The 50,155-nt window shown below is 67.8% G+C and carries 43 protein-coding genes and 2 pseudogenes; 19 read left to right on the forward strand and 26 right to left on the reverse strand.

The window, feature by feature from the left end:
* From X946_RS18805 to X946_RS18890, 16 genes and pseudogenes are all read right to left on the reverse strand, one after another.
* On the reverse strand, positions 1-951 hold a 951-nt coding region (locus X946_RS18805), incomplete at its 3' end, for a glutamine synthetase family protein (protein WP_038750759.1).
* Between the two features lie 32 nt (positions 952-983).
* Complete coding sequence (locus tag X946_RS18810; RefSeq protein WP_038750649.1) at positions 984-1,778, reverse strand: gamma-glutamyl-gamma-aminobutyrate hydrolase family protein; 795 nt, start codon at positions 1,776-1,778, stop codon at positions 984-986.
* 302 nt (positions 1,779-2,080) lie between these two features.
* Positions 2,081-2,284: a hypothetical protein gene (locus tag X946_RS35735; protein WP_038750655.1), complete on the reverse strand. Its 204-nt coding sequence runs from the start codon at positions 2,282-2,284 to the stop codon at positions 2,081-2,083.
* Positions 2,285-2,791: 507 nt separating this feature from the next.
* The gene (gene hutG, locus X946_RS18825; RefSeq protein ID WP_038750658.1) at positions 2,792-3,595 is read right to left on the reverse strand and encodes an N-formylglutamate deformylase; all 804 of its coding nucleotides are present in this window, start codon (positions 3,593-3,595) and stop codon (positions 2,792-2,794) included.
* 289 nt (positions 3,596-3,884) lie between these two features.
* Complete coding sequence (locus X946_RS18835) at positions 3,885-5,267, reverse strand: formimidoylglutamate deiminase (protein WP_081989796.1); 1,383 nt, start codon at positions 5,265-5,267, stop codon at positions 3,885-3,887.
* Positions 5,268-5,279: 12 nt separating this feature from the next.
* Positions 5,280-6,503 (reverse strand): imidazolonepropionase, encoded by a 1,224-nt coding sequence (hutI, locus tag X946_RS18840; RefSeq protein WP_038750663.1) that lies wholly within the window; start codon positions 6,501-6,503, stop codon positions 5,280-5,282.
* A gap of 4 nt (positions 6,504-6,507) precedes the next feature.
* On the reverse strand, positions 6,508-7,140 hold the full coding sequence (locus tag X946_RS18845; protein WP_038750666.1) for a HutD/Ves family protein: 633 nt from the start codon (positions 7,138-7,140) through the stop codon (positions 6,508-6,510).
* Positions 7,140-8,828, reverse strand: a complete 1,689-nt coding sequence (hutU, locus tag X946_RS18850; RefSeq protein ID WP_038750669.1) for a urocanate hydratase — start codon at positions 8,826-8,828, stop codon at positions 7,140-7,142. The genes X946_RS18845 and hutU overlap by 1 nt, the downstream gene beginning before the upstream one ends.
* Before the next feature lie 41 nt (positions 8,829-8,869).
* On the reverse strand, positions 8,870-9,565 hold the full coding sequence (gene hutC, locus X946_RS18855) for a histidine utilization repressor (protein ID WP_038750671.1): 696 nt from the start codon (positions 9,563-9,565) through the stop codon (positions 8,870-8,872).
* Between the two features lie 4 nt (positions 9,566-9,569).
* Entirely contained in the window at positions 9,570-11,093 is a 1,524-nt protein-coding gene (gene hutH / locus X946_RS18860; protein WP_038750674.1) for a histidine ammonia-lyase, read from the reverse strand.
* Positions 11,094-11,825: 732 nt separating this feature from the next.
* Positions 11,826-12,647 carry a 4'-phosphopantetheinyl transferase family protein gene (locus X946_RS18865; protein ID WP_038750676.1) on the reverse strand — a complete coding sequence of 274 codons (822 nt, stop codon included), beginning with the start codon at positions 12,645-12,647 and terminating at the stop codon, positions 11,826-11,828.
* A gap of 260 nt (positions 12,648-12,907) precedes the next feature.
* Positions 12,908-13,894 (reverse strand): annotated as a pseudogene (locus tag X946_RS18870) (alpha/beta hydrolase family protein); the annotation flags it as partial.
* A 1,016-nt stretch (positions 13,895-14,910) separates the two neighbouring features.
* On the reverse strand, positions 14,911-15,624 hold the full coding sequence (locus tag X946_RS18880; protein WP_038750681.1) for an autoinducer binding domain-containing protein: 714 nt from the start codon (positions 15,622-15,624) through the stop codon (positions 14,911-14,913).
* A 273-nt stretch (positions 15,625-15,897) separates the two neighbouring features.
* On the reverse strand, positions 15,898-16,347 hold the full coding sequence (locus X946_RS35185; protein WP_161788676.1) for a hypothetical protein: 450 nt from the start codon (positions 16,345-16,347) through the stop codon (positions 15,898-15,900).
* 99 nt (positions 16,348-16,446) lie between these two features.
* Positions 16,447-17,097 (reverse strand): adenylyl-sulfate kinase, encoded by a 651-nt coding sequence (cysC, locus tag X946_RS18885; protein WP_038750684.1) that lies wholly within the window; start codon positions 17,095-17,097, stop codon positions 16,447-16,449.
* A 130-nt stretch (positions 17,098-17,227) separates the two neighbouring features.
* On the reverse strand, positions 17,228-18,688 hold the full coding sequence (locus X946_RS18890; RefSeq protein ID WP_038750686.1) for a cryptochrome/photolyase family protein: 1,461 nt from the start codon (positions 18,686-18,688) through the stop codon (positions 17,228-17,230).
* Between the two features lie 420 nt (positions 18,689-19,108).
* On the opposite strand from X946_RS18890, the gene X946_RS18895 reads away from it, so the two are divergent.
* The 8 genes from X946_RS18895 (at position 19,109) to X946_RS18930 (ending at position 29,547) form a co-directional block, all read left to right on the forward strand.
* Positions 19,109-20,272 (forward strand): alkane 1-monooxygenase, encoded by a 1,164-nt coding sequence (locus tag X946_RS18895; protein ID WP_038750689.1) that lies wholly within the window; start codon positions 19,109-19,111, stop codon positions 20,270-20,272.
* 722 nt (positions 20,273-20,994) lie between these two features.
* Positions 20,995-23,283: a nitric-oxide reductase large subunit gene (locus tag X946_RS18900; protein WP_038750692.1), complete on the forward strand. Its 2,289-nt coding sequence runs from the start codon at positions 20,995-20,997 to the stop codon at positions 23,281-23,283.
* Between the two features lie 75 nt (positions 23,284-23,358).
* On the forward strand, positions 23,359-23,697 hold the full coding sequence (locus tag X946_RS18905; RefSeq protein ID WP_038750694.1) for a metal-sulfur cluster assembly factor: 339 nt from the start codon (positions 23,359-23,361) through the stop codon (positions 23,695-23,697).
* A gap of 33 nt (positions 23,698-23,730) precedes the next feature.
* A complete protein-coding gene (locus X946_RS18910) occupies positions 23,731-24,870 on the forward strand; it encodes a hypothetical protein (RefSeq protein ID WP_038750696.1) in 1,140 nt (379 codons plus the stop codon).
* Positions 24,871-25,014: 144 nt separating this feature from the next.
* Positions 25,015-26,238, forward strand: a complete 1,224-nt coding sequence (locus tag X946_RS18915) for an NnrS family protein (RefSeq protein ID WP_038750698.1) — start codon at positions 25,015-25,017, stop codon at positions 26,236-26,238.
* A 606-nt stretch (positions 26,239-26,844) separates the two neighbouring features.
* Entirely contained in the window at positions 26,845-28,596 is a 1,752-nt protein-coding gene (locus X946_RS18920; protein ID WP_038750769.1) for a ribonucleoside triphosphate reductase, read from the forward strand.
* Between the two features lie 2 nt (positions 28,597-28,598).
* Complete coding sequence (gene nrdD / locus X946_RS36580; RefSeq protein WP_081989811.1) at positions 28,599-28,811, forward strand: anaerobic ribonucleoside-triphosphate reductase; 213 nt, start codon at positions 28,599-28,601, stop codon at positions 28,809-28,811.
* Positions 28,812-28,827: 16 nt separating this feature from the next.
* The gene (locus tag X946_RS18930) at positions 28,828-29,547 is read left to right on the forward strand and encodes an anaerobic ribonucleoside-triphosphate reductase activating protein (RefSeq protein WP_038750704.1); all 720 of its coding nucleotides are present in this window, start codon (positions 28,828-28,830) and stop codon (positions 29,545-29,547) included.
* Between the two features lie 201 nt (positions 29,548-29,748).
* Here the strand turns inward: X946_RS18930 and X946_RS18935 are convergent, their stop codons facing one another.
* From X946_RS18935 to X946_RS18955, 5 genes are all read right to left on the reverse strand, one after another.
* Positions 29,749-30,198, reverse strand: a complete 450-nt coding sequence (locus X946_RS18935) for a putative zinc-binding protein (protein WP_038750707.1) — start codon at positions 30,196-30,198, stop codon at positions 29,749-29,751.
* A 40-nt stretch (positions 30,199-30,238) separates the two neighbouring features.
* The gene (ubiT, locus tag X946_RS18940) at positions 30,239-30,718 is read right to left on the reverse strand and encodes a ubiquinone anaerobic biosynthesis accessory factor UbiT (RefSeq protein ID WP_038750709.1); all 480 of its coding nucleotides are present in this window, start codon (positions 30,716-30,718) and stop codon (positions 30,239-30,241) included.
* 55 nt (positions 30,719-30,773) lie between these two features.
* Entirely contained in the window at positions 30,774-31,661 is an 888-nt protein-coding gene (locus X946_RS18945; protein ID WP_038750712.1) for a U32 family peptidase, read from the reverse strand.
* 40 nt (positions 31,662-31,701) lie between these two features.
* Positions 31,702-32,736, reverse strand: a complete 1,035-nt coding sequence (gene ubiU / locus X946_RS18950; protein ID WP_038750715.1) for a ubiquinone anaerobic biosynthesis protein UbiU — start codon at positions 32,734-32,736, stop codon at positions 31,702-31,704.
* A gap of 88 nt (positions 32,737-32,824) precedes the next feature.
* The gene (locus X946_RS18955; RefSeq protein WP_038750718.1) at positions 32,825-34,036 is read right to left on the reverse strand and encodes an NAD(P)H-dependent flavin oxidoreductase; all 1,212 of its coding nucleotides are present in this window, start codon (positions 34,034-34,036) and stop codon (positions 32,825-32,827) included.
* Positions 34,037-34,270: 234 nt separating this feature from the next.
* Here X946_RS18955 and X946_RS18960 point away from each other — a divergent pair, with 234 nt between their 5' ends.
* On the forward strand, positions 34,271-35,590 hold the full coding sequence (locus tag X946_RS18960; protein WP_038750721.1) for a hypothetical protein: 1,320 nt from the start codon (positions 34,271-34,273) through the stop codon (positions 35,588-35,590).
* On the opposite strand, the gene X946_RS18965 is transcribed toward X946_RS18960, so the two are convergent.
* The 3 genes from X946_RS18965 to X946_RS18975 form a co-directional block, all read right to left on the reverse strand.
* Positions 35,567-36,256 (reverse strand): Crp/Fnr family transcriptional regulator, encoded by a 690-nt coding sequence (locus X946_RS18965; protein ID WP_038750724.1) that lies wholly within the window; start codon positions 36,254-36,256, stop codon positions 35,567-35,569. The two genes, X946_RS18960 and X946_RS18965, sit on opposite strands and share 24 nt — an antisense overlap.
* 11 nt (positions 36,257-36,267) lie before the next feature.
* On the reverse strand, positions 36,268-37,719 hold the full coding sequence (gene hemN / locus X946_RS18970) for an oxygen-independent coproporphyrinogen III oxidase (protein WP_038750727.1): 1,452 nt from the start codon (positions 37,717-37,719) through the stop codon (positions 36,268-36,270).
* A 148-nt stretch (positions 37,720-37,867) separates the two neighbouring features.
* Positions 37,868-39,802, reverse strand: a complete 1,935-nt coding sequence (locus tag X946_RS18975; RefSeq protein WP_038750730.1) for a methyl-accepting chemotaxis protein — start codon at positions 39,800-39,802, stop codon at positions 37,868-37,870.
* On the opposite strand from X946_RS18975, the gene X946_RS35500 reads away from it, so the two are divergent.
* The 8 genes from X946_RS35500 to sufT all read left to right on the forward strand — a co-directional run bounded on the left by X946_RS35500 (position 39,714) and on the right by sufT (position 47,743).
* Positions 39,714-40,265 carry a hypothetical protein gene (locus X946_RS35500; RefSeq protein ID WP_162483268.1) on the forward strand — a complete coding sequence of 184 codons (552 nt, stop codon included), beginning with the start codon at positions 39,714-39,716 and terminating at the stop codon, positions 40,263-40,265. The two genes, X946_RS18975 and X946_RS35500, sit on opposite strands and share 89 nt — an antisense overlap.
* A 36-nt stretch (positions 40,266-40,301) precedes the next feature.
* On the forward strand, positions 40,302-41,498 hold the full coding sequence (locus tag X946_RS18980; RefSeq protein WP_038750733.1) for an NnrS family protein: 1,197 nt from the start codon (positions 40,302-40,304) through the stop codon (positions 41,496-41,498).
* Between the two features lie 468 nt (positions 41,499-41,966).
* A complete protein-coding gene (gene sufB, locus X946_RS18985; RefSeq protein ID WP_038750772.1) occupies positions 41,967-43,421 on the forward strand; it encodes a Fe-S cluster assembly protein SufB in 1,455 nt (484 codons plus the stop codon).
* Positions 43,422-43,450: 29 nt separating this feature from the next.
* Positions 43,451-44,221, forward strand: a complete 771-nt coding sequence (gene sufC / locus X946_RS18990) for a Fe-S cluster assembly ATPase SufC (protein WP_038750735.1) — start codon at positions 43,451-43,453, stop codon at positions 44,219-44,221.
* A gap of 4 nt (positions 44,222-44,225) precedes the next feature.
* Entirely contained in the window at positions 44,226-45,479 is a 1,254-nt protein-coding gene (locus X946_RS18995; RefSeq protein ID WP_038750738.1) for a SufD family Fe-S cluster assembly protein, read from the forward strand.
* Positions 45,472-46,710 (forward strand): aminotransferase class V-fold PLP-dependent enzyme, encoded by a 1,239-nt coding sequence (locus tag X946_RS19000; protein ID WP_038750741.1) that lies wholly within the window; start codon positions 45,472-45,474, stop codon positions 46,708-46,710. The genes X946_RS18995 and X946_RS19000 overlap by 8 nt, the downstream gene beginning before the upstream one ends.
* Positions 46,707-47,198, forward strand: coding sequence for a Fe-S cluster assembly sulfur transfer protein SufU (gene sufU, locus X946_RS19005; protein WP_038750744.1), 492 nt, complete (start codon positions 46,707-46,709; stop codon positions 47,196-47,198). Before X946_RS19000 ends, sufU begins: the two co-directional genes overlap by 4 nt.
* A complete protein-coding gene (gene sufT, locus X946_RS19010; protein WP_038750747.1) occupies positions 47,195-47,743 on the forward strand; it encodes a putative Fe-S cluster assembly protein SufT in 549 nt (182 codons plus the stop codon). The genes sufU and sufT overlap by 4 nt, the downstream gene beginning before the upstream one ends.
* Positions 47,744-48,024: 281 nt before the next feature.
* Here sufT and X946_RS19015 read toward each other — a convergent pair whose 3' ends face one another.
* Positions 48,025-48,321 (reverse strand): DUF2249 domain-containing protein, encoded by a 297-nt coding sequence (locus tag X946_RS19015; protein WP_038750750.1) that lies wholly within the window; start codon positions 48,319-48,321, stop codon positions 48,025-48,027.
* Positions 48,322-48,512: 191 nt separating this feature from the next.
* Between X946_RS19015 and X946_RS19020 the strand changes: the two genes are divergently transcribed.
* Positions 48,513-48,998 (forward strand): RrF2 family transcriptional regulator, encoded by a 486-nt coding sequence (locus tag X946_RS19020; protein WP_038750753.1) that lies wholly within the window; start codon positions 48,513-48,515, stop codon positions 48,996-48,998.
* A gap of 151 nt (positions 48,999-49,149) precedes the next feature.
* On the opposite strand, the gene X946_RS19025 is transcribed toward X946_RS19020, so the two are convergent.
* Positions 49,150-49,575 (reverse strand): bacteriohemerythrin, encoded by a 426-nt coding sequence (locus tag X946_RS19025; RefSeq protein ID WP_038750756.1) that lies wholly within the window; start codon positions 49,573-49,575, stop codon positions 49,150-49,152.
* Positions 49,576-49,974: 399 nt separating this feature from the next.
* On the opposite strand from X946_RS19025, the pseudogene X946_RS31660 reads away from it, so the two are divergent.
* Positions 49,975-50,155 (forward strand): annotated as a pseudogene (locus tag X946_RS31660) (ubiquinol oxidase subunit II); the annotation flags it as partial.

Raw genomic sequence — 50,155 nt, forward strand, 5'->3', positions numbered from 1 at the left:
GTTGATCGGCGCGGCCATGAAGCGCGACAGCCGGCGATACGAGTTGATGTACGGCGCGAAGATCGGCATCAGCGCGGGCGTGTACTTCTGCAGCCCGGCAAGGTACGCGCGAAACATCGGCATCACTTCGCCGCCCGCGCCGATGAAGAGATTGCGGCCCGTCTCGAGGTCGACGACGCTCTGATGGATGTGCATCGCCGAGCCCGGCTCGTTCTCCATCGGCTTCGCCATGAACGTCGCGTACATGTTGTGGCGCAGCGCCGCTTCGCGCACCGTGCGCTTGAACAGGAACACCTGGTCGGCGAGCGACATCGCATCGCCGTGCAGGAAGTTGATCTCCATCTGCGCAGCGCCGACTTCGTGAATCAGCGTGTCGATGTCGAGCCCCTGCAGCTCGCAGTATTCGTAGATGTCCTCGAAGAGCGGATCGAACTCGTTGACCGCTTCGATCGAATACGACTGCCGCCCCGTCTCCGCGCGCCCCGTGCGTCCGACGGGCGGACGCAGCGGCAGATCCGGGTCCTTGTTCATGTCGACGAGATAGAACTCGAGCTCCGGCGCGACGACGGGCTTCCATCCCTTCGCGCGATACAGGTCGAGCACGCGCCGCAACACGTAGCGCGGCGAGATCTCGACGGGCGAGCCGTCGAAATGCACGCAATCGTGAATCACCTGCGCGGTCGGATCGACCGCCCACGGAATCAGGCAGATCGTCGACGCGTCGGGCACGCACACCATGTCGGGATCGGTCACGCCGGTGAGCGTGCCGTCTTCCGGGTAGTCGCCGGTGACGGTCTGCACCATCACCGCTTGCGGCAGCCGCATCGATTCGCCCGTTTCGAACTTGTTGCGCGGGATGATCTTGCCGCGCGCGATCCCCGCCATGTCGGGAATGATCGCTTCCACTTCGGTGATCCGGTGTTGCCTCAAAAAATCATCGATGTCTTGCATGTGAGCCTCTCTTCGATAAGCGTCGACGGCCTTCACGCGCGCGTCGCGCGTTCGGCCGTCCTGCGCATTCGGGCGCGGCACGCCGCGCCGAACGCCGCAAAGATTTCTCGCGACAGCGGATTGCCGTCGAACCGCCATTCCGGATGCCACTGCACGCCGAGCGCGAACGCGCGCGCGTCGCGCACGCCGATCGCCTCGACGAGCCCGTCGGGCGCGCGCGCTTCGACGGTCAGCCCGCCGCCGAGCCGCTCGATCCCCTGCGCGTGCAGCGAGTTGACGTCGACGCTTTCCGCGCCGTGCGCAAGCCGATGCAGCAATCCGCCCGGCTCGAGCCGGACCGGATGCGCGGAGCCGTATTGCACGTCGACCGGAGCGGACAGGTTCTCGCGATGATCGGCGCGGCCGCTTTGCGCGTGCACGGCCTGGTGCAGCGTGCCGCCGTACGCGACGTTCAACTCCTGCATGCCGCGGCAGATCGCGAGCACCGGCACGCCGGCGTCGATCGCCGCGCGCACGAGCGGCAGCGTCGTCGCGTCGCGCGCCGCGTCGTGCAGCGTGCCGGGCGCGCTCGCCGGGCCGCCGTAGCGCTCGGGCTCGACGTTCGAATAGCTGCCCGTCAGCAGCAAGCCGTCGATGAGCGCGAGCAGTTCGTCCGCGCGCTGCCGCGCGCCGAGCGCGGGCAGCACGATCGCGAGCGCGTCCGCGCCGGCGACGACGGCGCTCAGGTATTTCTCGCCGGCGACATGCGCGACATGCAGGCCGACCGTCTTGCGATCCGCGCAAACGCCGACGACGGGCCGCCGCCCGGCGACGAGATGTTCATCCATCGCGCTTCCTCCGATTCGACAGGCGCGACGAACGCGCGCGCAGCACGCGCGACGCATCGCGTACGTCGAGAAAAACGGAAACGACGCCGCGCACGGCGGCACGCATGCACGCACGCGCGCGCCCGATGCGCGGCGGCGTGCGTGGCGTGGGCTCGACGGATTCGCGCGCGGCGCGGTCACGCAACGCGCGGCCCGCGCGCGATGCAATGCGCGCGCCGCCCGTTCGCATGCGGCTCGGCAACGCGACGGCAATGCGCAGCGACGACGAACCGGCGAGCGACGAGGAGCGACGAGAAGAGGCGCTAGGGCAACAGCGATGCGACGCCGTCGTCGTGAACCGCCGTGTAGGCGCGCGCGGCGACCGCGTTGTGACGGCGCACGGAGCGCCGGGACACGGTGGCGAAGATGGACAGGCTTGGGCTAGCGAGATACTTGCCGCAGCCAACGTCGGCGGCGTCGACGGCGTGCGGAAGGCTCGCGCGCCGACTTCGATCCCGCCTGACCAAGGGGCCTTGGACTCTCACGATTACACTCGACTGACTGTTTAAAGTATTGAACGCGGCAAGCGGCGATGCGACTCGGCATGCGCCGCCGCCCGGCCAGCCGGTCGATCGTCGCGAACGTCGCAGCAGCCCGTTCGCGAGTGGCGGCGGCGCGGGAAAACGCCACCGTGATCGATGTGACGGCTAGCTGACAATCAGCTTATCGTATCTGGAAATGCCGTCAATTCCGTTTCAAAAATACGGATCTAGGGTTTTCCCTTAATTCACGGCGGATGCATTGCTTAAAATATTCGACGATAACCGTCGATGGACGCGCGCATTGCGCGGCGTCAGCTCGTAGTCGGATCGGTATCCGAACGATTCCCGCCTCCCATGCTCGCTTCGCGCGGCGAACGAGCAAACCACGAGCGAAACCCGCATTCGTTTCGCATCGCAAACGAATGCGCGACGCAATCCGCGGCGCATCGCCCAGCGCGAAGCGCCGCGAATGGAGGCTGCCCTACAACGAGGTCAGCGATGCTCGAGTGCGGCCCTCGCGAGCGCCTCGAGCAGCGGCACGATCCGCCGCGCCTTTGCTTCGTCGTACGAATAAGGCCGCGTTTCGTCCATGTAGGTCGCTTGCACGAGCTCGAGCTGCACCGCCTGCACGCCGTGCTCCGGCGCGCCGTAGTGACGCGTGATGTAGCCGCCCTTGAAGCGCCCGTTCGCGATCGACGTGTAGCCGCCGTGCTTGTCGACGAGCGCGGCCAGCTTGTCGGCGAGACCCGGCGCCGCGCTCGCGCCGTTCGACGTGCCGAAGTTGAAGTCCGGCAGCCGGCCTTCGAAAAAGCGCGGCACCTGCGAGCGGATCGAATGCGCTTCCCACAGCAGCACGCGGCCGTGCGCGCCCTTCAGGCGCTCGAGCTCGCCTGCGAGCGCATCGTGATACGGCCTCCAGTAGCGCTCGCGACGGCGCGCGATCTCGGTGACGGTCGGCTCGTCGCCTTCCGCGTAGAGCGGCGACTTGTCGAACGTATCGACGGGCACGAGGCCCGTCGTATCCTGGCCCGGATAGAGATTCGCGTCGTCGGGCGGACGGTTCAGATCGACGACATAGCGCGCGTGCAACGGCACGATCACCGACGCGCCGAGCGTCTTCGCGAAATCGTACAGACGCTCGAGATGCCAGTCGCAATCGTCGACGTGGCGCGCGACGGGCGTCATCGTCTCGGCGATTTCGTCGGGAATGCGGGTGCCCGCGTGCGGTATCGACACGAGCAGCGGCAGCGTGCCGCGATGCAGCGTGAATACCGGCGGATACGATGCGGTGTTCATGATCGTTCGACCTCGTTGATGATGCCGCGCTTCGTGCGGCGCGCTCCCCGCCGCGCGCCGCGCGGCTCGCACGTGGCGGCCGGCTGCGCCGCTGCGCGCGCGAAGCGCTCGGCTTGCATGATTTTCATTGCGGCGCGCGCGGCACCCCGCCCTCGCGCCGGATGCCGGATGCCGGATGCCGGATGCCGGATGCCGAATGCCGAATGCCGCAGGCATGCTGACCGCATCACGCGGCGGCCGCGCCGGCGCATCTTCGTATCATCCGTCGCTTGCGCAAGCCGGTCGCGCTTCAGCGCAGCAGTTGCGCGAGCGCCGCGCGATACCCGGCGTACGCGGATGCCTCGTCACGATGACGCCGCGCACTCACCACCTGCTCGCCGCCGACATACACGTCGAGCACCGGCGTGTCGCCGTGCTCGGCGAACACCGCACCCGACAGCCACGTGTCGCTGCCATGCTCGGCGATCGACGGATGCGTGGGATCGAGCACGATCCAGTCGGCGCGCCGGCCCGCCTCGAGCGCGCCGACCGGCCGGCCGGCCGCGCGCGCGCCGCCCGCGAGCGACGCCGCGAACAGACGGTCAGCCACGTGAGTATGCGCCGAATCGGCGAGCACGTTGCGCTCGCGCCGCACGAGACGCTGCCCGTATTCGAAGAGCCGCAGCTCGGCGCGCCAGTCGACGCTCGCGTGGCTGTCCGAACCGATGCCGATCGCGCCGCCCGCCGCGAGATAGTCGAGCGCCGGAAAGATGCCGTCGCCGAGGTTGGCCTCGGTCGTCGGACACAGGCCCGCGATCGCGCCGCTGCGCGCGAGCGCGCGCGTCTCCACCGTGTCGAGATGCGTCGCATGGACGAGGCACCAGCGCGCGTTTACGTCGAAGCGATCGAGCAGCCATTGCACCGGCCGCGCGCCGTATGCGCGCACGCAATCGTCGACTTCCGCGGTCTGCTCGGCGATGTGGATGTGCACCGGCGCATCGGCCGGCAGTGCGCCGAGCAATTCGCGCAGCCCCCCCTCCGATACCGCGCGCAGCGAATGCGGCGCGATCCCGTAGCGCAGCCCCCCGTGCTCGGGCAGCTCGCCGCGCAGCGCATCGAGGAGCGCGAGAAGCGCATCGGGCGTGTTGATGAAGCGGCGCTGATCGTCGCGCGGCGCGCGTTCGCCGAAGCCGCTGTACTGGTACGCGACGGGCAGCATCGTGATGCCGATGCCCGCATCCCGCGCCGCGCCGACGACGCGCGCCGCCAGCTCCGCGAGCCGCGGATAGCGCGCGCCGTCCGGCGCATGGTGAACGTAATGAAACTCGCACACCGACGTATAGCCGCTCTTCAGCATCTCGACATAGAGCCAGCGCGCGACCGCAGCGAGCGCGTCGGGCGTGATCTTCAGCGCGAAGCGGTACATCAGGTCGCGCCAGCTCCAGAACGTGTCGGACGGATTCGCGCGATATTCGGTGAGCCCCGCCATCGCGCGCTGGAACGCGTGCGAATGCAGGTTCGGCATGCCGGGCAAGAGCGGCCCGTTCGCGCGCGCGACGCCCGCGGGCGCCGACGCGTTCGCGCTCACGTCGACGAGCGCGCCTGTCGCGTCCCAGCGCAGCAGCACGTCGCGCTGCCAGCCGCCGGGCAGGTATGCGTGCTCGGCAAACAACATCGAATCGGTCATCGTCATGCTTGTCTTCCGTCAGCGCGCATCGCGCGCGAACACCGTCACCCCGCCCTTCACGACACGCTCGCACAGCGGCCGGCCGAACCAGTACGCGAGCTCCGCGAGCGTCGACACCGACCACACCGCGAAATCCGCCTGCCGCCCGGGCGCGAGCGAGCCGTGCAGATCGCCTGCGCCGAGCGCCGACGCCGCGTGGCGCGTGACGCCGAGCAGCGCCTCTTGCACCGTCAGCTTGAAGAGCGTACAGCCCATGTTCACCGTGAGCAGCAGCGACGTGAGCGGCGACGTGCCCGGGTTGTGATCGGTCGCGAGCGCGATCGGCACGCCGTGGCGGCGCAGCAGATCGATCGGCGGCAGTTTCGTCTCGCGAATGAAGTAATAGGCGCCCGGCAGCAGCACGGCGGTCGTGCCGGATGCGCGCATCGCCGCGACGCCCGCCTCGTCCAGATATTCGAGATGATCCGCGGACAGCGCGCGATAGCGTGCGGCGAGCGCGGTGCCGCCGCCGTTCGACAGTTGCTCCGCGTGCATCTTGACGGGCAGCCCGCGCCGCGCGGCCGCTTCGAACACCCGCTCGCTCTGCGCGAGCGTGAAGCCGATCCGCTCGCAGAACACGTCGACCGCGTCGACGAGCCCCTCGTCGGCGAGCTCGGGCAGCATCCGCTCGCAGACCTCGTCGATGTATTCGTCGGCGCGGCCGGTGTACTCGGGCGGCAGCGCGTGCGCGCCGAGGAAGGTCGTGTAGACGCTCACCGGGAAGCGCTCGCCGAGCTGCCGCGCGACGCGCAGCATTCGGCGCTCGCTCGCGAACTCGAGCCCGTAGCCGGACTTGATCTCGATCGCGGTAACGCCTTCCGCGAGCAGCGGCCGCAGCCGCGCGGCCGCCTGCTCGAAGAGCGTCGCCTCGCTCGCTTCGCGCGTCGCGCGCACCGTCGACACGATCCCGCCGCCGCGCCGCGCGATCTCTTCGTAGCTCGCGCCCGCGAGGCGCTGCGCGAACTCGTCCGCGCGCTGGCCGCCGTAGACGAGATGCGTGTGGCAATCGACGAGGCCGGGCGTCACCCACGCGCCGCGCAAGTCCTCGCGCGGCCAGTGCACGTAGCCGGCCGGCACGTCGCTCGCGCGCCCGATCCATGCGACCGTGCCGTCGCCGTTCACCGCGATCGCGGCGTCCGCGATCGTGTCGTTCGGGTCGCCGTGCGCGCACAGCTTCAAGTTGTGCCAGAGAATCGATTTCATCCGCTCAAGCCTTGTCGTGAAGAAGCGTCACGCCGACCGCGAGCAACGCGCCGCCGCCGCGAATCGCGCATCGCAGCTCGCCGTTCGCGGGATCGTCGATGCGCAGCGTGTCGAACGGGCGCAGCGCGATCGGCGCGCCGTCGCCGAGATCGACGACGCTCGCGCCGCTCGCGCAGAACAGCAGCACGGTGTCCGCATGCAGCGCATGCGCCGCGCCGGCGTGCCAGACGTCGACGCTGCCGCGCGCGGCGTCGCGCCGCGTCATCAGGTTGAAGTCGCGCGTCGGGCCGTCGTGCAGCTCGGCCGCGAGCTCGGCTTCCCCCGCGAACGCGGCGCGCTCGAGCGGCGCGCGCAGCTCGTGCCGCGCGCCGTCGGCGTCGACGAGCGTCATGCCCGCGCCCGCGAGCAGCACGAGCGTCCGGTCGACGCCGGCGAAGCGCGAGAACGGCCCCGCCTGCGCGACGTCCGCGACGCTCACGCGCCACGCGAACGCATCGAACGCGCCGCCCGCGGCGCGCTCGCCCGACGGGTGCGCGGCGATCTCGCGCGTCACGCCGCCGCCGTTCTTCCACGGCGACGCGACGAGCGAGTCCGCACGTATCAGCGTCGCTTGCATCGTAGACGACACCATCCGCATCAGCGGCCGAGCATCGGCAGCTTCAGGCCCGCTTCCGTCGCGGTGCGCTGCGCGAGCTCGTAGCCGGCGTCCGCATGGCGCATCACGCCCGTGGCCGGATCGTTGAACAGCACGCGGCCGAGGCGCTCGTGCGCGGCGTCGGTGCCGTCGGCGACGATCACGACGCCCGCATGCTGCGAGAAGCCCATGCCGACGCCGCCGCCGTGATGCAGCGACACCCACGACGCGCCGCCCGCCGTGTTCAGCAGCGCGTTCAGCAGCGGCCAGTCGCTGACCGCGTCCGAGCCGTCCTTCATCGCTTCCGTCTCGCGGTTCGGGCTCGCGACCGAGCCGGTGTCGAGGTGGTCGCGCCCGATCACGATCGGCGCCTTCAGCTCGCCCGCCCTCACCATCTCGTTGAACGCCTGGCCGAGACGGTAGCGATCCTTCACGCCGACCCAGCAGATCCGCGCGGGCAGCCCCTGGAACGCGATCCGCTCGCGCGCCATGTCGAGCCAGTTGTGCAGGTGCGGATCGTCGGGAATGAGTTCCTTGACCTTCGCATCGGTCTTGTAGATGTCCTCGGGATCGCCCGACAGCGCGACCCAGCGGAACGGCCCCTTGCCTTCGCAGAAGAGCGGCCGGATGTACGCGGGCACGAAGCCCGGGAAATCGAACGCGTTCTCGACGCCCATCTCCAGCGCCATCTGGCGGATGTTGTTGCCGTAGTCGAGCGTCGCCGCGCCGCGCTCCTGCAGCGCGAGCATCGCGCGCACCTGCGCGGCCATCGACTGCTTCGCCGCGCGCACGATGCTCTGCGGATCGACCTTCTGCGCTTCGCGCCACTGCTCGACGCTCCAGCCCTGCGGCAGATAGCCGTTGATCGGATCGTGCGCGCTCGTCTGGTCGGTCACGCAGTCCGGCGTGATGCCGCGCGCGACCATCTCCGAGAACACGTCGGCCGCGTTGCCGAGCAGGCCCACCGATACCGGCTTGCCCGCGCGCTTCGCCTCGTCGATCATCGCGAGCGCTTCGTCGAGCGTCTTCGCCTTCTTGTCGACGTAGCGCGTCTTCAGGCGAAAGTCGATTCGCGATTCGTCGCATTCGACCGCGATCATCGAGAAGCCCGCCATCGTCGCGGCGAGCGGCTGCGCGCCGCCCATGCCGCCCAGGCCGCCCGTCAGGACCCAGCGGCCCTTGGGATCGCCGTTGAAGTGCTGGTTCGCGACCGCGAAGAACGTCTCGTACGTGCCCTGCACGATGCCCTGGCTGCCGATGTAGATCCAGCTGCCCGCCGTCATCTGGCCGTACATCATCAGGCCCTTGCGGTCGAGCTCGTTGAAGTGATCCCACGTCGCCCAGTGCGGCACGAGGTTCGAATTCGCGATCAGCACGCGCGGCGCGTTCTCGTGCGTGCGGAACACGCCGACCGGCTTGCCCGACTGCACGAGCAGCGTCTCGTCGTCGTTCAGGTCCGCAAGCGACGCGAGGATCTGATCGTAGCAATCCCAGTTGCGCGCCGCGCGGCCGATGCCGCCGTACACGACGAGCGCGTGCGGATGCTCGGCGACCTCCGGATCGAGGTTGTTCTGGATCATCCGGTACGCGGCTTCGGCGAGCCAGTTCTTGCAAACCTTCTCGCTGCCGCGCGGCGCACGGATCACGCGGGTCGGATCGAGACGCGGATCGATGTGTTTCGGGTGGTTCATGACGACTGCTCCCGGAAAGGAAAGTGAGTTTCGTTAAGCGTTCAGAAATGGCCGGTGAAGCGATAGCGGCTGCCCGGATGCCAGAGGTTCACGACCGACGCGACGACGCCTTGCGACCACGTGCGCCGATGCAGCACGAGGCACGGCTCGGTCTCGCTCATCTCGAGCTCCTCGCGCATCACGCGATCGGGCATCGCCGCCTCGATCCGGTACTCGACGCGCTGCAGCGGCGCGACGCGCATCAGGTACTGGTTCGGCGTGATCGCCGAGAAATCCTGCTCCGCGTAATCCGCGGCGACGGCCGGATTGACCCAACGCTCTTCGAGCTGAACCGGCTCGTCGTTCTCGTAATGCAGCATCACCGAGCGGAAAAGCTTCGTGTTGAGCGGCACCTGCATTTCGTCGGCGAGCGCGTCGTCGGCCTTCATCGTGACGAGATCGAGCACGCGCGCATGGTGCCGGTGGCCGCGCGCGGCGATTTCGTCGGAGATGCTGCGGATCGCGACGAGCGTCGACTCGTACTTCGGCCGCGCGACGAAGGTGCCCGCCCCCTGGATGCGCGTGAGCACCTGCTCGGCCGTGAGCTCGCGCAGCGCGCGGTTGACCGTCATTCGCGCAACCTTGAACTCGCGCGCGAGCTCGTTCTCGGACGGCACCTGATCGCCTTCCGCCCATTCGCCGGCGTGAATGCGATCGAGGATGAAGTCCTTGATTTCCTGATAGGCGGGCGTGCTCATCGTCTTATTGTTCCGATTCGAACGCGAGCGGGCTCAGCGTCGCGAACGCGCGCTCGCGCACGCGCTGCGCGACCACCGCGATGTCCGGCGCGAAGTAATGGTCGAGATCGTAGTGCGCGACGTCCGCGCGGATCGTCTTCATCGCGTGCTGCAGCGCCGGGCTCGTTTCGTGCGGCGCGCGCAGATCGACGCCCTGCGCGGCGGCGAGCAGCTCGATCGCGAGGATGTTCGCGACGTTCTCCGCGATGTCCGCGAGCTTGCGCGCGGCGAACGTCGCCATCGACACGTGGTCCTCCTGGTTCGCCGAGGTCGGCAGCGAATCGACCGATGCCGGATGCGCGAGCGTCTTGTTCTCCGACGCGAGCGCGGCGGCCGTCACGTGCGCGATCATGAAGCCCGAGTTCACGCCGCCGTCCTTCACGAGGAAAGGCGGCAGGCCGGAGAGCGTCGCGTCGATGAGCAGCGCGATGCGGCGCTCGGCGAGCGCGCCGATCTCGGCCGCGGCGATCGCGAGGTTGTCGGCCGCGAACGCGACGGGCTCCGCGTGGAAGTTGCCGCCCGACAGCACTTCGCCCGTATCCGGGAAGATCAGCGGGTTGTCCGACACCGCGTTCGCTTCGATGAGCAGCACGCCGGCCGCGTGGCGAATCTGGTCGAGGCACGCGCCCATCACCTGCGGCTGGCAGCGCAGGCTGTACGGGTCCTGCACCTTGCCGCAGTCGCGGTGCGACACGTTGATCGCCGAGCCGTCGAGCAGCGACCGGTACGCGGCCGCCGCGTCGACCTGGCCGCGATGGCCGCGCAGCTCGTGAATGCGCGCGTCGAACGGCTTCACCGAGCCCGCCGCCGCGTCGACCGACAGCGCGCCCGACACGAGCGCCGTGCGGTACAGGTCTTCGATCGCGAACAGGTTGTCGAGCGCGAGCGCGGTGGACGCCTGCGTGCCGTTCAGCAGCGCGAGGCCCTCCTTCGCTTCGAGCGTGAGCGGCGCGAGGCCCGCGACGCGCAGCCCGTCGACGGCGCTCGCGCGCTCGCCGCGGATGAACACTTCGCCGATGCCGAGCAGCGCCGCCGACATGTGCGCGAGCGGCGAGAGATCGCCCGACGCGCCAACCGAGCCCTTGACCGGGATGAGCGGCAGCACGTCGGCGTTGAACAGCTTGACGAGCGCGTCCATCACGACGCGGCGGATGCCCGAGTGACCGCGGCCGAGGCTCGACAGCTTGAGCGCCATCAGGAGGCGCACGACGGGACGCGACATCGGCTCGCCGACGCCGACCGCATGCGAGAGCACCAGATTCCTCTGCAGCAGCTCGAGCTGATCGTGCGGGATGTGCGTGCTCGCGAGGCGTCCGAAGCCCGTATTGATGCCGTAGGCCGGCTCGCCCTTCGCGGCGATGTCGGCGACGGCTTGCGCGCCCCGGTCGATCGCGGCGAAACTCGCGGGATCGAGCGTGATCTGCACGTTCTCGCGGGCGATCCGGCGCAGTTGCGGGAGAGTCAGGCGGCCTGGGGTCAGCGTGATCATGAAGGGGTCCTGTCTATACAAGTTTCGGGATGATCTGAGTGTAGTGACTCGATGTTGTATAGACAACTTGTTTTTCAAAAATCCGGGCTAGGAGTTTCCCCTAGTCCGGCGGGCGGGCGAAGCCGGATCGGGGCGCAGCGGCGGAGGCCGCCCGGGCGGGTCGACGAGCGCGACAATGGAAGTGGCCGGCCGGATTTCGCAGCGCTTCGCGCTTTGGGCGCGCGCTCGAACGACGATGGCGTCGCGCGCCGCGCCTTTCGCCACGCGAAGCAGGATTTCGAAGGCGTTTCGCCAAGTTCCGATCCCGAATCATCGCCTCCCGGATTTGGCGGCCCCGACTCCTCGGATGGATCTCGATTTCCGTCGGCTTCCGATCGTCCGGCGTTGCGATCGCTCCGGTGGCCGGGCGTGGGCGACGCACGTTCGCGCGACGCCCGCGCCCAGCCGCGCGGAGATCGGCTCCGCTGGCGACGATCGCGCGCAGCCGCCGAAACCCGCATTGCCGCCGCTGCGACGGACATGTGAAGCCTCAAGGGGGAATCGGCGGGCGCGGAGCAGCGATGAGGCCATGAAGCGCCGACGAGATGAGTCGATCAGGCGGCAAGACGATCAGCCGATCGCGTCGATGCACGGACGCTCGAGCGCCGGCGGCCGTCCGTTCCGAACGCCTCGAACGAAACGAAGCGCCGCGCGGCGTGACTGACGCGCCGCCTCGAAACGGCTCGCCCGCCGCTAAAACGTGCCGCCGCCCGCACGCCGCCAGGCGACGCACGCGGCATAGCCCGCGGGCGCGTCGAGCCATGCCGCCTCGAACGCCGCCACGCCGCTCGCGGGCGAGTTCGGCTCGACGATGCCGACGACGGGCGCGCCGCCGTTCCCGCCCGCCGGCGGCAACGCGCCGCCGAGCACCGAAAACGCGGTCAGGCCGCCGCCGATCCCCGTGCCGAGCGCTTTCAGGAACGCCTCCTTCGCCGCCCACACGCGATAGAACGCCGCTTCGCGCTCGCCAGCGGGCAACATGGCGATCGCCGCCGCGTCCGCGGGCGCGAACACCGCGCGGCCGAGCGAGCTCCAGTCGACGCCCGCCCGCCCCGCCTCGATGTCGACGCCGACGCGCGCGGCGCGGCTCCACGCGATCAGCGCATGCGCGCCGGAATGCGACACGTTGAAGTCGAGCGTCGGCGCGAGCGCCGCGTGCGCCGGCGCGAGCCGCGGCCGTCCCCATGCATCGGCGACGATCCGCAACTCGGCGGGCGGCACGCCGAGCGCCGCGCCGATCACGCCGCGCAACGCGGCGCGCGTCGACGCGCTGCGCAGCGCGTCGTCCGCGCGAACGAAGCGGCCGGCGCGCTCGCGCTCGTCGTCGCTCAGCCAATCCATCGTGCGCGCGCCGCGCGGCGCATCGAAATCGAAGTCGAGCCGCACGAGCCGCACGCCGGCGCGTTGCGCCGCCGCGGGCGGCGACAGCTCGACGGCGCGGCAGGCGTCGTCGAGCGTGAAAGGCAAGGCGGCGTCGGTCGTGAATGGCAAGGCGGCATCTGTCGGCTGGCGCATCGGCGGCGGGGCACGTCGTGCAGACAATGGAAAGCGTTCGATGGTAACGGATCTTCGTGCGCCGGGCCGCGCCGGCCGCAGCCGGCGCGCGCCGCTCAGCCAGTGGCCGTCCGCCCGCCCTTCACGTCCTCGTCCTCGTCCTCGTCCTCTTCCTCGTCCTCGCCCTTGTCCTCGTCCTTGTCCTTGTCCTTGTCCTTGTCCTTGTCCTTGTCCTTGTCCTTGTCCTTGTCCTTGTCCTTGTCCTTGTCCTTGTCCTTGTCCTCGTCGCGCGCCGCGCGGCCGCGCGCGGGCGCGGACGGTTGCCGATAGACGTCGCCCGGCGTGTCGGGCGCGAGTTCGCCCGTCTGGAGCCAGCCGAGCGCGATCGGCCAGAGCGTCTTTTCGAAGCGGCTGTGGAAGAACGCGAAATGCCCGACCGACGCCGCGCCGATCTGCTCGGGCGCGATCCGCAGATGCGTGACCGCGCTGCGCGCGTAATAGCCGAGCAGGCGCTCGACCGCCTCGACGCTGCCGAACTCGTCGTCCGACAGGCCGATGGCGAGCGTCGGCGCGGTCAGCCGCGCGAAACGCTCGACGAGATCGCGCCGCGCGTCGGCCGTCTCCGCGATCGGCGCGCGCGCGAACGCGTCCTCGAAGCGCGGCCGGCTGCGGCTCCACGATAGTGCGACGCCGCGCGGCGTGTCCTCCATCCAGCCGAGCCGCTTCGCGGGAACGTAGCCGAACAGGCGCGCGAGAATCGGCATCGCGACATGCCATTTGATCAGCATCCGCAGCCGATGCGAGCCCGCGTAATCACGCCAGTACGCATATTGCGAGCCGACCGTGAGCACGCGGCGCACGAGCGCATTCGAATTGGCGAGCCCGAGCGTGACACCGCCGACGCTGTGCGCGACGACGTCGACCGGCTGGCCCGCAAACGCGCGCGACGCGTATTGCAGGACCGCGTCGCAATCGAGACGCCCCCAGTCGAGCCAGGTCGCGCGAAAGCCGGCGAGCGACGCGGGCCGCGACTCGCCGATGCCGCGATAGTCGTAGACGAGCACGTCGCTGCCGTGGCTGAACAGATACGCGGCGAAGCGGAAGTAATAGCGGCAGCGCACCGAGGTCGCGCAATTGACGACCGTCACCGGCCGGCCGGCTGCGGGGCCACGGTGCCGCCACGCAAAGCCGCGCACGAGGAAGCCGTCGGCGGCCGGCGCGACGAAGGGTTCGGGCGGAATGGCGTCGGGCCGCTGCTGGTCCGGCATGTCGTCTCCTGTCATGGTCGTTTTCGTCGATTCGGAACCGTGCGCCGCCGCGGCGCGAAGCTCGCCTGCGGCGGCCATTTTTTCTCGGCTTTCGCAGGGTCGGCGGACGAACGTCCGGGAGATCGCTCGCCGAAATCGGGCGGCGGCGCGACGACGTCGCGCAGGATCGGCGCGCGTCGGCGCGGCGCGTGCGCCGCCGTCTGCTCGGGTTCCGCTCAGCTTCTACTCGGGTTCCGCGTTTCGCCGCCTCGCATGCGGCCGCGCGAACATCGCACGGATACGCCGTCCGATTCGCATCGGCGCGGCGTGCGGGCGACACGCGCGCGGCCGAATGGCACGGCGAAACAGCAACGATACGTTACTCGATTTACGAAAAAGCGGCAGTGGACACACGCCGCGCCGGAAAATGATGGCGAGCGGCCCACACGCGAAATGCGGCGCGATGCAACGCAACTCGACGTGACGTGACGTGACACGACACGCCATGAAGCGGTGCATCCTGCCCCGGTCGAGCACAAGCGACGGCGACGCCGTGCGAACGCGCCGGCTCGCCGTTCAACACTTAGCTTGCATCGAAGATGATCGCCGGGATCGCGCCCGATTCCGCGCCGCGGCGGCGCATCGATCCGTCGGCGTGCGCTCTCCGGGGAAACGGCGATGAAGACGGCGCGACGCCGCGCGAAACGACGTCGTCGCATCGATGCCCGTCAGGCGAATGCGAGGACCGACGCCGCGATGCACGGGCAAGTGAAAATGTAGCGCCGCGCCACGGCGATTCGCGACGTCCCGGCTAAGCGTTCGCGGTAGTCCATCATGCGCGCGTCGACGCCGGCGCGCCCGCATTGCGCCAACCGCCGCCCACTCGCCGCAACGGAAATCGGCCGGCGATGCGGCTGCCCCCTTGCTTCTCGACGCCCCCGCTTCTCGCCGCCCTCATGTGCCGCCGCGCGACTCGAAGAATCCGGCCCCCGGCGTCACCCGCCCGAGCCGCCGAGCCCGGTTCGGCCGAGCCGGGTTCAGCTCAGCAACCCGAGCATCGCCGCGCGCACGACGGCGGCCGTCTTGTTCGCGGTCCTGAGCTTCAGGATCGCATTCTTTACGTGGAAGTTCACCGTATCGACGGAGATCGCGAGAATCTTCGAGATTTCGCCCGACGTCTTGCCGTCCGCCGCCCACTTGAGCACCTCGACCTCGCGCTCGGTCAGCCCGCGCTCCGGATCGGCCATCAGCTTCGGCAGCATCAGGTGGCCGAGCGCGGCGTGCGCGGTGCGCACGAGCCAGCGCATCCGGTATTCCTTCGCATCGAGCTCCGCCTCCGTCACCGGCTCGCGCGTGCGCACGAGCGCGAGCATGCCCATGCCGCCATACGCGTCGAAGTTCGACTGCGCCCAGCCGAACTTCAGCCCGAACGACTGCGCCTCGACCCACATTTGATGCGCGGACGCAAACAGCGTCTCGTTCAGGACGATCGGCTGCTGCGACCGGCGCCCGTGCGCAAGGATCGGATCGACATCGAGAAAGCCCGCCTCCGCATAGCGGCGCTTCCATTGCTCGGGAAAATTGCTGCGCGTCTCGATTCGCGGCCTGGACACCGGCCACGGCACGCGCAGCCCATACGCGCAGTATTCGAAATCGAGGGCCGTGGCGGCGATTTCGATGCTTCGAAACGCCTCTTCCTCGGATCGCGCTCCGTCCAGCCCCGCGAGCAGATCCTCTGCCCAATTCCCCATCGCCGCCCTCATCGGATCTCCATGTTCGGACAGGCCGAAGTTTCTCGCGCAGCGGTGCGACGCGCCGCATCCGGTGCGGCAATGCGAGGCAAGATCAACCGGCCCGAATGATCAGCGTGTATTTATTTGTGCTTGTGCGGTTTGCGTTTTGGTGCAATTCGATTCGAATTACACATGCGTGGCAACCTTCGGGCAAATGAGATTTTTTCATTCGCCAAAACGGGGCCATACGCTGCTCGAATAGACGAAGGGATCGCTCAATGCTTGTGTGGATTATTCACGCGCGTTGCGCGCGCATCTCAAAAAAAGCCCTTGCTGGAGCCGCTGCGAAGCGAATGACGGATGAATGACGGAGCCTCGTCGGAATGCGGCGATGCATGCGTTGCGCGAGGCTTGCCCGATATCTCGTTCTTCAAATCCACGAGCGCGACGGACGCATTGCGCGCACGACACCGCCCATGTCGAAAGAAAGGAAATGATGCGCGCATCGCGATGCAATGCAATGAGTAACCGGCTTGCGTCATCGGGTAAATGACGCACGCCGCTTGCCGCGCGACCGACGATGAACGCCCATCCGGGCGCGGCGATCCGCGCAAGCGGCGCTCCTGCGCGCGACGGCGCCCTCGTCGCGATACGCAGCGCGCGCCGCGGTGCGATGCGGCCGAGCGCGCGAAGAGCGAAGCCGCGCTTGCGGCATGCCGCAAGCGCAATATGCAGAGACAAATCGGAAGAACAACGCGCGAGCGCGCGGCTACCTACGCGGGCACGCGACGCATGCCCCACACCGCCCATTGCGCGACGGCGAGCAAGCTCGACGCGTCGTTAATCGATCAGTTGGCTGCCGACGATAGCCGGCGCGGCGAGTGCAGCGGGTACAGCGAGTGCAGCGGACACTTGAGCGGACGCGCCGAGCTTCGCGGGCAGCACGGTCACACGCATGAGTTGCGCCATGACGTCGGCGAGCGAAAGCGCGACGCTGCAGTTCGACGTGTCGATCGAGATATCGGGTGCGACGGGCGGCTCGTAAGCGCCCGACACGCCCGTGAACTGCATCAGCCGCCCTTGCTCGGCGCGCGCGTACATGCCCTTCGGATCGCGCGCGCGGCACACTTCGAGCGGCGTCGACACGTAAGTCTCGAAAAAGCCCGTCCCGACGATCGAGCGGGCGAGATCGCGATGCGCCTGCAGCGGCGAAATCGTCGCGACGATCACGATATAGCCCTCGTGCTGAAACAGCTTCGCGACGTGCGCGAAGCGGCGGATGTTCTCCATCCGGTCGGCGTCCGAAAAACCGAGATCGGAGCACAGGCCGGTGCGCAGCGCATCGCCGTCGAGCACGATCGCCTTCGCGCCGCTCTCGAGCAGCCGGTTCAGCAACACGTTCGCCGTCGTCGTCTTGCCGGCCCCCGGCAAGCCCGTCATCCAAACGACCGGGGCGACCGCCTCCGGCGGAAAGCCGCCATTCATATCCATGCGCTAGCCTCTGTCAAACTCTTCCTGACACTCTCAAAGAGTTTAACAACTGATAAGGATCAAAAAAGTGAACTTTCTGTAATATTTCCGCCATATTAATTACGAAAAATTAAACGTACCACCGCAGGATTCATCGGGTCGCCCCAATCGCGTCGAGCGCGCGCCGACGCGCGGCGTGGTGCGCGACGATCGGCAGCGCATAGGTGTCGCCGAGCCGCACGCGCGCCGCCTCGAGCTGCGCGGGCGGCGCGAGCCAAGGCTCGTGGATCGCGCTCGACGGCAAGCCGGCGAGCTCGGGCACCCAGCGCCGCACGTACGCGCCGTCCGGGTCGAACTTCTTGCCCTGCACGACCGGATTGAAGATCCGGAAATAAGGCGCGGCGTCCGCGCCGCAGCCCGCAACCCACTGCCAGTTCGCCGCGTTCGACGCGGCGTCCGCATCGACGAGCGTGTCCCAGAACCACGCTTCGCCTTCCCGCCAGTCGATCAGCAGATGCTTGACGAGGAACGACGCGCACACCATTCGCGCGCGGTTATGCATCCAGCCCGTCGTCCATAGCTCGCGCATGCCCGCGTCGACGAACGGATAGCCCGTGGCGCCGCGCCGCCATGCGGCGAGCGCCGCGGGATCGTCGCGCCACGGCATCCCGTCGAGATTGTGGCGCAGGTTGCGGCGCGGCAGATCCGGGAAGCGGTACAGTTGTCCGTAGCAGAACTCCCGCCAGCCGAGCTCGCCGAGAAACTTGTCGAGATCCGCCTGCGTCGCCGCGCCGTACGCGTGCGCATCGACCGCCGCATGCCAGATCTGCCGCACGGACAGGTTGCCGAAGCGCACGTACGGCGACAGGCGGCTCGTCGACGCGATGCCCGGCCGGTCGCGCTCGGTCGCGTAGCCGCCGAGCCGGCTGTCGACGAACGCGCGCAGCAGGCGGTGCGCGGCGTCCTCGCCGCAGCGCCACGCGTCGCGCAAGCCGCCCGTCCAATCCGGGCGCGTCGGCAAAAGCGCGAGCGCATCGAGCATGACCTGCCGCTGCGCGATCCCGTGCGGCGGCGCGCAGCCGCTCAAGCGCAGCGGCGCGGCGAGCGGCGCCGCATGCACGCCGCGCCGCAGCGCCGCGCGCCAGTATGCGCCGAACACCTGATACGGATGGCCTGACTCGGCGACGACGTCGCCCGGCTCGAACAGCAGGCTCGCGTTGAACGTCTCGACCGTGACGCCGCGCGCTTCGAGCAACGTCTGCACCGCATTGTCGAGCGCGCGCTCGGCGAGCGCATAACGGCGGTTCCAATAGACCGCGCTCGCGCCGAGCGCCGCGACGAACGAAGCGATCGCGTCGGCCGCGTCGCCGCGCAGCAGCACGAGCCGGCTGCCCAGCTCGGCGAGCGCGGCGTCGAGCGCGCGCAGCGATCCGTGCAGCCACCAGCGCGCCGCGCCGCCCAGCGGTCGCGCGCCGGCGCGCTCGTCGAACACGTAGACGCCGATCACCGGACGTCCCGACTCGGCGGCGCACGCGAGCGCGGGATGATCGGACACGCGCAGATCGTCGCGAAACCAGACGACGGCGCAAGCGCTCGGAGCGAATGCTGACAATGGATAGGCCCGCAGAAAGAAAAACGAAAGATCGTCAACTCGAATCGCATCGAGCCCCTCGCGGCGCGGAATCGGCGAATCCCGCTCGCCTTGCGGGGCAATCTCGTTCAGTATCGATCTTTCATGATCCCTGCGTCGCCCCTCAATATACGGAATTACCCTCGGTTTTATCCGTTATTTGTTCAGCAATTGCGGAATACGCGGACGTTTGAATCACGGCCCGACGCTAGCGACGCGGCGGCGCGCGCCGGCCGAGCCGTCGTTTGGAGGTCGCGCCCTAATCCGAATGTTTGGCTGAACGATAATTGAGCACGTATAAATCAGCGCAACGGGCATGAACTCGTCGGCGCGAATGGCAATCGCTTGCGCACGTATTAAATCGGAGCACAACAAAATCGGTACCCAACTTGGAGGGAGACAATGGCAATTCCGCAACCGGCTTCGGCGGCCTGGACCGACACGAAACGCTATGGGTGGCTGCTCGGCGCGCTGACGATCACGCTGCCGCTCCTCGCCGCGCTCCTCGCGCTGTGGACCGGCTGGCACATCTTCTGGTGGTTCGGGCCGCTGTTCGCGTTCGGCGTCATCCCGGTGCTCGACCTGCTGATCGGCGTCGACAGCGAGAATCCGCCCGAATCCGTCGTGTCGCAGCTCGAAAGCGATCGCTACTACCGCTACGTCGTCTATCTCGCGACCTTCATCGTCTACGTCGCCTTCGCGGGCGCGATATGGATCGTCGCGACGAAATCGCTCGCGTGGTACGACTATCTCGGCTTCGCGCTGTCGCTCGGCGCGGCGACGGGCATCTCGATCAACACCGCGCACGAGCTCGGCCACAAGACGAGCCCCTTCGAGCGCTGGCTCGCGAAGATCACGCTCGCGCCAGTTGCGTACGGCCACTTCTTCGTCGAGCACAATCGCGGCCATCACGTGCGCGTCGCGACGCCGAACGATCCGGCGAGCGCGCGCTACGGCGAATCGTTCTGGGTGTTCCTGCCGCGCACCGTGACCGGCAGCGTCGCATCCGCGTGGCGGCTCGAACGGGAGCGTCTCGCACGCGGCGGCCGCTCGGTCTGGACATGGCGCAACGAAGTGCTGCAGGCGTGGGCGATGACGGTCGCGCTGTGGGGCGCCGCGATCGCGTTCGGCGGCGCGAAGGTGATTCCGTTCCTGCTGATCCAGGCGGCCTACGGCGCGTCCCTGCTCGAGGTCGTGAACTACGTCGAGCACTACGGGCTCGGCCGCAAGCAGTTGCCGACCGGGCGCTACGAACGTTGCACGCCGCAGCATTCGTGGAACAGCAATCACGTCGTGACGAATCTGTTCCTCTATCAGTTGCAGCGCCACGCCGATCATCACGCGAATCCGACGCGCTCGTATCAGGCGCTGCGGCACTTCGACGATTCGCCGCAACTGCCCGCCGGCTACGCGGCGATGATCCTGCTCGCCTACGTGCCGCCGCTGTGGTTCAGCGTGATGAATCCGCGCGTGGTCGCGCATTACGGCGCGAACATGGCGCAATCGAACATCAAGCCGTCGATCCGGCAGAAGGTGCTCGCGGATCTCGCGATCGCGAACACATGACGATTCCGCGACGACTCGGGCCGCCGTCAAGCACGGCGGCCCGTCGAGCGGTGAGCGTCGTGCGGTGAGCGGTGAGCGATGAGCGGTGAGTGTCGTGCGACGTGCGGCGAGCGGCGAGCGGCGGCAGGACGGATCACATGCGCGGCCGCGTGCCCGTCGCCCGAATCGGATATCGCTTGATTTTCGTCAAGCGGACATCACGCTGCGGCGCTTTCGTTCGCGCGCCATCGCATCGCTCCTGCGCTTTTCCCCCTTCTTCGCATAGCCGGCTGCCGCTTCTTCGCCGGCATCCGGCAACACATCTCGCCCATCGCATCGCGCCGACTATGATCGGATCGCGTCGCGCCCGTTCCGACTGAATCGCGTCTTCCGAACTGCGCGACGCGCGGCTCATCCGCGCCGCATATTGCCGGCGTCGCGCGCGCTCGCCGAGCCGTGCCCAACCCGCGCGGCGGCATCGCGCCGGGCCGCGACCAATTGACACGCCGTCTTTCCCGCCACGCCCCGCGACCCAATATCGGCGCGCCTTCGCGACCGGCCGCGCGCGTGGCGTAACGCCGTCGCGCCGCCCTGTCGCGGCATCGAGCCTTTACAAGCGCGTGGCCGTCTCATACCATCCCCTTAAACATACATTATTTGTACATGTTTAATCGACGGCCCGTTGCGCCGCCGTCGCATTGAACGTTTTCTCCACATCCCACCCTCTTGAAAGGAGAGAGGTCATGCGCTCCACACGTCGTCTATGGACATGGCTCGGGCTCGTCTGCCTCACGTCATTCGCCGTCCTGCTATGGCTCGGCAGAGACATCTATCTCACCGCACCGCCGATTCCGAACGCGGTCGTCAGCGAAAATGGGCGCGTCATTTTCACTGGCGAGCAGATCAGGCGCGGTCAACAAGTATGGCTCGCGTCGGGCGGCCAGCAGCTCGGCACCGTCTGGGGCCACGGCAGCTACGTCGCGCCGGACTGGTCGGCGGACTGGCTGCACCGCGAGGCGCTCGAGCTGCGCGACGCATGGGCGCGCCAGCAATTCGGCGCGCCTTACGCGAAGCTGTCCGTCGAACAGCAAGGGCTGCTCGATGCACGCCTGAAGCATGAAATGCGCGCGAACCGCTACGACGCCGCGAGCGATCGCATCACGCTGTCGGACGCACGCGCGGCCGCGGTGCTGCGCGTTGCCGAGCACTACGAAGCATTGTTCGGCGCCGATCCGTCGCTCGACACGCTGCGCGAGCAATACGCGATGACATCGGGCTCGGTGCCGGGCGCAGCCGATCGCACCGCGCTCGCGTCGTTCTTCTTCTGGTCCGCGTGGTCGGCGACGACCGACCGCCCGGGCGAAACGAACGTCACGTATACGAACAACTGGCCGCACGAGCCGCTCGTCGGCAACACGCCGACGGCCGCGAACGGCATGTGGTCGATCGCGAGCGTGGTCATCCTGCTCGGCGCGATCGCCGGCATGATCTGGTATCACACCGCGCACGGCGAACACGACGCGCCGCTCGCCGTGCCGACGAACGATCCGCTCTTCAACGTGAAGGCGACGCCGTCGATGCGCGCGACGAAGAAGTATTTCTACGTCGTGATCGGCCTGCTGCTCACGCAGGTCTTCATGGGCGCGATCACCGCGCACTACGCGGTCGAAGGCCACAGCTTCTTCGGCATTCCGCTCGCGGACGTGATGCCGTGGATCGTGAGCCGCACGATCCATACGCAGTTCGGCGTGCTCTGGATCGCGACCGCGTGGCTCGCGACGGGCCTCTACATCTCGCCGTTGCTCTCGGGCCAGGAGCCGAAGCTGCAGAAGCTCGGCGTCGACGTGCTGTTCTGGGCGCTGATCTTCATCGTCGTCGGCTCGACCGTCACGGGCTGGCTCGGCACGCTCAAGCATCTCGGCACCAACTTCTCGTTCTGGATCGGCAATCAGGGGCTCGCGTACACGAGCATGGGCCGCGTCTGGCAGATCCTGCTCTTCGTCGGCCTGCTGTTCTGGCTGTTCCTGATGGGGCGCGCGCTGATGCCCGCGCTGCGGAACAAGGCGACCGAAGGCCGCGGCCTGATCGGCATGGTGTTCCTGTCCGCCGCGTGCATCGGGCTCTTCTATGCGTCGTCGCTCGCGTGGGGGCAAAACACGCACTACTCGATGATCGAGTACTGGAGATGGTGGCTCGTGCACCTGTGGGTCGAGGGCTTCTTCGAAGTGTTCGCGACCGCGGTGATCGCCCTCATCTTCGCGCGCCTCGGCCTCATCCGCTTCGAAAGCGCGAATCGCGCGATCGTGATGGAAACGATCGTGTTCCTGTTCGGCGGCATTCTCGGCACGCTCCACCATCTGTACTTCACCGGCACGACGACGTCGATCATCGCCGTGGGCGCCGTGTTCTCCGCATGCGAAGTGGTGCCGCTCGCGCTCATCGGCCTCGAAGGCTGGCAGACGTATCGCAAGTCGCAAGCCGCGCCGTGGGTCCAGTCGTACAAGTGGGCGATCCTCTGCTTCGTTGCCGTCGGCGTGTGGAACACCGTCGGCGCGGGGCTGCTCGGCTTCTCGATCAACCCGCCGATCTCGCTCTACTACGTGCAAGGCCTGAACATGACGCCCGCGCACGGCCACGCCGCGCTGTTCGGCGTGTACGGGATGCTCGGCATCGGCCTGATGCTGTTTTGCCTGCGCGGCATGTCCGCCCGCAACGCGTGGAGCGACGGCCTGCTCAAGCCCGCGTTCTGGCTGCTGAACGTCGGCCTCTTCATGATGGTGTTCATGTCGATCCTGCCGTCGGGCATCTATGAAGCGTACGCGAGCGTGACGAAGGGCCTCTGGTACGCGCGCTCGCCGGAGGTCGTGCATGCGCCGATCATGAACGCGCTCGTATGGCTGCGCGTGCCGGGCGACGTCGTGTTCGCGTTCGGCGTGCTGTATCTCGGCTGGTTCGCGCTTCGCCTGCTGCGCCGTCCCGCGCCGTCGCAGCCCGACGAGCGCACAGTCGGTCAGGCCGCGCAACGCACGTAAGCATCGCAACCTCGGGCCGGCCGCGCACGACGCGCGGCCGGCCCGCTCCCCTCCCCTCTCCGTTCGGGGACTACCATGTCCGATTCCTCAGCAACCCGAAACGAAACGCCGGACGAGCTCGCGCTGCGCGACGCGCTGCGGGCCGTCATCGATCCGGAGATCGGCGTCAACATCGTCGACCTCGGTCTCGTCTACCGGATCGAGCGTACCGGCGAGCGCATCGTCGTGACGATGACGATGACGTCGCCCGCCTGTCCGATGGCGGGCGTCGTGATCGACGACGTGCAGGCGACGCTCGGCGAGATCACGTCCGATGTGCTGGCCGTGGACGTCGATCTCGTCTGGGAGCCGCCATGGGCGCCCAAGATGATGAGCGACGCCGCCCGCGAGCAGATGGGCTGGCCGATCGCCTAGCGCGCCCGACGACTTCGACGCGATCCCGACGCGATGCCGACCGCCATGCTGCCGACCGCTTCGCCCGCCCGCCCGATCGTTCGCGCCGCTGCGGGCGCCGTCATCGTCGCGCTGCTCGCGTGCGGCGTCGCGACGGGCCTCGCGCGGCTCGGCGCGCCCGCCCCCGCGCACGCCGTGTCGAAGCTCGCGTGGCACGGCGTGCTGATGATCCCCGTGTTTTTCGGCGCGGTCATCGGCATCGAGCGCGCGGTCGCGCTCGGCACGCGCTGGGCGTATCTCGCGCCGGCGGCGGCCGTCGCGGCCGGCGTCGCATTGCTCGCGGGCGCGCCGCCTGCGTTCGCCGCCATGCTGCTGGTCGGCGCGGCGAGCGTCGCGCTCGCCGTCGGCGCCGCGGTGCTGCGACGGCAAGCCGCGCTGTTCCTGTGGGTGCTCGCCGCGAGCGTCGCATGCTGGTGGGCGGGCAACGTCGTCTGGCTGCTGACGGGCGATCCGTTTTCGGCCGTCGCCTGGTGGCTCGCGTTCCTGATCCTGACGATCGCCGCCGAGCGGCTCGAACTCACGCGCGTGCGCCCGCTGCCGCGCGGCGCGAGCGCGTGCTTCTGCGGCATCGCCGCGCTGCTGCCCGCGGCCGCCGCGCTCGCGCCCTGGCAGCCGCTGCCCGCACTGCGGCTGTTCGGCGCGGGCGAGCTGCTGCTCGCCCTGTGGCTGATCCGCTACGACATCGCGCGCCGCACGGTGCGCCAGCGCGGCCTCACGCGCTTCATCGCCGTCTGCCTGCTATCGGGCTACGGCTGGCTCGCCGTGAGCGGCGCGCTCGGCCTGGACGGCGCGCTCGCCCCCGGCCATCCGGCGCACGACGCCGCGCTGCACGCGCTCACGCTCGGCTTCGTGTTCTCGATGATCCTCGGGCACATGCCGATCATCGTGCCGGCCGTCGCGCGGCTGCGCGTCGCGTACCGGCCGTTCTTCTATGCGCCGCTCGCACTGCTGCACGCGACCGTCGCACTGCGCGTCGCGGGCGGGCTCCTCGATGCGTTCGCATTGCGGCGCGCGGGCGGCGAAGCCGCCGCCGTCGCGATCGCAAGCTTCGCTGCGACACTCGCGATCGGCGTCGCGCTCGCGCGCCGCTCGCGCGCGAAGACGCGCCGCGACGGCGCCGAGCGCTCCATCTAGCCCGCCGCGCGCGCGGCGTCAACGGCCCGACGCCGCGGCCTTGCGCGCGAACAAGGCCGCGACCGTGCAATCTTGTCGCAGCGCATGCGCGCGTTTCTTCTTTATGATGCATGTAGAAAGCAACATATCGAAAAGGGGAACGTCATGCTGCTCGCCCGCTCGACCGAGCGCAACGCGCGCTCGCAGCCCGACGGCCGCCGCGCCTCGCTGTGGTCGACCGGCTTCCGGCCCTTCTACCTAGGCGGCGCATGCTTCGGCGCGATCGCGATGCTCGCGTGGCTAGGCGCGCTCGCGGGCCACGACTGGGCGGGCCACGCGCCGCCGACGAGCGGCCTCTTCTGGCATGCGCATGAAATGATCTTCGGCTTCGGCGGCGCGATCGTGTCCGGCTTCCTGCTGACGTCGGTGCGCACGTGGACGTCGACGAATCCCGCGCAAGGCCCGTCGCTCGTCGCGCTGTGGCTGCTGTGGCTCGCCGGCCGCGTGCTGATGTGGACGGGGCCCGGCTGGCTCGCGGCCGCCGTCGACGTCGCGTTTCTGCCGGCGATCGCGTATGCGCTCATCCGTGCGTTGATCGGCGCGAAAAATCGGCATGGCATCTTCCTGCCCGTCGCGCTCGGCATGCTCGCCGCGCTCAACGCGCTCTTTCACCTGTGGATTCGGCTCGGACACGCCGACTGGGCGCTGCGCTGCGCCGATCTCGCCGCGGGGCTGCTCGTGCTCTTCATCGTCATCATCGGCGGACGCATCATCCCGTCGATCACGACGGCCGCGCTGCCGGAACTGCCCGTCAGGCAGTGGCGGATCGTCGAATCGTCCGTGATGTCGGTCACGCTCGCCGCGCTCGTCGCCGATGCGGCCGGCGCGCCGGCGCCGGCGATCGCCGCGCTCGCGTGGACGGCCGCCGCGCTGCATGCGGCGCGGCTCGCCGGCTGGCGCTTCTGGGCGACCGGGCGACGGCCGATGCTGTCGATCCTGCATGTCGCCTATGCGTCGATCGCCGCCGGCTTCGCGCTGACGGCTTTGAGCGCGCATGGGCTCGTCGCGCATTCGCTCGCGCTGCATACGTTCACGACGGGCGCGATCGGCTGCGCGATCGTCGGGATGATCACGCGCACCGCGCTCGAGCATACCGGACGCGAGCTTGCCGCAAGCGCCGTCGAACGCATCTGCTACGGGCTCCTGATCGTCGCGACGCTCGCGCGCGTCCTCGGCCCCTGGCTCGTTCCCGCCGCGACGGCGCAGTGGCTCGTCGTCGCGGGAATCGGCTGGAGCGCCGCGCTGCTCGTCTATCTCGCCCGCTATGCCGTGTTCTTGATGTCGCCGGCCATGGCCGCGCCCGGATCGGACACGAGCTCCGGCAGCTAAGCCAAGCGTTGCCGCGCGGCGACGCGCGTCGTACGCGGTTGCTTCCGGCGAAGGCTCTCGCCGGCAGTCGTCATGCGAAGCACGCACGTTCGATCGAATAAGGACCGACGGGTTGGTCGTCGCGCCGCCGTCGCGCATGCAGCGATCCGACGTCGGCAATGATGCAGTGACGCGTTCGCCCCGCGCGCGCGAAACGCACACCATGCCCGAACATGGCGCGCCGTCGCGGACGAATCGTCACGCACGCCGGCAATGACGCGCGCGAAACACCCGCGATTCGCAGTTCGCGCTCCGCACGCATCCGGATGCGGAGCCATCGCACATCGCGCGCGCCCGATCTTCACGGCATGCTTGCGCCGCGCGCCCGCTCGTGTCCGTCGTTCACCTCAGCGCGACGCATCCCGCCACGCGCTCGCCCGTCGCGCCGGCAATCCGCGCGGCCCGACCGCCCATGTCGCACCCCTAATTCACCCCGGCTTAATCGCCGTCAAGCACACACCAAACTTCGCGGAATCGCCGTTGACCCATACAACATCTGGTATTTAGCATTCATCCCGTCACCAGATTTTGTGCCACCAACGAGAGAGGCCCACGTTGTCCGAGACCATGCTCCCCCACGCCGCGTCGAATCCGGCGTCGCGCGACAAGCCGCTGATCGACGTCGAATCGTCGATCAACGAATACCTGCAGCGGCAGGACTGGCGCGTCAACGCAAACGCGAACCAGGGCTATTCGCTCGGCGGCCTGATCCTGAACGTGTCCGGCAAGGTGATCGCGAATTACTGGCTGAGCCACGTGTATCCGGGCGAGATCGGCGAAGCGCACCGCAACGCGGACCTGCACATCCACGATCTCGACATGCTGTCCGGCTATTGCGCGGGCTGGTCGCTGCGCACGCTGCTCGCCGAAGGCCTGAACGGCGTGCCCGGCAAGGTCGAATCGGGCCCGCCGAAGCACATGTCGAGCGCGGTCGGCCAGATCGTGAATTTTCTCGGCACCTTGCAAAACGAATGGGCGGGCGCGCAGGCGTTCAGCTCGTTCGACACGTACATGGCGCCGTTCGTGCGCCGCGACGCGCTCACCTACGCCGAAGTCCGGCAGTACGTCCAGGAACTGATCTACAACCTGAACGTGCCGTCGCGCTGGGGCACGCAGACGCCGTTCACGAACCTGACGTTCGACTGGATCTGCCCGGAGGACCTGCGCGAGCAGGTGCCCGTGATCGCCGGCGAGGAGACGCCGTTCGCTTACGGCGATCTACAGGCCGAAATGGACATGATCAACCGTGCGTACATCGAAGTGATGCAGGCAGGCGATGCGGCGGGCCGCGTGTTCACGTTCCCGATTCCGACCTACAACATCACGGCCGATTTCGACTGGCACAGCCCGAACGCCGAGCGCCTGTTCGAGATGACCGCGCGCTACGGCCTGCCGTACTTCCAGAACTTCATCAATTCGGAGTTGAAGCCGAACATGATCCGCTCGATGTGCTGCCGTCTTCAGCTCGACCTGCGCGAGCTGATGAAGCGCGGCAACGGGCTCTTCGGCTCGGCCGAGCAGACGGGCTCGATCGGCGTCGTCACCGTGAATTGCGCGCGGCTCGGCCATCTGCACGCGGGCGACGAGCGCGCGCTGCTCGCGCGGCTCGACGAGCTGCTCGACTACGGCAAGGACAGCCTCGAGATCAAGCGCGAGGTGATCCAGCGTCACATGGACAACGGCCTCTTCCCGTATACGAAGCGCTATCTCGGCACGCTGCGCAATCATTTCTCGACGCTCGGCGTCAACGGCATCAACGAGATGATCCGCAATTTCACCCACGATGCGCATGACCTGACGACCGACTGGGGCCACGCGTTCGCGCTGCGCCTGCTCGATCACGTGCGCGCGCGCATCGTCGAGTACCAGGAGGAAACCGGCCACATGTACAACCTCGAGGCGACGCCCGCCGAAGGCACGACGTATCGCTTCGCGAAGGAAGACCGCCGCCGCTATCCGGACATTCTGCAGGCGGGCACGCCGCAGATGCCGTACTACACGAACTCGTCGCAACTGCCGGTCGGCTTCACCGACGATCCGTTCGAGGCGCTCGAGCGGCAGGACGATCTGCAGCGCAAATACACGGGCGGCACGGTGCTGCATTTGTACATGACCGAGCCGCTTTCGTCGGCCGACGCGTGCCGCACGCTCGTCAAGCGCGCGCTCACCCGTTTCTCGCTGCCGTATCTGACCGTCACGCCGACGTTCTCGATCTGCCCGACGCACGGCTATCTCGCCGGCAGCCACCCGTTTTGCCCGAAGTGCGACGAAGCGCTGCTGCGTCGCAAGTTGTCTCAATCCCAACCGATGGAAGCCTGAACATCATGACGACGCTGAAAACCAACGACCAAGCCGCCCTCGCCGCGATCGCGCTGTCCGACGACGAGCGCCAGCCGTGCGAGATCTGGACTCGCGTGATGGGCTACCACCGCCCTATGTCGTCGTTCAACGTCGGCAAGAAAGGCGAATTCCACGAGCGTAAGTACTTCCGCGAACGCGAGTCGAGCGACGTCGCGTTGCGCGCCGCGGCGTAAACGCCCGGCCCGCGCGATGAACCTCGCCCTCGCCCGGCGTCATCCGCTCAAGGTGGGCGGGCTCGTCCCGTTCACCGCGACCGATTATCCCGGCCGGTTCGCCGCGGTCGTGTTCGTGCAGGGCTGCCCATGGCGATGCGGATATTGTCACAACCCGCATCTGCAGGCGCGCTCGCAACCCGCCGCGATCGAATGGGACGCGCTGCTCGCGTTCCTCGCGCGCCGCGTCGGCCTGATCGACGCCGTGGTGTTCAGCGGCGGCGAGCCGTCGATCGATCCGGCGCTCGCCGCGTCGATCGACGACGTGAGGCGGCTCGGCTTCAAGGTCGGCATGCACAGCGCGGGAACGCATCCGCGGCGGCTCGCGCACCTGCTGCCGTCGCTCGACTGGATCGGGCTCGACGTGAAGGCACCGTTCGACGACTACGCGCACACGACGCACGTGCGTACGAGCGGTGGCCACGCGCGGCGGAGCCTCGAAGCGGTGCTCGCAAGCGGCGTCGCGTACGAATGCCGGACGACCGCGCATCCCGACCTGCTGCCGGAGCCCGCGCTGCTGCGGCTCGCCCATGAACTCGCCGATCTCGGCGTCGAGAATTACGTGCTGCAAGTGTTTCGCGCGCAGGGATGCGGCGACAGCACGCTGAATGCCACGCCGGTCATCGGCTATCCGAGCGATGCATTGCTCGGCAGGCTCGATCGCCTGTTCGCGAATTTCGCGGTTCGACGCGGTTGAATCGGCGCGCATGCGATCTGCGTCCATGCGATCGCGTGCGCGCGAGCGGTGAAATCAAAGGTGCGCCCCGAGCGCAAGATGCACTCTGCAACGACGACTCCGAGGGCGCTTTCGCCGCATGCGACGCATGCGTCGATCCCACCGCTCGATTGCCGAGCGAGCCAGACGCCGACAAGCCGCCCGCGATGCTCCCGAACGAAATCACACCTTGTCTTGCAGTGCGGCATCCGCGCGCTCGTCGACGCGCGCGGCGCCGTCATGCGCGTGCTCGCGCCCGCATCGCGCGAGCCGCAACGCTTCGCCGCGCGCGAGCGCAAAAATGCGCTTCGCGTCGGCCGGGTCGAAGTCCTCGTGAAAGCGCTTCCTGACGCCGTGCTCGCCGAGTTGCACATGCGCGTCCGGCGCGATCCCGTGCCGCCCGAGGCTTTTTTTCGCGCACACGAGCGGGCAACCGTCGATCGCGATAATCGGCCGGCCCGAATGCGCGAGCTTCAACAGCGACGGCACGTCGCCGCCGACGCCCGCGATGCACGACATCTCCGCGTCGCCGCTACGGTCGAGCCGCACCGCGACGTGATTCGCGAGTTGCGCGACGTTCGAACATCCCGAGCACGAATAGACGATCGGCAGCGTCTTCGTTTCGTTCTTCATTCCGCTCTCCTGAACGAGCGCTCCCCGGATTGCGCGCCTATCAGTCCGGCATTCCGCCGCGCTCGATCGGCCGCGAACGGAACAGCCGCGCCGGCAGCCACTGATCGAACGAGAACGCCGACAGATCGATCGCGTCGAGCGAATTCTTCACGAGCAACCCGAGCTCGGTGTCGCCTTCCATCGTCAGGCGCCGGCTGAAGAACAGCGTGTCCGGATCTTCGCGGCGTTGCGACAGCAGATAGAAATCGTATGCGGTCGCGCCGATCGTCAAGTCGACGTCGCGTCGGCCGGACAGCGCGGAAAACGCGCCGCGCCGGCAGACGAAATCGAACGCGACGCCCGCGTCCTTCACTTCGATGCGCAGCGGGCGATCCTCCAGCAGCGCGAGCGTCTCCGCGGGCAAATGCTTGCGCAGCACGAGATTGATCCCGCCCGCGAACAGCAGCGCCCCCGGATACGCGGGCAGTTTCGACAGCAGCTTGCCGACCATGGGCGGCAATTGATAGATCGCGGCATTCATCACGGAATCCTCACAAACCAATCGGAAGCGGCGCGGCACGGGCCGCGCCGACGCTTCAGCGCACGACGCGCTCGAGGCCCGGCTTGCCGTGCCAATAGCCGTTGCACGACGCTTCCGGCATCCGCTCGTGCAGCGCCGCGAGCGCGTCGCGCGCATTCGTGCGGCCGCTCAGCACGCCGTGGAACGCATCGATCACGTCGCCCATGTGCTGCGATTGCGGGCTGAGCCTCACGACGTCGACGTTCAGCGCACGCAGCGCGTCGATCTCGTCGATCAGGTTGTAGACGCGCGCGGATTGCGTCGAGATGCCGTTGAGCACGAGAAACGGCTCGCCTTCGCGCGTGTGCAGCGGCAAGCCGTCCGGATGCTCCATGCATACGTACTGGCAGTTGTCCTTCGGAAAATTGCGGTTCCGCGCGGTGAAGCAGCGCGCGGAAAACGCGAGCGGAATGCGCCCGTACGCGAACACTTCGGTTTCCAGATGCTCGGCACGCTCGGCCTGCATGCTCGCGAGGCCCGCCTCGCTCATCTCGGGCGGCATCACCCAGCGCCGCGCGCCGAGTTCCGCGAGCATCGCGAGCGTCGGCGGGTTGTAGACGTTGAGCCACGGCCCGGCGACGAACGCGCGCCGCGCGCTGCAGCGCACGGCGCCCATGTCGTTCGCCTCGACCAGATAGCGGCCGTTCTCGACGATCTCGCGCATCGTCTTCAGATCGCGGCCCGATTCGAGCAGCACCTGCGTCGACAGCACGACCTCCTTGCCCGCCTCGGCCAGCATGTCGGCAATCTCGAGCCAGTCCGCTGCGCGCAGTTCGTGGCGGCGCGAGCAAACGGTTTCGCCGAGATAGACGATGTCGACGGGCGTCTCCGACATCGCCTGATAGAACTGCATCGTCGCGACGCGCGGCCAGTAGTACTGCACCGGCCCCAAAGCAATTTTCATGATCCTCGCTCCCGCATTCAGGCGTGCGCCGTCGTGCGTGTCATTTCCACGGCCGGTGATAAGCGCCGAGCGTATGCTGCTGCCCTTCCGCGACCTTGTTCAATTCCGTCATCCATGCGGGCTTCACGTAGTAGCGCGCAAGGTTCGCCGCGCACTGATCGATCGCGTCGCGCCACACGCGCGTCACCTGCGCGACGTATGCGGGGCTGCGCTGGCGTCCCTCGATCTTGATCGCGCGTATGCCGATCTGCATTAGCTTCGGCAGCAGCTCCAGCGTATTCAGGCTCGTCGGCTCCTCGATCGCGTAGTAGCTTTCGTCCGCGACGGTGAAGCGGCCCTTGCAGAGCGTCGGATAACCGGCGTTCTCGCCGTCTTCGTAGCGATCGATCAGCACGCCGTTGAGCCGCGATTCGAGGCCGTCCGGCGTTTTCTGCCAGCGCACCGCCTTCGCCGGCGAGCACACGCCGCGCGTGTTCGGCGATTCGCCCGTCGCGTACGACGACAGCGCGCAGCGCCCCTCGACCATCACGCACAGGCTGCCGAAACCGAACACTTCGATTTCGACCGGCGTGTTCTCGGCCACCTGCTCGACCTGCGTGAGCGACAGCACGCGCGGCAGCACCGCGCGCGCGATGCCGAAATGCTCGTGATAGAAATTGATCGCCTCGTAGTTCGTCGCGGAGCCCTGCACCGACAGGTGCAGCCGCAGCGCCGGATAGCGTTCGTGCGCGAAGCGCATGAGCCCCGGATCGGCAACGATGATCGCGTCGACGCCCGCGTCGGCCGCGCGGCCCACCGCTTCGCGCCAGGCCGTCCAGCCGTCCGGCTGCGGATACGTGTTGAGCGCGACGAGCACCTTGCAACCGCGCTCGTGCGCGTAGCGAATGCCGGTGTCGATCGCCTGCGCGTCGAAGTTCAGGCCGGCGAAGTTGCGCGCGTTCGTCGCGTCGCGAAAACCGAGATACACGCAGTTCGCGCCGTTGTCGACCGCGGCCTTCAGCGCGGGCAGGCTGCCCGCCGGACACACGAGTTCGATCGGCACGGCGCCTGTCGCGATGTGACTGCTTTGCGTCATGGCATGACGGCTCCATCAAGGAAACGAAAAACCGCTCGCGGCATGCCGTCGAGCGGCGAGAACGGGCGTCGCCCGAAGCGAAGCACCTTCAGCCGAGCGCGGGCAGCGGCACGCAAGCCGGCTCGGGCGAGACGACCGCGGCGGCCGCGCGCTTCACGCCCGTCAACAGATAGTCGATCAGCTCGCGCACCGAACGGATCTCGTGGCCGAACGGCAAAATCTCCGAGCCGCGGAAGAACAGGCCGCGCTTGATGTCGCCCGCGAGCGCGAACGCGAGCCGCGTATCGATGCAGAACTGGCCGTGCTTCGCGATGCCGTCGCGCAGCCCGCATTGCTGCAGGCAATCGAAGCCGACGAGGCATTTGCGCGGCTTCGCCGCGCGCTGCAGCTTCTTTTCCCGCTCCAGATAGTTCGCGAGCCACGGCGTGCGCACCGCGCGCGCCGGCAGGCCCGCGACGCTCATGAACGTGACGATGTCGTCGGGCCCCGCTTCCACGAGCACTTTCTTGAAGTTCGGATGCGCATCGCCCTCTTCCGTCACCGCGAACGGCGTGCCGAGCTGCACCGCGCTCGCGCCGAGCGCGAACAATTGCCGCACTTGCTCGTGGCTGTGAATGCCGCCCGCCGCGATGAGCGGAATGCGCTCGCGCTCGATGCCGAGCTCCTTGAACAGCTCGAACGTACCTTCGAGCACTGCGGGAAACGCGAAATTCGGATTGTTCAGGCTGTCGGTCGTCGGCGCGCCGAGATGGCCCGCCGCGTAGCGCGGGTTCTCGATGACGACGGCGTCGGGCAGGCGATTCTTGCGCATCCACTTCTTCAGCACGAGCCCGATGCCGCGCGCGTCCGACAGGATCGGAATCAGCGCGACATCCGGAAAATCGGCGGCGAGCTCAGGCAAATCGAGCGGCAGGCCCGCGCCGACGACGACCGCATCCGCGCCGCTCTCGCACGACTGGCGCACGTAGGACGCGTATTCGGACAACGCGCGCATCACGTTGACGGCGACGAGCCCGCAGCCGTTCGCGAGCGACTTCGCCGCGCGAATCTCGCGATCGAGCGCCTCGAGATTCGCCGCATCGATGAGCGCGCGATCGCGCGAGCGGCCGGTGCGCGCCATCAGGTCCGGATGATGCCGACGCAGGTCGACGCTCGAGATCGTGCCGCACGCGCCGAGCGACGCGACGGTGCCGGCAAGCCGGTGCGCGGACACGCCGACGCCCATCCCGCCTTGCACAATCGGCAGCAGCGACCTGCCCTTGATTACGAGATTCTTGAATACGGTTTTGGCGACGGACACGGCAAATTCCTGAAAGGGGCGGCTTACGCCCGGTGCGTAAGTGTGCGGCCGAACCCGTTTCCGTCGCCTTAATCCGCGTCAAGGTCTCTGCCCGGATCGACGACCAATCCGGGGTTATGATCAGAATACCGAAACATGGCTGCGGCGCGGCGCCGCGCCGTGCCATTGCGGCGGCGCCGAGCGCGCCCTTCGTGCGCGTTCGCGACGCCTTTCTCAGCCGACATGCTTCCCGCCATGCAGCGCAAACTCGAACTCGACAATTCTCCCGCGCTGAGCGCGCCGCTGCGCTTTTTCGCAAGCGCGCCGCTCTTCGCGATCGCCGCGGCCGGCGTGCTGCTGTGGGCGGGACCGGACGCGTTCGCGTCGCGCTGGTCGCCGTATGCGCTCGCGCTCACGCACCTCGTCGCGCTCGGCATGCTCGCGTCGACGATGATCGGCGCGATGATCCAGATCATGTCGGTCGCGACGGGCATTCGGATTGCGTCGCCCGTCGCAAGCGCGACCGCGATCCACGCGTGCCTGGTGCTCGGCACGCTGCTGCTCGCGGCCGCGTTCGCGTGCCGGGCCCCCGCGCTGTTCGCCCCTGCCGCGCTGCTGCTCGGCGCCGCGTTCCTGGGGTTCCTGCTCGTCTGCGCGATCGGCTTCGCGCGGCACCGGCGACGCATGCCCGCCGGCGCCGCGAGCGTGCTGCGCACCGTGCGCATCGCGCTGCTCGCGCTTGCGGCCACCGTCGCGCTCGGCACATCGCTTGCGTTCGCGCTCGGCGGGCATCTACCCTTCTTCTCGATCGATCTCGTCGATCTGCACGCGGCCTGGGGGCTCGCCGGATGGGTCGGGCTACTGACGATCGGCATCTCATTTCAGTTGATTCCGATGTTTCAGGCCACCGAGCCCTATCCGCGCATCGTCACGCGCTGGCTGGGTCCATGCGTGTTCGCGTGGCTCGTTGCGGCGTCGATCGTCGCCGTCGGATCGGCCGGCCGCTTCGGTTTCGTGGCCGGCGTGATTCGCGTCGCGCTATACGTGACGTACGCGGCGTACGCCACGCTCACGTTTTACCTGCTGTGGACCCGCAAGCGCCCCGAAGCCGACACCACGACGCTATTCTGGCGCACCGCGACAGCGAGCGTCGCAGGCGCGAGCGTGCTCTGGATCGTGAACGCAAGCGTCGGCGGCCGCGACGTTGCAATCACGACGGGCGTGTTGCTGACGATCGGCGGCGCATGGTCGGCGATCAACGGCATGCTCTACAAGATCATTCCGTTCCTGCTGTGGTATCACGCGCAAAAGGCGAGCGACACGGCGATCCCCGCCATGCCGAAGGTCAAGGACATGCTGCCGGAGCGCATCGCCCGCAAGCAGTTCTTCGCGCATGTCGTCGCCTTGCTGCTGCTCGTCGCCGCGAGCGTCGCGCCGGGCGCATTCACGCGGCCGGCCGCCGTCGCGCTCGGCGTGTCGGCGGGCTGGCTCGCCGTCAACATGCTCGGCGCATGGCGGCGCTACGCACGGGTCAAGCGACGCGTCGCGTCGTCAGTACTGCATCTCGGAGCGTAGCCGATCGACGTCGGGGATGAAGATGTCGCGGCCGTTGACGACGACAAGCTCGCGCATGCAGAGATCGCGCAGCACGCGCGAGAAGTGCTCGGGCGTGAGATTCAGCCGCGACGCGATCGCCTTCTTGCCCGTCTCGAGCCGGATCTGCAGGCCGGATTCCGCGGGTGCGTCGTTCTGCTCGAGCAGATAGCTGATCACGCGCTGCGTGCCCGAGCGCAGCGAATACGTCTCGACGTCGACGACGAGCTGATGCAGCCGCATGCTGAGGCTCGCGAGCATCCTGCGCGCGAACGCCGGGTTGTGATCGAGCTCGTCGGTCACGGCGGACTTCGTCACGTGCAGGAGTAGCGCGTCGGAGAGCGTCTTCGCCGTCACCGCGTACGGCTTGTCCATGAACATCACCGCTTCGCCGAAGCTGTCTCCCGGCCCGAGCAGACGCACGATCTTCTCGATGCCGAGCGGCGAAAACGAGCTCAGCTTGATCTGCCCGTAGACGATCATATGAAAGCCGCCGCACGGGTCGCCCCGGCTGAACACTGTCTGCCCGCGCGACACCTGCGCGCGCATCGTGCCCCGCGCGAGATTGTCGAGCTCGCCGCGCGAAAGCCCGCTGAAGAGCGGCAACCGTGCAAGGAAATCCTGCACCGGAATCTTGCTTTCTTTCATCACGCCACCTTCTAGATCAGCTTCGAATAGGACGCAGCGGCCGGCCGGCCGAGATAGCCGTCGAACACCATGCCGATCGCGCGCACGAACATGCGCCCCTTCGGCGTAACGGCGATCCGGTCCGCTTCGATCGCCAGCAGGCCGGCGTCGCGATAGGGCTCGAGCCGCGCCAGCTCGGGCGCGAAATACTGCGTGAAATCGATGCCGTGCCTGCGGCCGATCGCCGCGAAATCGACGGGCGTGCTGCACATCACCGTCATGATGACTTCGCGCCGCAGCAGATCGTCGGGCGTCAGCGAGAAGCCGCGCTCGATCGGCAGGCGTCCCGCGTCGAGATGGCGGTAATACGTCTTCAGCGAGCGCGTGGACTGGCTGTACGACGCGCCGACCTTGCCGATCGCGGAAACGCCGAAGCCGATCAGGTCGCATTCGGCCTGCGTCGTGTAGCCCTGGAAATTGCGATGGAGGCTGCCCTCGCGCAATGCGTTGCTGAGCTCGTCGCCGGGCTTCGCGAAGTGATCGAGCCCGATGTACACGTATCCGGCGTCGAGCAGCCGCTGCGTCGATTCGATGAAGATGCTCAGCCGGTCCTCGGCGGGCGGCAGCTCCGATTCGACGATCAGGCGCTGCGCCTTGAAACGGCTCGGCAGATGCGCGTAGTTGTACACCGCGATGCGATCGGGCGACAGCCGGATCACCTCGTCGAGCGTGCGCGCGAAACTCGCGGGCGTCTGCCGCGGCAACCCGTAAATCAGGTCGATGTTGACCGATTCGAAGCCGGCCTCGCGGCTCGCGGCGAGCGCGCGCTCGACCATCGGCAGCGGCTGGACCCGGTGCACCGCCTCCTGGACGGACGGGTCGAAATCCTGAACGCCGAAGCTCGTCCGGTTGAAGCCGAGCGACGCGAGCGACTGCAGCGTCCGCTCATTGACCGTGCGCGGATCGATCTCGACGCCGAGCTCCGCTTGCGGCGCGAATTCGAAGTGGCCGCGCAGCGCGCGCATCAGGCGCGCGAGCTCGTCGGTCGCGAAGAACGTCGGCGTGCCGCCGCCGAGATGCAACTGCGTCGTCAGGCGATCGCGGCCGAGATGCCGAGCGACGAGGTCCATCTCGCGGATCAGATAGTCGACGTACGCGTTCGTCCGGCTATGGTCCTGCGTGATGATCTTGTTGCACGCGCAGAAGTAACAGAGCGATTCGCAAAACGGCAGGTGCAGATAGACGGACAGCGGCGGATTGCGCTCGGCCGTCGCGCGTCGCGACAGATATTCGCGGTAGGCGTCTTCGTCGAATGCGTCGGAGAACCGGTCGGCCGTCGGGTACGACGTATAGCGCGGCCCCTGGCGATCGAAGCGCCGGATCAGCGCTTCGGAGATCTGAACGTCCGCGAACGCGGGCGCGGCGTGTTGGGGAGCGGGCGCGGCGGTATCCGCGCCTTCGTTCGTATGCTTCGTGATGTCCATCTGCTTATACCCTGGCATGCCGCGCAAAATGCCGGCGTTTCATTGTCGGGCGTGCAGTGCGAACGGACTTGATGCAAGTCAACCTCCGACGTCGCGCACGTGCCGCTCGCGGCGCGGCGCGCGTATACGCTGAAGGGCTGTTCGCCCGCTACGCGAGCACGAAGCGCCCGACGAGTTGTCCCATGTGCTCGGCCTGCTCGCGCAGCGACGCGCTCGCCGCCGCCGATTCCTCGACGAGCGCCGCGTTACGCTGCGTCACTTCGTCCATCTGCGTGATCGCCGCGTTGACCTGTTCGATCCCTTCGCTTTGCTGCTCGGATGCCTTCGCGATTTCGCTCACGACGGTATCCACGCTGCGAATCGATGCGTTCACGCTGCGAATCGCGTCGTCCGCGCGCCTGAACAGCGACGAGCCGTCGGTCACGTGCCGGATCGATTCGTGAATCAGTTCCTTCACGTCCTTCGCGGCGCTCGCGCTGCGATGCGCGAGCGCGCGCACTTCGCCCGCGACCACCGCGAACCCCTTGCCCTGCTCGCCCGCTCGCGCGGCCTCGACGGCCGCGTTCAGCGCGAGGATGTTGGTCTGGAACGCAATGCCCTCGATCACCGACACGATGTCCGCCATCTTGTTCGAGCTGTCGTGGATCTGCGTCATCAGCGACACCGCATGCCCCACGATCCGGCCTGTGTCGGCCGCGCGCTCGGACGCCTGCGCGCTCAGCGTGCTCGCGTGCGAAGCGTTCGATGCGTTGTGGCGCACCGTCGACGTCAGTTCCTCCATGCTCGCCGCCGTTTCCTCGAGCGACGCCGCCTGCGTTTCGGTGCGGCCCGACAGATCGAGATTGCCCGCCGCGATCTGCTGGCTGCCGACCATCACGGAATCGGCGACGCGCCGCGTCTCGGTCAGCGTCTGCGCCCATACGTCGAGCAGCGCGTTGAAGCCGCGCTTGATGAACGCGAACTCGTCCTTGCCGCTCACCGCGAGGCGCCGGCGCAGATCTCCGTCGCCCACCGCATGCATGCAGGAAGACAATTGCGCGACGTCGTCGTGCGTCGACATCGCGAACGCGACGAACAGATAGAGCGCGCACGCGACGAGCGCGACGCTCAGCGTCATGATCGCGGTCACCTTCATCTGCTCGGCGTGCGCGCGCGCCGCGAGCCGCTCGCGCAACTGCTGCGCGAGCGCGCCATGCGCGCGGTACAGCGCGTCGATCGCATCGCTGCCTTGGCCGAAGTACGTCTTCGCGTCGATCGACGCATCGCCACCCGCGAGCGAGGCCGCCGTGCGCTGAAATGCCGCGACCGCGCCGAGATCGATGCCGCCCGGCGTCTGCGCGCCGCCGCCGGCGCCGCGCGTGCCGTTCACGCGTTCGAGGTGATGCCGAATCACGCTCATCTGCTCGGCCAGGCCGCTCGCGCGCACCGCGAGCTCGCGCTTGTCGGCGTCGCCGAGCGCGCCGCTGCTCAGCGCGGCCGAGCCCTTGCCGCGCAACACGCCGACGGTCTCGGCCGTGCCCGGCAGCACGAACAGCACCGAGTCGATCAGGTGATAGTTCGATGCGTCCGGATCGACACCGAGCTGCGAGGCGACCGCCAGATCCTTCTCGAACAGAAAGATCGAATGGATGACGTCGGTGTGCGAATCGAACAGCGCCGCGGCGGATGTGCCGAGCCCGCCCGTCGCCGCCTTCGCGTACTGGCTCGCGAGCGCGTCGACCGGCGCAACGACATCGAATCGGCCGGTGTCGCGCACCTGCTGCTTCAATGCCGCGACGAGACGCTCCGCGCTCGCGCTCGCCGCGTCGAATTTCCCGCGCATCGCTTCGTTGCCCGCGAGCACCGAAGCGCCCGCGCCGCGCCGCACCTGCACGGCCTTCAACAGATCCTGCGTCGTTTCGAGGATCGAGATGCCGTCGCGTTCGCTTTGCGTCGTCGCATAAGCATGCAACGCGGCGGCGAGCGTCGCGTAGAGCGCCGCAACGAGCGGCACGATGAACAGCGCGGCGAGAATCGCGAGCTTCCTGGGCAACTTCATGCGCGCCATCAAGCGCATTCCAGGTCCAAATATATGCTTGCTCATTCCTGCCCCTTTTCGATGTGATGAGACGACCGTTTCGGCCTCGTTTCCGCCGTATACGGATCGTTCGACCCGACACTTAAGCGAACTTAAGCAAAATCAATCGTCAGACATCGCCATCAAAATCTTCGCCACATCGCGCACGCATGATTCGACGTTCGCGCACGCTGCGTCATTTGTGCGCATCGAACGCGGCGCCTCCGAATTCGTGCGTCGCTGTGCCGCATGCTCGGCAATGCTCGGCTTTCCTGAACATTTCCTGACGCAGATCAAAATCACGCCCGATGTCGGATACCCGCAACGCATTCGATCAAGAATCTCCGTACGCGCGCGACGCATCATCCATGCGGGAGCACCGTGCCACGCGGCCGTTCGTCGGTGGACCGGCCGGCTCGTTCGCCGCCGCCGCGGCATCGCGACCCGCGGTCGCGCACGAGCGTTGGACCCGCATCGATTCACGCATTAAGATACATACTATATGCATCTTAACCGGAGAGCCAACGTGAAGATCCCGCTCGCGACCCATCAACCTTCTCGGCAGCCCACCGGCCTGCCGGTGCTGCGGCTCGGGTTCAGGCCGTTTTATCTCGGCGGCGCTTATTTCGGGATCGTGTCGATCGCGCTCTGGCTCGCGTCGCTGCACGGGTTTCCAGTGGCCGGCCGGTCGCCCGCGATGAGCGGCCTTGCGTGGCATGTCCACGAGATGGTGTTCGGGTTCTCGGCCGCGATCGTCGTCGGCTTTCTGCTGACGGCGATCCGAGCATGGACCTCGCGCGATACGCCGCACGGCGCGCAGCTCGCCGCCCTTTGGCTGCTATGGGCGGCGGGACGCCTGCTCGTCTGGGCGGGCCCCGAACCGCTCGCCGCCGCCGTCGACTCCGCGTTCCTGCCGATCACCGCGCTCATCCTGCTGCGCGTGCTGCTCGCCGCACGCAACCATCGCAACGTGTTCCTGACTGTCGCGCTCTTTCTGCTCGGCGCGCTCAACGCGCTCTTTCACTGGTGGGCCACCCACGGACGCCTCGATCTCGCGCTGCAAGCCGCGTATTCGGCCATCGGTCTCGTGTTGCTGTTCGTCGTCGTGATTGCCGGCCGCATCGTGCCGACGTTCACGATGAACGCGATTCCCGGGTTCGCGGTCAAGCGCTGGAAATTCGTCGAGACGCTCGCCGCGCCGGTCACCGTGCTCGCGCTCTGCGCGGATGCGATTGCGCTGCCCGGCGCGCTCGTCGCCGCCGTCGCGTTCGCGGCGGCCGCGCTGCACGCGACGCGCATCGTCGGCTGGCGCTCGTGGCGCGTCGGCGCGCGGCCGATCCTGTGGATCTTGCACGTCGCGTATGCGTGGGTGCCGCTCGGCTTCGCGATGCTCGCGCTCGCCGCGCTCGACGTCGCGCCGCACTCGCTCGCGATTCACGCGCTGACGGTCGGCGTAATCGGCTGCGCGATCGTTGCGATGATCACGCGCACCGCGCTCGGCCATACCGGCCGGCCGCTGCGTGCGGGACCGAACGAAATCGCATGCTATTGGCTGCTGATCGCCGCGACGCTCGTGCGCGTGTTCGGGCCCTGGGTCGCGCCCGACATGACGAGCGTCTGGATCGATGCGGCGGGCGCGTGCTGGGTGGCGGCGTTCGCCGTCTATGCAATGCACTACACGGGCTACCTGACTTCGCCGCGCATCGACGGCAAGGCGGGCTGAACCGGACGCGCGTCACCGTTGGGTTCGCGGCGCACGTGAGACGCGGGCAAGACTGCACGTTTTCGGAAAATACCGCGACGACCGCCGCGTCGCGCCTCGACAGATCATCGCGGAACGCGTTCCCGGATCGAGACGGACTCCGAAATACTTTTTCGCTATCCGCTTGCATCGCGGCATCCGGCGAATCGCCTCGTCACTCGAACGCGTATTTCGTTGCTTGCCATCGCGCGCCGCACCATCACATCGGCTCGGCTCGCGGCACGCGCGGACACGCCGCTGCCTTCGCGTTCGCGCGCACAGCTCGCAAAAACACGACTCGAAGCAGGGTCTCCACGCCTTCGCTTGCGGCCCGCCAAATAGATGCATACCATGTACAACAATTAGGATGATCGACCGATCGCGAGTCGCGCGATGCGCAGCGCTTCGCATCGCACCGTCGTGACCGCCCTGCTCTACACGGATTCGCCCATGCTCAACGTCGCCCCACCCACGCCGCTCGCCCGAGCGCTCGAACAACCCTACCGGCAAGGATTCGTGACCGACATCGAATCCGATGCGCTGCCGCCCGGCCTCGACGAAAACGTCGTTCGCGAGATTTCGCGCCGCAAGCGCGAGCCGGCGTTCCTGCTGGAGTGGCGGCTCGCCGCATTCGAGCGCTGGCTCGCGATGACGCCGCCCGACTGGGGCAAGCTGCGCATCGCGCCGATCGATTTCCAGGCGCAGTCGTACTATTCGGCGCCGAAATCGCTGAAAGACCGGCCGAAGAGCCTCGGCGACGTCGATCCGAAGCTGCTCGAGACTTACGAGAAGCTCAACGTGCCGCTGCACGAGCGCGCCCGGCTCGCCGGCGTCGCGGTCGACGCGGTGTTCGATTCCGTGTCGGTCGGCACGACCTTTCGCGAACAGCTCGCCGAAGCGGGCGTGATTTTCTGCTCGTTCTCGCATGCGGTCGAACACCATCCGGAGCTGATCGAGCGCTATCTCGGCACCGTCGTGCCGCCCGCCGACAACTTCTACGCGGCGCTGAATTCGGCCGTGTTCTCCGACGGCTCGTTCGTCTATGTGCCGCAGGGCGTGCGCTGCCCGATGGAGCTGTCGTCGTACTTCCGGATCAATGCGCGGAACACCGGTCAGTTCGAGCGAACGTTGATCATCGCCGAGCCCGGCAGCCACGTCAGCTATCTCGAAGGCTGCACCGCGCCTCAGCGCGACGAGCATCAACTGCACGCGGCCGTCGTCGAACTCGTCGCGCACGACGACGCGTCCATCAAATATTCGACCGTGCAGAACTGGTATCCGGGCGACGCGAACGGCGTCGGCGGCATCTACAACTTCGTGACGAAGCGCGGGCTGTGTGCGGGCGCGCGCTCGCGCATCGCGTGGACGCAGATCGAAACCGGGTCCGCGATCACGTGGAAATATCCGAGCGTCGTGCTGCACGGAGACGAATCGAGCGGCGAATTCCATTCGATCGCCGTGTCGAATCACTGCCAGCAGGCCGACACCGGCACGAAGATGATCCATCTCGGCCGCAATACGCGCAGCCGAATCGTGTCGAAGGGCATCAGCGCCGGCCGCGCGCAGAACAGCTACCGCGGCCTCGTGCGCGTGGCGCGCACGGCCGAAGGCGCACGCAATCACACGCAGTGCGATTCGCTGCTGATCGGACCGCAGTGCGGCGCGCACACGTTCCCGTACGTCGAGAGCACGCGCGGCGACGCCGTCGTCGAGCACGAAGCGACGACGACGCGCATCTCCGAAGACCGTCTCTTCTATTGCCAGCAACGCGGCATCGATCCGCAGGAGGCGACGGCGCTCATCGTCGGCGGTTTCTGTCAGGCCGTGCTCGAAGCGCTGCCGATGGAATTCGCGCTCGAAGCGAAAGCGCTGCTCGCGGTATCGCTCGAAGGCGCCGTCGGCTGATCCCACACATGAAGAACCGAGGAACCACCATGAATCGATCCGAACCCTTGCTGCAGGTATTCGATCTGAGCGTCGACGTCGCGGAGCGCCGCGTGCTGGAGTCGGTGTCGCTTACCGTGCCGGCGGGCGCGCTCGTCGTGCTGATGGGCGCGAACGGCAGCGGCAAGAGCACGCTCGGCATGACGCTCGCGGGCCACCCGGCCTATCGCGTCGCGCGCGGCCACGCGCGCTTCGACGGGCAGGACCTGCTCGCGATGACGGTGCAGCAGCGCGCGCGCGCCGGCCTGTTCCTGTCGTTCCAGGCGCCGCCCGATATTCCCGGCGTGAAGAACAATCTCTTCGTGCGCACCGCGCTCAATGCGGTGCGCGAAGCGCGCGGCGACACGGCGCTCGACGCCGTCGATTTTCTCGGCGACGCGCGCGCGGCCGCTACGCGCGTCGGCCTGTCCGATTCGATGCTCAACCGTTCGATGAACGAAGGTTTCTCGGGCGGCGAGCGCAAGCGCAACGAGCTGCTGCAACTCGCGCTGCTGCGCCCTCGGCTCGCGATGCTCGACGAGATCGACTCGGGCATGGACGTCGACGGCGTGCGCGCGGCGATCGACCTGATCGGCCGGCTGCGTGAGCGAGGCACCGCGTTCGTGATCGTGTCGCATTACCTGCAGATGATCGAATCGCTCGCGCCCGATACCGTGTTGCTGCTCGATCGCGGGCGCATCGTCGAATCCGGCGATCTCGGTCTGGCGCGGGATATCGCGGCGAAGGGCTTCGTTCGCACGAACGCACTCGCGGAGGCCTGACGCGATGACGACCACCGACACCGAACGGATCGCCGCGCGAGCGCGGCTCTCTGAACGCGGCTGGGTCCCGCGCCGCGCCGAATCGTTTCGCCATCTTCCGCCGCCCGCCGCCGACGCCTGGCTCGGCGACGACGCTCGCCGCGCGCGATCGGCCGCGCCGAACGCGCCGGCGCGCGCCGGCTGGCTGCTCGCGCCCGTCGGCTCCGGCTCGCTCGGGCATGTCGACGCACGCTGGCTGGGCACGGCCGATCCCGCCGAGCGCGCCGCATTGTTCGCGGATCTGCCGACGTCCGGCGAAGGCGACGCCGCGCCGTTCTTCTGGGCGCATCGCGCGCTGTGCGAATCCGGCCTGCGTCTGCGCATCGGCAGCGGTTCGGCGCAATGCCCGCCCCTGATGCTTCAGTTGCGGTTGCAGCCGCACGCGAGCGTCGAAGCGCCGCTCGTCGTGATCGACGTGATGCCCGGCGCGCGCTGCGTGCTGATCGAATCGCACGGGCACGAAGCCGCGGGCCGCAACGGCCCGATCACGCAGAACCTGCGGGCGCATATCCGGCTCGGCGCCGGCGCGTCGCTCTATCATTTGCGCGTCGCGACGCCTCGCGCGCTCGACCGCATCGCGCATCACGTGCACGTGCAGCTCGAGTGCGGCGCGCAATATCGGCAATCGCTGCTCGCGGCGGGCACCGAGTACCACCTGCAACGCACGGTGCTCGATCTGCGCGGCGAGCATGCGCTCGCCCGCGCCTCCGGCGTGCTGTTCGCATCCGCGCACGCGAAGCTCGAACAGCAGATGCGCGCAACGCACGCGGCGCCGCGCACGAAGAGCGCGATCGATTCGCTCGCGCTCGCGAGCGGCAACGCGCAGATCGTCGCAAACGCGTTCTCGTCGATTGCGGCGGGCGCATCGGGTGCCGATCTCCGGCAGCGCCTGAGCGGCATTCCGACGAGCGGCGAACCGCGCGTCGTGCTGCGGCCGCATCTCGAGATCCATCACGACGACGTGCAGGCGGCGCACGGCGCGACGTGGGGCGCATTGCCCGAAGACGCGCTCTTCTACGCATGCCAGCGCGGCCTCGATCGACGCGATGCGCGGGCATTGATCATCGCGGGCATGGCGCGCTCGGCGCTCGCGCGCGGCATCGACGCGCCCGGCATGCTGGAGACGCTCGGCGGCGATACGCTCGTCGCACGCGAGGTCGAACGGCATCTGGCCGAACAGGCGGAAACAACGGCGGCAACGGAGGTTCGCCATGGGTGACATGCTGCGCTCGGCGACGATGGTGAACGCGTTTCCCGCACTCGCGCAGCGCGTCAACGGCGCGCCGCTCGCCTATCTCGACAACGCGGCGACGACGCACATGCCGCGGCCCGTTCTCGACGCGATGCGCCGCTTCGACGAGCGCGATCGCGCCAACATTCACCGCGGCGTCCACACGCTGAGCCAGCGCGCGACCGACGCCTACGAGCGGGCGCGCGACACGCTGACGCGTTTCGTCGGCGGGCGCGCCGATCATCTGCTCGTCTTCACGTCGGGCGCGACCGACGCGCTGAATCTCGTCGCGCACGGCCTGTCGCTCGCGGGCCATACGCGGGCCGTGCTGCAGGAAGGCGACGAGATCGTCGTCAGCGCTCTCGAGCATCATGCGAATCTCGTGCCGTGGCAGATGGCCGCGCGCCGCTGCGGCGCGCGGCTGCGAATCCTGCCCCCGGACCCTGAGGGCCGCCTGCACGTGAAGGATCTCGAACGATTGCTGACGCCGCGCACGCGCGTGTTCTCGGTCACGGCCTGCTCGAACGCGACCGGCGAGCGGCCGCCCTACGAAGCGCTGCTCGCCGCCGCGCACGCGGCAGGCGCGCTGACGGTGCTCGACGCCGCGCAGGCAATGAGTCACGAAGTGCCGGACCTGTCGACGCTCGCGTGCGACTTCGCCGCATTTTCCGGCCACAAGATGTACGGGCCGATGGGCACCGGCGCGCTCGTCGGCCGCCGGGAGGCGCTCGATCGGCTCGTGCCGCTGCGCTTCGGCGGCGATATGGTGAGCTGGGTCGGCGAAACCGACGCGACGTTCGACGCATTGCCCGCGAGGCTCGAAGGCGGCACGCCGAACGTCGCGGGCGCGATCGGAATGGCGGCCGCCGCCGACTATATCGACGAAATCGGCCGAGAGGCGATCGACGCTCACGTGCGCGCGCTGCGCGACCACGCGGCAGCGGGCCTCGCGGCGCTCGACGGCGTGACCGTGCTCGCCGCGCGCACGTCGTCGGCGATCGTGTCGTTCGTCGCCGACGGCGCGCATCCGCACGACATCGGCACGTTGCTCGACGAGCGCGGCGTCGCGTTGCGCACGGGCTATCACTGCGCGCAGCCGCTCCTCGAGCGGCTCGGCTGCGGGCCGACGACACGCGCATCGTTTGCGCTGTACAACACGCACGACGAGGTCGAACGACTCGTGGCCGGCGTCGCGCATGCACTCGAGGTATTGCGATGAATTCGACACTCTCCCTCACTGCGCCCGCCGACGCGCGAAACACGCTCTATCAGGAGCTCGTGGTCGAGCACAAGCGCGCGCCGCGTCACTTCGGCAAGCTCGCCGATCCGACGCACGAGGCGCGTGGGCACAATCCGCAATGCGGCGACGATCTGAAGGTGCAGTTGCGCATCGAAGGCGGCCGGATCGGCGACATCCGCTTCGAAGGCCACGGCTGCGCGATCTGCATCGCGTCCGCGTCGATGATGACCGAGGCCGTGATCGGCCGCGACGTCGAAGCCGCGCGGCAGCTCCAGCAGCGATTCCGCGCGGTGCTCACCGGCCAGGCCGGGCACGACGAGGCCCATCTCGGCAAGCTCGCGAGCCTCGTCGCCGTGCAGCGCTATCCGAGCCGGATCAAATGCGCGCTGCTCGGTTGGCACGCGCTCGCGCACGCGCTCGACACGCGCGCGACCGATGCGTCCGAACACGAGGCGCACGCATCATGAGACGTCCGAAAGAAACGGTCGTCCTGCAACGGCCGGTTGCCGTCGAATGCGTGCCGTCCGGCGCGCCGCTCGACCTGCCCGCGGGCACGGTCGCCGACGTCACGCAGGCGCTCGGCACGAACTTCACGCTCGTCGTCGGCGGCCAAATGGTGCGGCTGCGCGGCGCGGATGCGGACGCGATCGGCCGGCCACCGCCCGACGAGATCGAAGCGCCGGACGGCCCCGTCTCGCACGACGAGGCGCAAGCGTTCGTCTGGCGGACCCTGAAGACCTGTTACGACCCGGAGATTCCAGTCGACATCGTCGAGCTCGGCCTCATCTACGCCTGCATGATCGAGCCCGCCGAGCACGATCGCTTGAAGGTATCGATCAGGATGACACTGACCGCGCCCGGCTGCGGAATGGGAGAAGCGCTCGCCGACGAAGTCGCCGACAAGGTGCTCGCGCTGCCGTTCGTCGGCGAGGTCAACGTGGACATGGTGTTCGATCCGCCGTGGGATCGGTCGCGGATGTCGGAGACGGCGATGCTCGCGCTCGGTCTTTGAAGAAACGGCGCTGCGACGCGGCGAAGCATGAGCCGTCAAAGCCGGCCGAAAGCACCGTGACGCCCGCGCTTGCGGGCGTTTCCTTTCGCGGACGCTGTCCGCGCCGACGTAACGCGGCGCGACATGACGCGACGCGCCGAACATCCGTGCGAACATCCGTGCGGACATCCGGCGAACGACGCCCGCCGCGCATTCCCGCCCGCCGCCGTTCATGCGGAGCGACGCGACGCCAAGCGCGGACACCGCGCCATGTTGCGTCGCGTCGCGTCAAGCCGTGCGATTCAACCGCCGCAGCCGCCGCCCGAGCAGCAGCTGTCGCCCGCATCGTGCCCGAGCGCGCCGTCGCGCTTCGCGATCTGCACGCGCCACTGCGACGGTCCCGCCTCCAGGTACGTCCATTCGAACGAATCGGCCGCGAGTTGCTCCAACTGGTAATAGAGCGGCTTCGGATCGTGATCGTTGATCAGTTGCAGCGCTTCGCCGCCGGGCAACGCGTCGAAGGTGCCGAAGATCAGTGCATGGCGCTTGTGATGAGGAATCCTACGAACGTCGATGATGGATGCGTACTGCTCGCTCATGGCATAGCCCTTGAAAAGGAGAAAGACGCGGCGCGCGACCCGTGTGGAACGCCCGCCACCCGCCGGGAAGTGCCGTCGGCGATTGCCCGGCTTGCAACATGCAGCCGTTAGCTATATAAAGTGCATGTATTGCGCATCTTATAGCGCGCCACCCTCGATAGCAACATTGAATACGCATCTTTTTGCCACGTATGCGACTCTCTGAATACACGGACTACACGCTGCGCGTGCTGATGTATTGCGCGTCGAATCCGGATCGCCTCATCACGATCGCGGAGCTCGCCGAGCGCCACCACGTGTCGAAGAATCACCTGACGAAGATCGTCAACAGCCTCGCGCGCCAAGGCACGCTCGAGACGACGCGCGGCCGGGGCGGCGGCGTGCGTCTCGCGCTACCGCCCGAGCGTATCGGCATCGGCGACGTGATTCGCGCATCCGAAACGGACTTTCGGCTCGTCGAGTGCTTCGACCGGAACACGAATACGTGCATGCTCGCGGCGAAGTGCCGGCTCGAGCGGCTGCTCGACCGCGCCTTGCGCGCATATTTCAAGGAACTGGACGGCGCGACGCTCGCGGATCTCGTCGGCCCGCCACCGAAGAATGGATTGAGCGCGGCCGAGAAGATGCACGAATTCGCGATCGCGATGCCGGCGAAAGCGACCGCGCGAACGCGATGACGGGTTCGCGTTCGAACGCGAACGGGCGCCGCCGCGCGCCCGCTTCTCACGAATGCGGCAGTCGATCGTCGCGCGGCTGAATCGGCCGCGCCCTCTTCCGCAGTCGCTACCGCGCCGCCGCCGGCGCCCGGCCGACAGCGGCGAAGCCGCGTCAGACTTCGGTCCGCTCGTCGAGCATCGCGAAGTTGAGCATCTTCAGGTGGGCGACCATCATCGAGTCCATCGTCCGGACGTGATGATCGAACCAATCCGATACTTCCGCCAGCAGCCGGCGGCCCAGTTCGAACTGCGCGTCGCGCGCGATCTTGTCGCGCACGGACGCCGCCACTTTCAGCACTTCGTCGTGATCGGCCGCATGGCAATACTGCGGCCCGAACTTCGTGCTCGCCATCCAGCGCTCTTCTCGTTCGAAGTGCTGACGGCAGTGATCGATCCAGACGTCGAACGCCTGCAGGAAGTGCGCGTCGTCCGCGCGTGCGGCTGCGTCGAGCAACTGGACGAATTCCGTGTGAACGGCATCGACGAACGGATCGTCGAGCTTCAGCTCGGGCTTCAGGTTGGGTGAAGGATCTTGCATCGGAAAGGCGGTGTAGTTCGTGATTCGATAGGCGACCTGACGGATCGCGTCTTCGAAGGTACATGCCGCCCTCGCCCTTCGCTCGCCGATCTTCGTTCACGTTGATTCAACACAAGCTTTTCGGAGCATACGGCCTCGCCCATGCGCGCAAAGCCGGCGCGCGGCGTGTCGGCTTTCATTTTTCCGCCACTGTCTTTCCAACCCATTTTGGGCCGTGCATCGGGCTCGTCTGAACATGCATCAAGATCTCGCCCCATGCGTTGTTTGCGAATCGTCAACATGCAACCCGCGAAATTCCGCTACATTCCGCCGCCAAAGCGACTGGTTGTCGCATCGAGTGCGACGAATGCGTTTCGGCGTCTCGCTAGGCCTGCTTCATCACAAACTTAGGCAAATTCAATGGTCCGAAGAATAACGAGTAGAGCGTCCGCGATCCTGCGATTAGGACTCGTCGCGGGTCTTTCCGGATGCAGCGAGCTGCACGTGCTCGATCCGAAGGGCGCGATCGGCGCCGCGGAGAAGGCGTTGATCGCCACGTCGACGTGGGCGATGCTGATCGTCGTCGTGCCGGTGATCCTCC

It is taken from the genome of Burkholderia sp. ABCPW 111, from assembly GCF_000773065.1.
Taxonomy (GTDB): domain Bacteria; phylum Pseudomonadota; class Gammaproteobacteria; order Burkholderiales; family Burkholderiaceae; genus Burkholderia; species Burkholderia savannae.

Excerpts from the sequence above, each read along its gene's own strand:
- X946_RS18975 (WP_038750730.1), bottom strand. The coding sequence starts at position 39,802 with ATGAGCAAGCATATATTTGGACCTGGAATGCGCTTGATGGCGCGCATG.
- X946_RS19025 (WP_038750756.1), bottom strand. The coding sequence starts at position 49,575 with ATGCAAGATCCTTCACCCAACCTGAAGCCCGAGCTGAAGCTCGACGAT.
- X946_RS18845 (WP_038750666.1), bottom strand. The coding sequence starts at position 7,140 with ATGCGGATGGTGTCGTCTACGATGCAAGCGACGCTGATACGTGCGGAC.
- ubiT (WP_038750709.1), bottom strand. The coding sequence starts at position 30,718 with ATGAATGCCGCGATCTATCAATTGCCGCCCATGGTCGGCAAGCTGCTG.
- X946_RS18810 (WP_038750649.1), bottom strand. The coding sequence starts at position 1,778 with ATGGATGAACATCTCGTCGCCGGGCGGCGGCCCGTCGTCGGCGTTTGC.
- hemN (WP_038750727.1), bottom strand. The coding sequence starts at position 37,719 with ATGGACATCACGAAGCATACGAACGAAGGCGCGGATACCGCCGCGCCC.
- X946_RS35500 (WP_162483268.1), top strand. The coding sequence starts at position 39,714 with ATGAACAGCGCGGCGAGAATCGCGAGCTTCCTGGGCAACTTCATGCGC.
- hutC (WP_038750671.1), bottom strand. The coding sequence starts at position 9,565 with ATGAGCACGCCCGCCTATCAGGAAATCAAGGACTTCATCCTCGATCGC.
- X946_RS18905 (WP_038750694.1), top strand. The coding sequence starts at position 23,359 with ATGTCCGATTCCTCAGCAACCCGAAACGAAACGCCGGACGAGCTCGCG.
- X946_RS19020 (WP_038750753.1), top strand. The coding sequence starts at position 48,513 with ATGCGACTCTCTGAATACACGGACTACACGCTGCGCGTGCTGATGTAT.
- X946_RS18960 (WP_038750721.1), top strand. The coding sequence starts at position 34,271 with ATGCAGCGCAAACTCGAACTCGACAATTCTCCCGCGCTGAGCGCGCCG.
- X946_RS18835 (WP_081989796.1), bottom strand. The coding sequence starts at position 5,267 with ATGACGATGACCGATTCGATGTTGTTTGCCGAGCACGCATACCTGCCC.
- X946_RS18920 (WP_038750769.1), top strand. The coding sequence starts at position 26,845 with ATGCTCCCCCACGCCGCGTCGAATCCGGCGTCGCGCGACAAGCCGCTG.
- sufT (WP_038750747.1), top strand. The coding sequence starts at position 47,195 with ATGAGACGTCCGAAAGAAACGGTCGTCCTGCAACGGCCGGTTGCCGTC.
- X946_RS18910 (WP_038750696.1), top strand. The coding sequence starts at position 23,731 with ATGCCGACCGCCATGCTGCCGACCGCTTCGCCCGCCCGCCCGATCGTT.
- X946_RS18930 (WP_038750704.1), top strand. The coding sequence starts at position 28,828 with ATGAACCTCGCCCTCGCCCGGCGTCATCCGCTCAAGGTGGGCGGGCTC.
- X946_RS18900 (WP_038750692.1), top strand. The coding sequence starts at position 20,995 with ATGCGCTCCACACGTCGTCTATGGACATGGCTCGGGCTCGTCTGCCTC.
- sufU (WP_038750744.1), top strand. The coding sequence starts at position 46,707 with ATGAATTCGACACTCTCCCTCACTGCGCCCGCCGACGCGCGAAACACG.
- X946_RS18880 (WP_038750681.1), bottom strand. The coding sequence starts at position 15,624 with ATGGGGAATTGGGCAGAGGATCTGCTCGCGGGGCTGGACGGAGCGCGA.
- X946_RS18995 (WP_038750738.1), top strand. The coding sequence starts at position 44,226 with ATGACGACCACCGACACCGAACGGATCGCCGCGCGAGCGCGGCTCTCT.
- sufC (WP_038750735.1), top strand. The coding sequence starts at position 43,451 with ATGAATCGATCCGAACCCTTGCTGCAGGTATTCGATCTGAGCGTCGAC.
- X946_RS18965 (WP_038750724.1), bottom strand. The coding sequence starts at position 36,256 with ATGAAAGAAAGCAAGATTCCGGTGCAGGATTTCCTTGCACGGTTGCCG.
- X946_RS18865 (WP_038750676.1), bottom strand. The coding sequence starts at position 12,647 with ATGCGCCAGCCGACAGATGCCGCCTTGCCATTCACGACCGACGCCGCC.
- sufB (WP_038750772.1), top strand. The coding sequence starts at position 41,967 with ATGCTCAACGTCGCCCCACCCACGCCGCTCGCCCGAGCGCTCGAACAA.
- hutG (WP_038750658.1), bottom strand. The coding sequence starts at position 3,595 with ATGAACACCGCATCGTATCCGCCGGTATTCACGCTGCATCGCGGCACG.
- cysC (WP_038750684.1), bottom strand. The coding sequence starts at position 17,097 with ATGGATATGAATGGCGGCTTTCCGCCGGAGGCGGTCGCCCCGGTCGTT.
- hutU (WP_038750669.1), bottom strand. The coding sequence starts at position 8,828 with ATGAACCACCCGAAACACATCGATCCGCGTCTCGATCCGACCCGCGTG.
- hutI (WP_038750663.1), bottom strand. The coding sequence starts at position 6,503 with ATGAAATCGATTCTCTGGCACAACTTGAAGCTGTGCGCGCACGGCGAC.
- X946_RS18895 (WP_038750689.1), top strand. The coding sequence starts at position 19,109 with ATGGCAATTCCGCAACCGGCTTCGGCGGCCTGGACCGACACGAAACGC.
- X946_RS18915 (WP_038750698.1), top strand. The coding sequence starts at position 25,015 with ATGCTGCTCGCCCGCTCGACCGAGCGCAACGCGCGCTCGCAGCCCGAC.
- hutH (WP_038750674.1), bottom strand. The coding sequence starts at position 11,093 with ATGATCACGCTGACCCCAGGCCGCCTGACTCTCCCGCAACTGCGCCGG.
- X946_RS19015 (WP_038750750.1), bottom strand. The coding sequence starts at position 48,321 with ATGAGCGAGCAGTACGCATCCATCATCGACGTTCGTAGGATTCCTCAT.
- X946_RS18935 (WP_038750707.1), bottom strand. The coding sequence starts at position 30,198 with ATGAAGAACGAAACGAAGACGCTGCCGATCGTCTATTCGTGCTCGGGA.
- X946_RS18945 (WP_038750712.1), bottom strand. The coding sequence starts at position 31,661 with ATGAAAATTGCTTTGGGGCCGGTGCAGTACTACTGGCCGCGCGTCGCG.
- ubiU (WP_038750715.1), bottom strand. The coding sequence starts at position 32,736 with ATGACGCAAAGCAGTCACATCGCGACAGGCGCCGTGCCGATCGAACTC.
- X946_RS19000 (WP_038750741.1), top strand. The coding sequence starts at position 45,472 with ATGGGTGACATGCTGCGCTCGGCGACGATGGTGAACGCGTTTCCCGCA.